The sequence below is a fragment of the Aeromonas sp. 603757 genome (genome assembly GCF_049171255.1).
In the GTDB taxonomy this organism is placed as follows: Bacteria; Pseudomonadota; Gammaproteobacteria; order Enterobacterales; family Aeromonadaceae; genus Aeromonas; species Aeromonas veronii_A.
Genome location: NZ_JAAKOE010000003.1, coordinates 115,344 through 173,014, shown reverse-complemented (window position 1 = coordinate 173,014; position 57,671 = coordinate 115,344). Strand labels below are relative to the sequence as shown.

Genomic DNA, 57,671 nt, shown 5'->3' with positions numbered 1-57,671 from the left:
ATGATCAATGAGTTTGGCCTCGATGGCATTCACCACACCGATATGCTGACCAACATCATCGCAGGCCATCATGAGCGTTTTGATGGCACCGGTTATCCGCTGGGCCTGGCGGGGGAGGCGATCCCGCTGGCGGCGCGTATCGTGACGGTGGCTGATGTTTTTGATGCCCTGACCAGCGAGCGCCCCTACAAGCAGGCCTGGCCGTTCGAGACGGCGTTTGCCTATCTGGAGGAGCATGCCGGCAGCCAGTTTGATCCCGCCTGTGTCGCTGCGGCCCTGCACAACAAGGCCGAGTTTTATGCCATCTATCAGCAGTATCAGGATCCCGCCAGTTCATCCGGTGTGGCGGCCAGTGGCGCAGAGCCGGGTTGAGCGTGTGTGATGAGCTTAAGGGGCAATACGGCGGATCAAGCATGACGAGGAATAAATAGAGAGGGGGCACCAGCAGGTGCCCCCTCTCTTTTATGCGCCTTTCTATTCCATGCGCACTTATTTTGTCGACCTTGTAACTGCGGCTATGGCGTTTGCGATCAGGTTACTTTTTGGGCGTCGGCTCGCTGATCTGGTAGAGGTGATCCGCGCAGGCGCTGGAGCAGCCACAGGGGCGCACCTCTTTATCTTCCCGCTTCTGGGCAAGCTGGTATTGGCGCCACCAGATGATGGTGCCCATGGCCAGGATCAGTACGAACGAGGCGAGCAGGCTCAACAACTAGATGGACATGATCTCTTCTCCCTGATGGTGATGACATGCACGGCGATGGCATCAGTGATGATGGCAGCAACCGCCCTGCTGGTTGGCGCCTTCACTGCCGTGGCAACAAGTATGGCCTTGTCGTGAGCTCTCTGCCTGATTGCCACTACTGGCGCAACAGTGATCGGAGCCACTGTTGCAACCACCGTGACAATGGGGGTGGCCTGCGCCGACGGGCTGGATGGCATGGATAGTCGCCTTGCTCTGATGACGACGAGACGGACGGCCCTGACTTGCCTCGGTAAGAGGTTGCAAATTGGTGGGGGCTAGCAGCGCGGGCAGCGGCAGGCGGGCAGAGCGACACTGCAGCACCCGGATATTGACCGCCAGCAGGCGCCCCAGCATTCGCTCGCCGATATTGCGCACCACCACCTGACCCACCTGATGATGGGCGAGGGCGTCGAGCAGCGCTTGCTTGCCGTGGCAGCCTTCGGCGGCGGCCGGATTGGGCAGGGTGGCGATAACGTTCCCTTCGGGGTTAAGAATTTGCAGCTGCTCGGCACGGGTAAAGTGGCCAGCCAGCAACCCCTGACTCAGCATCAGGGCGCTGTTGCAGAGGGTGGTGGTCATGGTTGTGACAGCATTCATGTCGGCTCTTCTCCACTGGTTGGGTGGTCGGGCTCGGCGGGTTGCATCATCAATGCCTTGCCCAGACTCAGACACTCCACCACCTTGTAGCGCCCTTTTTTCAGGATATTGGCCAGGGTCTGGCGGGAAACCCCCATCACCAGGGCGGCCTCCTGCTGTTGCATTCCTTGAAGGTCGACGAGGCGCAGTGCCTCGAACTCGTCAGGGGCCAGCGTGACCTGTTCCAGCTGATGCATGGGGCGGCCGTTGGGTTTGAAGCAGCTGTTGGCGGGGCGGCCACAGATCTGGCGGGCAATCTTGGGTCTTGGCATGGTGGCTCCTAATTGGCATAAGCCATTTATACGCTCATATGTAGCATATGCCAATAATTTTGTCTGATGCAGAGGGTAGCGCCAGTGCTGTTCACGGCAGAGGGGGGTAAAGAGGGGGAGGCGGAATACGTACAAAAGCAGTGAAGGGGGAAGAAACGACGCAGGCCCGAACATGGTTCGGGCCTGCGGTTTTGCAGAGGATGGTCGGGCTATCCCGGCGAGCTTATGCCTGTTCGGCCTCGGCCACTGGAGCTGGGCTCTCGCTACCGTTGGCGAAGCGATCCGCCCACAGGGCAATCACGCCGTCACCGGTGACGTTGCAGGCGGTGCCGAAGCTGTCTTGCGCCAGATAGAGGGCGATCATCAGGGCGATGGAGGCTTCACCGAAACCGAGCATGGAGGTGAGCAGGCCCAGCGCCGACATCACGCCACCACCCGGGGCGCCTGGAGCGGCGATCATGATCACCCCCAGCATCATGATGAAGGGGAGCATGGTCTCGATGCCCGGAATGGCCAGATGCTCGGAGAGGAACATCACCGCGGTGGCACAGGTGACCAGGGTAATGGTGGAGCCACAGAGGTGAATGGTGGCGCACAGCGGTACGGTGAAGTTGGCGATACCGTCGCTCACGCCGTTGTTCTTGCTCGATTGCAGGGCGACCGGAATAGTGGCGGCGCTCGACATGGTCCCCAGCGCGGTGAAGTAGGCGGGCAGCATGTTCTTGATGAGCTGGGCCGGTGAGCGGCCAAGGGCCAGACCGGTACCAACGAACAGTACGGAGAGCCAGATCCAGTGCATCAGGATCGCCATCACCAGCACCACGCCGAAGGTCTTCAGTGTAGCGAATACGGTGCCTTCTACCGTCATTTCGACAAAGACGCCCGCGATATAGAACGGCAGCAGCGGAATGATCACCTTGGCCAGCAGGCGGTCGATGATGTCACGACCCTGATCGGCGACCCGGCGCAGATCGGTGGCCTGGGTGGCGCTGATGCCGATGCCGAACACGAAGGCGGCAGCCAGTGCCGACATCACGCCAAACAGCGGCGGGATCTCGAGATTGACGTAGGAAGCGAGCTTGATGGCCGTGGCCGTGGTGGGCTCGGCGGCGGTGGTGAACTGCGGGATCAGGTGGCTCGCCACGGTAAAGGCGAACAGCCCCGCCAGAATGGTAGAGCAGTAGGAGAGGGCCACGGTTTTGCCCAGCAGCTTGCCGGAGTTTTTCGGCAGGCTGGCGATGCCGCTCATGATGAAGAACAGAATGATGAGCGGAATGGTGAAGGTGATCAGCTGACCTATCACTGTCTTGGCCGTAAACAGCACGCGCGCCACCCACTCAGGGGCGTAGAGACCGAGCAAGAGACCGGCAAGGATGCCAGCAATGAGTTTCAGGACAAGTTTCATAAGGAAATCCGGAGTTGGTTGTATTGTCTGTTTTGTTATTAAAGTTCGATATTAATCGAACTTTTTAACACGTAAGCCGTGTTATGTCTGCCTTTTATGCGTTAATGCCGAGTTAAATATTGTCGATAGCCAAGATCGCCGACTAGCAGCCGGCTTGGCGTTGAACTGGAAAATCCGTGATGAATTAGCCCGTTAGGTGGCCTGATGATCGCCACGCAGCATCATGACGTACTGGCTGGCGTGTTGACCTGTGCATGATGGCGTGTTGGTCGAGGCGGCTTCCATCGGCGCCAGTTGCAGTGCTATCCCGGATGTGGTGACCAGTTGCTGTAGCTGAGCGTGACTTATCTTGCCGCTTGGCGGCAGGGGGAAGCAGAGCGGAGCACCCGCTTTGAGCAGGGTCGCCAGCTGTTGCAACTGGGGAACAAGGGTGGCCACGTCGCTATCAAGCGGGCGGCTCAGCCAGATGCCATCGTAAGGGAGCACCGAGTGCATCTTCGCCAGCGAGCAGACTCGCACTGCTTGCCCGGATTGCTGCGAGGCAACTTTGGCGTCGGCCAGTAACACTTCACAGGCGGTGACCACATATCCTTCCGCACGCAGCCAGCAGAGATCCTCCCCCATACCGCACTGACCATTGAGCAGGTGAGCGCCGGGTTTGAGGCTCGCCACAAAGGCAGCCCGAGCGCGGGCATGCTGGTCGTTGAAGGGCCGGGAAGCGGGGATGGCGTCAGAGTGTGGCACAGGGGTTACCTCAAGCAGGGGGCGCACAGGGTAACAAATCGGGACCTGACTGCCAAAGCGGGCTGTCAGGCTCCGGTTTGCGGGGATATGTGGGAGTTGCCGGAGCCTGTTAGCGGCCGCAGGCAGGTACGTGGGGGTGGGCCAGCATGGTAAACATGCTCTCTATCAGGAAGGCTGATTCGCTCTGCAGGTCGATCCGCTCCGGAAAGTGGAGCCAGTTGATGATGTAACCATCCAGGGTGCAGTGGAGCAGGGTGGCTGCGCGCTGCAGGTTGAGGTTGGCGGGCAGTTGGCCCCGCCGTACCGCATTGGCCAGGGTGGTCTCCAGGTCCCGGAAAAAGTTGGCTGACTCGCTGCGGATATGTTCGCGCAGTGAGATTGCCTCCCCCTCCAGCGATTCGAGATTGAACAGTATGGTGAACATCTGCCGCTGGGCCGGATTGTGAATGAAGCTGTGGAGTACCCCTTCGAAGAAGAGGCGCAGTTGCCCCAGCGGATCCGGCTCATCTGGGTTGAGGCAGGCATCGAGCTGGTGGGCGAGGGGGCTGCAGAGCTCCTGCCAGAGCGAAATGAAGAGTTCATCCTTGTTCTTGAAGTGCCAATAGATGGCACCGCGGGTCAGGTCTGCCGCCTTGGCGATGTCAGTCAGGCTGGTCTTGGCCAGGCCCTGGGAGCAGAACAGATCCAGCGCCGTGCTCATGATGTGGCAGCGGGTTTGCTGCGCCTCTTCTTTGGTTCGTCTGGCCATCGAAATTTGTGCCTCATGCAAGTAAAAAGTCACTTACATACATTTATGAATGTATGTATATTGCCTCATCTTTCGACTATTTACCAACAGGGCCCATGCGGCCCTGATTGTTCATTGACAGGCAAAGGCTCAGGTGTTTCATGCATAAACATATTCTTGCTCGTTCAGTTGGTCTTGCCTTGCTGGCTACAGGCTTGCTGGCAGGTTGTGGTGACAAGGGGGGCGCACCCCAGGGACAGGGCGGCATGCCCCCCGCGGCGGTCAATGTGGTGACCCTGCAGAGCGGTCCGCTGATGTTGACCACCGAGTTGACCGGCCGCAGCGCCCCGTTGCGGGTGGCCGAAGTGCGTCCGCAGGTGAGCGGCATCATCCTCAAGCGCCTCTTTACCGAGGGAAGCGATGTGAAGGCGGGCGATCTGCTCTATCAGATCGACCCGGCTGTCTATCAGGCGGCGGTTGCCAGCGCCAAGGCCAATCTGGCCAAGGCCGAGGCCAACGAGCAGAGTGCCCGCCTCAAGGCGCAGCGCTATCAGGAGCTGCTCAAGGTCAAATCCATCAGCCGTCAGGACTATGACGATGCCGACGCCAGCTGGAAGCAGGCCAAGGCGGAGATCATGGCGAGTAAGGCGGCTTTGCGTACTGCCGAGATCAATCTCGGTTACACCCGCATCACAGCCCCCATCAGCGGCCGCATCGGTAAATCCGCGGTGACCGAGGGGGCGCTGGTGACTGCCCAGCAGGCTGACAGCCTGACCGCCATTCAGCAGCTCGATCCCATGTATGTGGATGTGCGTCAGTCCACTGCCGATCTGCTGCGCCTCAAGCGACTGGTCGCCGAGGGTAAGCTGACCCAGGACGAGCAGAAGGGAGCCAAGGTGACCTTCCAGCTGGAAGATGGCAGTACCTATGGCGAAGAGGGCTCGCTGCAGTTCTCCGATGTGACCGTGGATGAGACCTCCGGCATGGTGACCCTGCGGGTGATTGTGCCCAACCCTCACCAACTGCTGCTGCCCGGCATGTTTATGCGCGCCACCCTGCAAGAGGGTGAGCGGGCGCAAGGGCTGCTGGTGCCGCAAACTGCGGTGACTCGCACCCCCAATGGTGGCGCCACCGTGATGGTGGTAACCGCTGACAACAAGGTGGAGCTGCGCAACGTGCAGCTGAGCCGGGTCGTCGGCAGCAACTGGGTGGTGGAGTCAGGGCTCACCTCCGGCGAGCGGGTGATCGTGGCTGGCTTGCAGAAAGTACGACCGGGCGCCGTGGTCAATCCCGCCGAGCAGGGTGCTGATGCACCGTCTACTCAAGCTGCGTCCAACCCCCCGGCCAACAAGTAGGATGGAGTAGTCGCTTCATGGCTCGATTTTTTATAGACAGACCCATTTTTGCCTGGGTGATCGCACTGGTGATCATGCTGGCGGGCAGCCTGGCCATCATCAAACTGCCGGTCGCCCAGTATCCGAGCATTGCGCCGCCCGCTGTCGGTATTTCTGCCAGCTATCCGGGCGCATCCGCCAAAACGGTGGAAGACTCGGTGACCCAGATCATCGAACAGAATATGACCGGGCTGGATCACCTGCTCTACATGTCCTCTCAGTCTGACTCCGCGGGGCGGGTGTCGGTGACCCTCACCTTCCAGCCGGGGACCGATCCCGATATTGCCCAGGTGCAGGTGCAGAACAAGCTGCAGCAAGCGATGTCGCTGCTGCCGCAAGAAGTTCAGCAGCAGGGGATCCGGGTACAGAAGACCTCCAGCAGCTTCCTGATGGTCGCGGCCTTCATCTCCAGCGATGGCTCGATGAACAATGACGATCTGGCGGACTATGTGGTCTCCAACATCAAGGAGCCTCTGAGTCGTCTGGACGGGGTAGGGGATATCACCTTGTTCGGCAGCCAGTACTCGATGCGGGTGTGGCTCGATCCCAACAAACTCAACCGGGTGCAGATGACCCCGGGGGATGTGCAGGCGGCCATCAAGGCGCAGAACGCCCAGGTAGCGTTCGGCAAGCTGGGTGGTACCCCGTCGGTGGAAGATCAGCAGTTCACCGCCACCATCATGGGGCAGACCCGTCTCTCTACCGTGGAGCAGTTCAACGACATCCTGCTGCGGGTGAATCAGGATGGCTCCAAGGTACGGCTGAAAGATGTGGCCCGGGTCGAGCTGGCAGGCGAAAGCTATGATGCCGATGCGCTCTACAACGGCCAGTCTACCGCCGCGGTTGCCATCAAGCTGGCGACCGGCGCCAATGCGCTGGATACCGCCGAGAAGGTGCGTGCCAAGCTCAATGAGTTGTCGGATTACTTCCCGGCCAACATGGAGATCGTCTACCCCTACGACACTACGCCGTTTGTGAAGATCTCCATCGAGGAGGTGGTGCAGACCCTGATCGAGGCGATCTTCCTGGTGTTCTGCGTCATGTATCTGTTCCTGCAGAACTTCCGCGCCACCCTGATCCCGACCATCGCGGTGCCTGTGGTGCTGCTCGGTACCTTCGGGGTGATGGCGGCGTTCGGTTTCTCCATCAACACCCTCACCATGTTCGGTATGGTGCTGGCCATCGGCCTGCTGGTGGATGACGCCATCGTGGTGGTAGAGAACGTGGAGCGGCTGATGAGCGAGGAGGATCTCTCCCCGCTGGAAGCGACCCGCAAGTCGATGACCCAGATCACCGGCGCGCTGGTGGGGATCGCCCTGGTGCTCTCCGCCGTGTTCGTGCCGATGGCCTTCTTCGGCGGCTCGACCGGTGCCATCTATCGCCAGTTCTCATTGACCATCGTCTCGGCCATGGTGCTGTCGGTGCTGGTGGCGTTGATCCTGACACCGGCCCTCTGTGCCACCCTGCTCAAGCCGATGAAACATGGCGAGTTTGGTGCCAAGCGCGGCTTCTTTGGCTGGTTCAACCGCGCCTTTGATGCCGGTACCAACCGCTATCAGAGCGGTGTGCGCAAGGTGATCAAGCAGGGCGTGCGCTACAGCCTGATCTACGGCGCCATGCTGGCGGTACTAGCAGTGCTCTTTCTGCGGATGCCTACCTCCTTCCTGCCGGAAGAGGATCAGGGGGTCATCATGTCCATGGTGCAACTGCCGGTGGGCGCGACCAAGCAGCGCACCGAGGTTGTGCTGGCGGACATGCGCGACTACTTCCTGAAAAACGAGAAGGATAACGTTGACTCCGTATTGACCGTATCCGGCTTCAGTTTCGCCGGTAGTGGCCAGAACGCGGGTATGGCCTTTATCAAGCTCAAGGACTGGAGCGAGCGCAAGAGCCCGGATCGCAGCGCCAATGCCATTATCGGTCGTGCCATGGGCTATCTGTTCAGCATCAAGGAGGCGCAGGTGTTCGCCTTTAACCTACCTCCGATCCCGGAGCTGGGTACGGCGACCGGTTTTGACTTCTTCCTGCAGGATCGCGGCGGTATCGGTCACGACAAGCTGATGGCGGCGCGTAACCAGCTGCTCGGCATGGCGGCGCAGGATCCCACCCTGGTGCGAGTGCGTCCGAACGGGATGGAAGATACGCCGCAGCTCGATATCAAGATCGATTACGAGAAGGCGCTGGCGCAGGGGCTCTCCATCGCGGATATCAACAACACCCTGGCCACCGCTTGGGGCTCGTCCTACGTCAATGACTTCGTTGACCGTGGCCGGATCAAGAAGGTCTATATGCAGGCGGATGCCCCCTTCCGGATGAACCCGGAAGATCTGAAACTCTGGCATGTGCGCAACAGTGCCGGTCAGATGGTGCCCTTCTCCGCTTTTGCCAGTACCGAGTGGAGCTTCGGCTCGCCGCGTCTGGAGCGTTACAACGGCGTGCCGGCGATGGAGATCGTCGGTGAGGCGGCGCCCGGCAAGAGTACCGGTGATGCGATGGCCGCCATCGAACAGATGGTGAAACAGCTGCCGGAAGGGGTGGGCATCGAGTGGACCGGGCTCTCCTTCCAGGAGCGGCAGGCCGGTTCACAGGCGCCTGCGCTCTACGCCATCTCCTTGTTGGTGGTGTTCCTCTGTCTGGCGGCCCTCTACGAGAGCTGGAGCATTCCGTTCTCGGTGATGCTGGTGGTGCCGCTCGGGGTACTGGGGGCCATTGTGGCTGCCACCCTGCGCGGGCTGGAGAACGACGTCTACTTCCAGGTCGGTCTGCTCACCACCATAGGCTTGTCGGCGAAAAACGCGATTTTGATCGTGGAATTTGCCAAAGAGCTCTACGACAAGGGGATGGGCTTGGGTGAGGCGGTGGTGGAGGCTGCACGTCTGCGTCTGCGTCCGATCCTGATGACCTCGCTTGCCTTTATCCTCGGGGTGCTGCCGCTGGTGATCAGCTCCGGCGCGGGCGCCAGCAGCCGTAACGCCATCGGTACCGGCGTGATGGGGGGGATGATCAGCGCCACCGTGCTGGCCATCTTCTTCGTCCCGCTCTTCTTCGTGCTGGTGATGCGTTACTTCACTAGCCACAAGAGTAAAGAGGCGCGCATGGTTGCAGCAGTTGAGTCAAAAGGTGACTGAGCAAAGTAACCCCTGAAGTTCTGGGTGGCAGATCACAATAAGACAAATACATCAGGTATGACTGAGTAATAAATAGAGCGACTTGGAAAGTCGCTCTATTTTTTTCCGTAAAAACGGTAACTTAAGCGTAATTATTAAGTTAATACTGCTTCTTTTCGAGAAATTATGTCGCCGTGAGGTGGTTTTCTATCGACTCCTTTTCAGAGGTGAGGGGCAAGTCAGTTTCTGCTGTGCAGCTCGGCTGGAAACAAGATAGAATCTGCGTCTTATAGGGTTGGATAGGTAGTGTCCGCTCTTTCTTGGTCTTGGGCCATAAAGCTGTGCTACACACCATCAAGACAGCAAAATGCTGGAGGACATGATGACCAACAGCAGACCTAATTTGGTTAAAAGCAGCAAACTGGGGGCTGTAACCCAAGGGCGGTAGCCTTGAGATTATTCAGCAATTTGCACAAATAATGTTCATTTATTGTTTTGCTGCTGTTTGCGCTGGTTAAATTGCAGTCTATTGGGTGTTTCAATAACGCATCAGTGGATAGCCAGCCTCTCTCTGATGTCATATCAACGCCTCGCAAGAGATACATATTTATGAAAATCCTCGTGACCGGTGGTGCCGGCTTTATCGGCTCTGCCGTGGTGCGCCATATCATCCGTGATACCCAAGATTCCGTTATCAATCTCGATAAACTCACCTATGCCGGTAATCTGGAATCCTTGGCCAATGTATCGACCAGCGATCGTTATGCGTTTGAGCAGGTGGATATCTGCAACCGTGCCGAGCTGGATCGGGTGTTTGCCCTGCACCAGCCGGATGCCGTGATGCATCTGGCGGCTGAAAGCCATGTCGATCGCTCCATTACCGGCCCGGCTGACTTTATCGAGACCAATATCGTCGGCACCTATATGTTGCTGGAAGCGGCTCGCGCTTACTGGAATGGTCTTCATGATCAGCGCAAGGCGGCCTTCCGTTTCCACCATATCTCCACTGACGAGGTATATGGGGATCTGCCCCATCCGGATGAAGTGGCTGCCGGTGAGCCATTGCCGCTCTTTACCGAAACCACCCCCTACGCCCCCAGCAGCCCCTATTCTGCCTCCAAGGCTTCCAGTGACCATCTGGTGCGTGCCTGGCGCCGCACCTACGGCCTGCCCACCATCGTCACCAACTGCTCCAACAACTACGGCCCGTACCACTTCCCCGAGAAGCTAATCCCGTTGGTCATTCTTAACGCGCTGGATGGCAAGCCGTTACCGGTCTATGGCAAGGGCGACCAGGTCCGTGACTGGCTCTACGTGGAAGATCACGCGCGTGCGCTCTACAAGGTAGCGACCACAGGCGTGGTCGGTGAGACCTACAACATCGGCGGTCATAACGAGAAGCAGAATCTGGAGGTGGTACACACCATCTGCGATCTGCTGGACGAGATGGTGCCGAAGGTGGGCTCTTATCGTGAGCAAATCACCTATGTGGCGGATCGCCCTGGCCACGATCGCCGCTATGCCATCGATGCGACCAAGATGAGCGCAGAGCTGGATTGGCAACCGCAAGAGACCTTTGAATCCGGTATTCGCAAAACTGTGCAGTGGTATCTGGATAACCAGCAGTGGGTCAGCAACGTCAAGAGCGGTGCCTACCAGTCCTGGATTGAGCAACACTATTCCTCGATTGCACAGAATGATGGGGTGCGTGCCTGATGCATATTCTGCTGTTTGGCAAAAACGGCCAGGTAGGCTGGGAGCTGCAACGCGCACTGGCGCCGCTGGGGCGCATCACTGCCGTTGATTTTGACTCCACCGACTATTGCGGCGATTTCAGCAACCCGGCAGGGGTGGCCGACACTGTACGTCTGGTCAAGCCGGATGTGATTGTCAACGCTGCGGCCCACACCGCAGTCGACAAGGCGGAGAGCGAGCGTGAATTTGCCGAGCTGCTCAACGCGACCAGCGTGGCAGCGATAGCCAAAGAAGCGGAAGCATTGGGTGCCTGGTTGGTGCATTACTCCACCGACTATGTATTTGATGGCAGCGGTGAGCGCCCCTGGGTGGAAACCGATGCAACCGCCCCGCTCAACGTCTATGGCGAAACCAAGCTTGCGGGTGAGCAAGGGGCCGCACTTTGTTCCCGTCACCTGATCTTCCGCACCAGCTGGGTTTACGCCGCCCGCGGAGCCAATTTTGCCAAGACCATGCTGCGCTTTGGCAAAGAGCGTAGCGAGATGTCAGTGATCAATGACCAGTTTGGCGCTCCGACCGGCGCCGAGTTGCTGGCCGATTGCACCGCCCATGCTCTCCGCGTGGCGCAGCGCAAACCCGAGGTCGCCGGGCTGTACCATCTGATTGCCTCCGGTACCACCACCTGGTTTGACTACGCCCAGCTGGTGTTTGCCAAAGCCAGAGAGGCTGGCGTTGAACTGGCGGTGACACAACTCAATGCGGTGCCGACCAGCGCCTTCCCTACCCCGGCCAAACGCCCCCATAACTCCCGCCTGGATACCGGCAAATTCCAGCGCACCTTCGATCTGGTGCTGCCGGAGTGGACAGTCGGTGTGGAGCGGATGTTGACCGAGATCCTTGGCAAGTAAATTACTGGCTAGGGATGTAGTGACGGCCTCCCTGGCTGGCAGGGATAAAACGGAAAGGTGGCCTAAAGCCATGCTTCCTCTATATAAGAAACAAGCATCATGACCAAACGTAAAGGCATTATTCTGGCCGGCGGCTCAGGCACCCGTCTCTATCCGGTAACCATGGCAGTGAGCAAGCAGCTGTTGCCTATCTATGACAAGCCGATGATCTACTATCCTCTCAGCACCCTGATGCTGGCGGGAATTCGCGATATTTTGATCATCAGCACGCCGCAAGATACCCCCCGTTTTGAGCAATTGCTAGGTGATGGCAGTCAGTGGGGCCTGAGTTTGCAATACAAGGTTCAACCAAGCCCGGACGGGTTGGCACAAGCCTTTATTCTGGGTGCAGAGTTTATCGGTTCAGACCCCTGTGCACTGGTGTTGGGGGACAACATCTTCTACGGCCACGACTTGCAGAAACAGTTGGAGGCGGCAGTGGCCAAAGAGAGCGGTGCTACCGTCTTTGCCTACCATGTGCATGATCCCGAGCGTTATGGGGTGGTTGAATTTGATAAAGAGGGCACCGCGATCTCTCTGGAGGAGAAGCCACTGGAGCCCAAGAGCAACTATGCGGTAACCGGCCTCTATTTCTACGACAACAGCGTGGTCAAGATCGCCAAGAGTCTGACGCCGTCGCCCCGTGGCGAGCTGGAGATAACCGATGTAAACCGTATCTACCTGGAACAAGGTAATCTGTCGGTGGCCATGATGGGCCGTGGTTATGCTTGGCTTGATACCGGTACCCACGAGAGCATGATTGAAGCGAGCAACTTTATTCAGACCATCGAGACCCGTCAGGGGTTGAAAGTCGCTTGTCCTGAAGAGATCGCCTATCGCAAGAAATTCATTGATGCAGAGCAAGTAAAAACGTTGGCGACACCACTTGCGAAAAATGCTTATGGACAATACCTGTTAAAGATGGTTTCGAAAGTATGAGTTGGAGTTAAGGGTATGCACCCGTTCCTGCAAAATAAACTAAATAAAATATGGATATGAAGATGAATGTAATCGAGACCACGATACCTGATGTACTTATTTTTGAGCCAAAAATATTTGGTGATGAGCGTGGCTTTTTCTTTGAGAGTTTCAACCATAAACTGTTCGAAGAAGCAGTAGGATACCCTGTTACTTTTGTTCAAGATAATCATTCTAAATCCTCGAAAAACGTGTTGCGTGGACTGCATTATCAATCATCACCACACGCCCAGGGAAAGCTGGTGCGATGTGTTGTGGGAGAAGTATTTGATGTAGCAGTGGATATTCGTGAAAATTCGCCGACCTTTGGCAAATGGGTCGGTGTTCATCTATCAGCTGAGAATAAGCGGCAATTGTGGATTCCGAAAGGGTTCGCCCATGGTTTTATAACTAGAACAGAAACAGCAGAAGTTTTATATAAAGCAACCAATTATTATAGACCTGATTTTGAACATACAATATGTTGGAATGACCAGCAACTAGGAATAGAGTGGGAGAGTGATATGCTCCCTATATTATCTCTTAAAGATAAAAATGCAAAGCCATTTATGGCAGCTAAACATTTCTGAAAATCATATCAACACATTAAATACATTATGGTGTATCTATGACTGTCTTAATTCCTGCTATTATGTGTGGTGGAAGCGGTTCAAGATTATGGCCTGTTTCACGTGAACAACATCCCAAGCCATTCATTAAACTATCGGATAATCAAAGTTTTTTACAAAAAGCATTTTTACGTGGAGCAAAATTATCAGATGTCAGTGAAGTATTAACTATTACTAATCGAGACCTTTATTTCAAAACACTAGATTCATTTAAAGAAGTTAATAGTAATGAAATTCAGACTTCATTTATTCTTGAACCTTATGGCCGTAACACTGCAGCAGCAGTAGCATCTGCAGCAATTTATGCTCGCGATACATATGGCGATGATGCGGTCTTGTTGGTCTTAGCTGCTGATCACTTGATCACAGAGCAAGTTGCATTCGATGATGCTGTTTCCTGCGCTATTGAATTAGCAAAAGCAGGACGGTTAGTCACATTTGGTATTAAACCCACAATACCTGAAACAGGTTATGGTTACATTGAAGCTCTTGGTACAGAGGTTTTGCGCTTTGTTGAAAAGCCAACATTGGATAAGGCAATTGAGTACGTTGAAAGCGGTCGCTTCTTCTGGAATTCAGGTATGTTTTGCTTTAAAGCAAGTACAATGATTGCAGAGATGGACTTGCATTGTCCGGAAGTATTGATAGCAACAAAAGCTTGCCTTGACAAGTCCGATTCGGTTCAAAGTAAAAAGGTCAAGCATATTGATCTGGACCCTGACACATTTATCCATGTTCCAGACATCTCGATAGATTATGCCGTGATGGAAAAATCAGGAAATGTTTCAGTAGTTCCATGTGACATAGGCTGGAGTGATATTGGGTCTTGGGCTGCAATAAGTGAACTACATCAAGCTGATGACGATGGAAACACCGTTCAGGGGCATGCAATTTTACATGCTACCTCAAATTGTTATATTTCGAGCGAGGATCGGGTTATTGGTGCTGTAGGTGTAGAAAACCTAGTAATTGTTGATACTGCTGATGCTCTATTGGTCGCTCACAAAGAAAGTAGTCAGGATGTAAAATTAATTTATAATCACCTTAAGACGATAAATAATGATGCATATAAAATACATCGTACAGTCTATTGTCCATGGGGACGTTATACGTTACTTGAGGTGGGAGAGCGTTTTAAAATAAAAAGACTTGAAGTTAAACCTGGGGCTAGCTTAACGATGCAAATGCATCATCATAGAAATGAACACTGGGTGGTATTATCTGGTGTTGCAGAGGTTTTCTATGAAGATCAAATTGCCTTGCTAACTGCTAACCAATCTACATATATTCCTGCTGGGCATCGTCACCAATTAAAAAATCCAGGTCTCATCGATTTAGTTATGCTAGAGGTGCAAACGGGTGAATATTTAGGTGAAGATGACATCATTGATTATTGAAAAGGAATTTAATTTAGGGGGCATCATGAATCTTACCTGTTTTAAAGCTTACGATATTCGCGGCAAACTGGGTGATGAGCTGAACACTGAGATTGCATACCGTATTGGCCGTGCAACTGCACAGTATCTAAATGCAACGACAATTGCTGTTGGAGGCGATGTTAGGCTCACGAGCGAAAGCCTAAAGCAAGCACTTGCAAGAGGGATTCTTGATGCCGGTTGTGATGTCATCGACTTAGGGACTACGGGGACTGAAGAAACCTATTTTGCAGCATTTACGTTAGACATTGATGGTGCTATAGAAGTGACGGCCAGTCATAATCCTATGGATTACAATGGCATGAAACTGGTTGGTCGTGATGCTTGTCCAATTAGTGGTGATAGTGGTTTGAATGATATTCGAGCATTGGCTGAAAAGGGTGACTTCATTGCATCCTCCCGGCAAGGAACATTGATTAAAAAATCGATACTAGATGCTTATGTCGATCATTTGCTGACGTATATAAAGCCGCATCAATTACGTCCACTCAAGCTAGTTGTGAATGCCGGTAACGGGGCGGCAGGGCATGTGCTTGATGTTATCGAGCGACGTTTCAATACCCTCAATGTTCCTGTTGAGTTTATAAAAATTCATCATGAGGAAGATGGTAACTTTCCCAATGGTATTCCTAACCCATTGCTTCCTGAAAATAGAAGTGCTACATCGGAAGCGGTAAAGTTCTATCATGCTGATATGGGTATTGCTTGGGATGGTGATTTTGATCGCTGTTTTCTGTTTGATGAAAATGGTGATTTCATCGAAGGATACTATATTGTTGGATTATTAGCAGAGGCATTTTTAGTAGATAATCCTCATGAGAAAATCATTCATGATCCGCGCTTGACATGGAATACTATTGATATCGTTGAAAAGTCTGGTGGTACACCAGTACAAAGCAAAACTGGTCACGCATTTATTAAAGAACGGATGCGCAGTGAGAATGCAATATATGGTGGTGAAATGAGTGCCCATCACTATTTCCGTGACTTTGGCTACTGTGATAGCGGTATGATTCCTTGGTTACTAGTAATTAACTTGCTATCACTAAAAAAATCCACATTGTCTAGTTTAGTTGCTGAACGTGTTAAAGCCTATCCATGCAGTGGTGAGATAAATTATAGAGTTGATAATGCTCTTGAGATAATAAAGAAGCTGGAAGAGGTCTATGCGCCACTTGCTGTCAAGGTAGAATATGTAGATGGTCTTAGTATTGAAATGAATGATTGGCGATTTAATGTTCGCATTTCAAACACAGAACCATTACTAAGGCTTAATGTTGAAAGCAAAAACGATATAAGCAAGTTAACGTCTGGTTTGAATTCATTACATAAAATGATCAACAACTTATAAGGAGAGTACTGAAAATGTCCAAGAAAGTAGCGTTAATTACTGGGGTGACTGGTCAGGATGGTTCATATCTGGCTGAGTTTCTATTAGAGAAGGGGTATGAAGTCCATGGTATTAAGCGCCGTGCATCTCAGTTTAATACACAACGTGTAGACCACATTTATAAAGACCCTCATGAAGAGAACGTTGATTTTAAACTACATTATGGTGACTTAACGGATTCATCAAATCTAACGAGAATTATAGCCGAAGTTCAACCAGATGAAGTTTATAATCTTGGTGCTCAATCTCATGTCGCTGTTAGTTTTGATTCCCCAGAATATACTGCGGATGTTGATGCGATAGGTACTTTACGCTTATTGGAAGCTATTCGTTTCTTGGGACTGACAAAAAAAACTCGTTTTTATCAGGCATCGACATCCGAACTATACGGCCTCGTGCAAGAAATTCCGCAGCGAGAGACAACACCTTTTTATCCGCGCAGCCCTTATGCTGTTGCAAAAATGTATGCGTACTGGATTACGGTGAATTATCGTGAGGCATATGGTATGTATGCTTGTAATGGTATTTTGTTTAATCATGAGTCACCCCGTCGTGGAGAAACATTTGTCACTAGAAAAATTACTCGAGGTTTGTCAAATATTGCTCAAGGCCTCGAAAAGTGCCTGTATATGGGAAACATGGACTCATTGCGTGATTGGGGACATGCAAGAGACTATGTCAAGATGCAATGGATGATGTTGCAACAAGAGCAGCCAGAGGACTTTGTCATTGCAACTGGAGTGCAATATAGTGTCCGTGAATTTATAAAAATGGCCGCTGCTGAGTTAGGTATTGAATTGAACTTTGTTGGAAGCGGCGTCGAGGAAAAAGCTGTCGTTTCGGCGATTTATGGAGATAAGGCACCGGCATTGAAGGTCGATGATATTATCGTATGTGTTGATCCACGTTATTTCAGACCGGCCGAGGTAGAGACTCTTCTTGGTGACCCATCTAATGCAAAAAATAAGCTGGGTTGGGAGCCGGAAACGACACTCGCAGAAATGGTAAGTGAGATGGTTGCATATGATTTGCAGCAAGCTCGCCAGCATGCCTTGCTGAAATCTCATGGCTTTGATGTTAATGTCAGTGTGGAGTGACTATGATTCCAGTATATCAACCAAGATTATCTGGTAATGAAAAAAAATATGTTAATGAATGCCTTGATTCAACATGGATCTCTTCAAAAGGTGAGTTTATTAACAGATTTGAATCTGCATTTTCAAAGTATATTGGTGCAGAAAATTGTACAACAGTGAGTAATGGTACTGTAGCACTTCATTTGGCGTTGGCTGCTTTAGGTATTGGTCCTGGTGATGAGGTTATTGTTCCTTCATTCACATATATTGCCTCAGTGAATACAATCATTCAGACCGGTGCAAAAGCAGTCTATGTTGACTCGCTACCAGATACATGGAACATCGATGTCAATGATGTAATAGCAAAAATCACAACAAAGACCAAGGCTGTCATGGCTGTGCATCTTTATGGTTTACCATGTGATATGGATGCGTTAGTCGATGTTTGTAAGAAACATGACTTGTTTTTGATAGAAGACTGTGCGGAGGCGTTCGGTACTCTTTATAAGAATAAGCATGTTGGTACATTTGGTGATGTGGCAACATTCAGTTTCTTTGGAAATAAGACAATAACTACCGGCGAAGGTGGCATGGTTGTTTCAAAGGATAAAAATGTCCATGACTTGGCATGCCACTTGAAGAGCCAAGGTGTTTCGAAGGTTAAAGAGTATTGGCATGATGCGTTGGCATTTAATTATCGCATGACAAATATATGTGCTGCGATTGGCCTGGCACAATTAGAGCAAGCAGACGAGATAATTGCAAAAAAAAGAGAGATTGCCAGTTGGTATCAGCGTCGATTAAACCATTTGCCGATAACATTCCACAAAGAGATTGAGAATACCAGGCATTCATTTTGGATGTGCTCGATCCTAGTCGAGAATGCACAAGATAGAGACTTGCTCAGAACTGTTCTAAAGAGTCATGATGTTGAGACAAGGCCATTGTTTCCTTTAGCTAATACGATGCCACATGTATTTACGGAACATAAATTTCCTGTTGCTGAAAATATCAGCTCAAGAGGAATGAATCTACCAAGCTACCCTGAATTATTGGAAAAAGATGTTGATTATATCTGCAACTTAATTTCTGATTTTTATTTAAATAAGTAATGTTAAATAAATAACCCTTCATCTTTCGTTGGTGAAGGGTTATTTTAAGTTGGTGGGAGTTCTATGAGTCTTTATTATGTTAGGGGTATTTGGGATGCTAGATATTTTTGGCAGCATCTCGCTTTATCGGATCTACGCTCTCGTTGGCGGCGGTCTTTTTTCGGTGTATTATGGTCATTTATTCAACCTTTAGGTATGACATTATTAATATCTATAGTTTTTAGTAAAATGTTTAATACGGACATAGTGACGTATGCACCCTATATTTTGTCAGGAATTATAGTCTGGGATTTTGTAGTAGCCAATACCATTGGTGGTTCACTTGCGTTTGTGCAAGCAGATGCCTACATTAAACAATGCAAGCATCCATTAGCAATATATACATTACGAACTGTCTTGAGCAGCATTATAGTACTTGCACTTGCCAGTTTGGCTCTATTTGCTTGGTCAATAGTTGTATTGCCACAAAATATAAATATAACCTGGCTAGCCACCTTAACTGTTTTCCCAATATTGGCACTTATTGCATGGCCATTATCAACATTACTAGCCTATATCGGGGTTAGATTTAGAGATGTACCACATGCGATGGGATTAGTCATGCAAGCGATATGGTTTATCTCTCCGGTATATTTCGAAGAACGTATGTTCCGTTCTGGCGGATTGGATTGGCTAGTCGATTACAATCCTGTGTATCATGTATTGCAAATTATAAGAGCACCACTACTAAAAGGTGAGTGGCCGAGTCTGGAGAACTATACATTTAGTCTGATAACTGCTGCTTTCCTATTTTTGCTTGCGTGGCTGATTGGCCGAAATGCAGAGAAAAAAGTGATCTTCTACCTATGAAAAAGAATAAAATTAAACTTGAGAATGTTAACCTTCATTATGCATCAGTAGCTTACAAAGAGCGGTCACTAAAGTCTCTTTTCTCTGCTGCTTTTAAAAAAGGAAAAGCAGAGCGTTCTGTCTCTGATATTCATGCATTAAAAAATATTACGCTAGAAATAAATAATGGAGAGAGGGTCGGGCTCTTAGGGCATAATGGTGCAGGAAAAAGTACATTTCTTAAAACGGTGGCAGGTCTCTATCCTATATCTAGTGGTAAATTAATTGTTGAAGGGCAAGTTCGTTCTCTTTTTGATTTGAGTCTAGGTTTTGAACCTGATGCAACAGGCCGAGAGAATATTCTCTATCGTGGTCTTCTGCTTGGCCTCTCTCCGACTTTTATGAAAGAGAAAGAAAATGAGATCGTTGAGTTTGCTGGTTTGGGTGAGTTTATTGATTATCCAATTAAAACTTACTCTGCAGGCATGCAGGTAAGACTAGCATTTGCTATATCCACAGCAGTTGGTGGCGATATTTTGCTCCTAGATGAAGTGATTGGTGCTGGTGATGCTCAGTTTATGGCAAAGGCTAAAAGCAGAATAATGAGTTTGATTGAGAATGCTGAAATACTAGTTTTAGCATCACATGATTTCAGCGCATTGAAAAATATTTGTTCAAGAGGGATTGTATTTCATCATGGTGAATACATTTTTGATGGCCCCATTGATGATGCGATCATTGCCTATAAACGAGTCAATAATCTGGATTTAGCATGAAAAATCGAGTGTTGTGGCTGCTTAACCATTCAACATTAAGAAACTTTGAAATACCTCAGCTAATAGAGTTTGGTATTGAAGAAATATATCTTCCAAAAAAGTTTCCATATGATGAGGGAAATTTATCGGCAAGTATTACATTCGATTTTGACGATAAATTGACTATCCCTAGGCATGAACTTGATATTTTAAATGAACAAAATTGGTATGAGTCGCCCAGTAAAAACGCTTGGGATATTGTCAATAAATATTTTGATTATGCGATAATTGGCTTCTTCCCAAAGCAAATTAAGTCAACCATTAAAAATTTTAATGGTGCCGTCATTCTTCGTGTATTTGGATTATCTAAGGGATACAATTATTCTTCTTTACTAAGAAGTGAGTGTGGAGATAATGTAGTATCAACGATTAAATCGATGGGGAAAAGATTCTGGTTTGGTTGTGGCTATGAGCATATTTCCGATGTAGAAATGCCATATTTAGCAAAGCGCTCATGCTATTTGCCTGTTGGTTTAAAAGGTAAATATCAACCTGATAATTGGACTGGAAAAAGAAAGACGATACTATTTGTCTGTCCTAGAATAGGAACATCTCCATACTTTAAAAGTATTTATGAATCCTTTGTTCGTGATTTTAAAGAGTTTGATTATATCATTGGTGGTGCGCAGCCAATAGCTGTTAATGATAAGAAAGTACTCGGCTTTGTATCTAAAGAAGAGCACTCTGATAACATGCAACAATGCAGCGTTATGTTTTATCATTCCACTGAACTAAATCATATACATTATCATCCCTTTGAAGCTATACAAGCTGGTATGCCATTAATATATATGGCTGGGGGAATGCTGGATTTGATGGGTGGCGGGGATTTACCTGGCAGATGTGAAACAATTGCAGAGGCTAAGGCTAAGATTAGAAAAATTTTAAATGGCGATGAACAGTTAATCAATGATATTAGAAAAACACAGCATGTGCTTCTTGAGCAAATGATGCCAGAGTATTGTGCTTCAATATGGAAAAGAAACTTTAGCCTTGTCGTTGATGGATTAAAAGAGCATCGCCTTCAGCAGAAAGCTCGCCCTACATATATCACTAGAAAAAAGCGAATTGGTGTAATTGTTCCGATTGAGTATCGAGGGGGGAGTCTGCGAGGCGCTAAGCTTTTAGCTGATGCCATATTACTTGGTAGTCAACAGGCTAATGAAGAATGTGAGGTCGTTTTTGCGCATCCAACAATTGATGAATTAGAGCATGCTAATGAATTGCGGGATTTAAATCCAAAAATTCAAAGGAGAAGCTTCTATTGGCAACATCTTTCTAAAGATGATGCTACACGTGCTATGCAGTATGCTGGTCATGATGGCTGGTGTGCCGTAGATGAATCATATATGGTGCCCAATGACAGCATCAGTAATTTCTATGATTGTGATATTTGGGTTTTCGTTTCCGACAGGCTGGACAAAACGCTGCTTCCAGTAAGACCGATAGTATTGATGGTATACGATTATTTGCAGCGATATGTTTCAATTTTGCAAGGAGGTGCTGATCATCCCTACTTGAAAGCAGCAACACAAGCTGAGCGAGTCTTGGTTACTACTGAGTTTACTTGCCGAGATGCGCAACAATATGCTGGTATTGAGTCTGACAGAATTGCTAGGTTACCTATGTTGGCACCTGACTTTTCGTTTTCAGATGAGCAGCAAAAAGATGTTGGCGATTATTTCATTTGGACAACTAATCTCAGTCCACATAAGAATCATCTCAATGCTGTCAAAGCATTAGAAATTTATTATAATCAGCTAGCCGGTTCTCTTACATGCTTTATTACTGGAGTTAATACTCAGAGTATAATGGAAAGTAAACTTTCATATTTGAGCGAGTTTGTGAGAACTGTTGATAATAGTAAGTCGTTGAAACGTAAGATAAAATTATGTGGTGAGTTATCCGATTTAGAATATAAAAAAGCACTAAAAAAAGCAGCATTTATATGGCATCCTGCGCGCATTGATAATGGTACTTTTTCGGTTATTGAGGCTGCCTATCTGAATATACCTGCACTCTCCTCTGATTATCCGGCAATGCGTGAAATAGATAGACAGTTTTCACTTAATTTAACATGGTCTGATGCAAACTCGCCGGAGCAAATGGCTTGGCAGCTAAAATATATAGAAGAGCAAGCTTTGCATCTTCGAAAAAATTTGCCTAGTAAAGATATACTGAAAGAACAACGAGTGCAAAATCTGGCTAAGCATTATTGGGGGGTAATACGCGAATGTCTGTGAGAAAATTTGGAATTTATCTTTGCTATGCCCCATCTGTTGATTTACGAAAGGAGGGACTTGGTCGTTACTTGGCTGCCTTTCTTAAAGGTGCTGCAGCACGTGATGATGTAAAGTTTACCTTGGTTTGTCCTAGTTGGTCTACGAAAGATCTATATGACCTTTTTGATAGTGAGAATGTACCACATGACAGTTTTTCGATTCGCTCGCCAGATAAAAGACCACTTTTACTGGATCTTTACCATTGGTACATTAACCGTAAAACGAAAAGACAAAAAAGAAAAACACTCAAATCGTTTTTACTGGAGTTGGTTGCTAGCTTGAAGGAAAATATTTTCCATTATGTGGAAAAGCGTTTGTTAAATGCATACACAAAATTGGATCTGATCCTTTTAGGCATTGAAGGGTGTTTGTTATTTCTGCTGGCTTTAATCATTTTCCCATTATTTTTTATTTTTTCGTTTCCTTTTTTATTGGCGTTCTTTTTTATTCGTAGATTGAAATTAATTGTGCTGGGCAGGTTTTCCAAGTACATAGGCCGTTTCATGAAAATGATTTACTCGCCTAAAGATGATGGATTTGTATTGCGTCTCTACCGTAACATGGAGTTGGTGGAAGGGAAGCGTATAAGCGCATTAATCGATAGTATGCATGATATATCTGCATGGTATTGTCCAACAGCCTATTGGCCTGAGTTTAACAAGATCGATGCCCCTCGATTAATGTGTGTACCTGATGTTGTTTTACGAGAGTTTCCCGTGGCCTTTTCTCAAATTGGTGGTGATAGAACTCTATCGACGTTTAAATTGTTAGAAGAGGCTATCAGAACAGGGGATCACTTTGTAACTTATAGTGAAGTGGTAAAATGGAATACACTTATTGATGGCTATCAAGTATCAATGGACAAGGTGTCTGTAGTACATCACGCCGCTAATAAAGTTGATAGCTTCATTAATATTACTGGTCTACCAGATAATGAAGAGGCAACTACCCATTATGCCAAGTCGTTACTCATGTCCGCTATTCGCAAATCGAATGAGCAGAATTATGTTTCAATATTTAAAAATAAAGATGTAGAGTTTGTTTTTTATGCTAGCCAGATCAGGCCAAATAAAAACATAATAAGTTTATTCAAAGCGTATGAGTATCTTTTACGAAAAAAATTCGTTCAGCACAAACTGATCGTTACCGGCAGTGTTAGTGTTATGCCTGAAGTAAAAGAATTTGTTATTAGTCACAATCTGCAACACGAAATTTTATTTTTGCATGGACTAACAATGCAAGAGCTCGCAGCTTGTTATAAATTGGCAAGTTTGGCAGTTAATCCAAGTCTAAGTGAAGGTGGGTGTCCATTTACATTTACTGAGGCGTTATCTGTTAATACACCAGTTGTTATGGCTCGTATTCCTGTAACTGAAGAAATTCTTACTGACCCTGAGTTACAGGAAATGACATTTTTTGATCCATATGATTGGAGAGATATGGCTAAGAGAATAGAATGGGCACTCCACTATAAGGACATCTTACTACGAAAACAGTTGCAGATATACGATCAGTTATCAATGCGTACATGGTCTGATGTTGTAAATGAGCATATCGATATACTTGAGCGTATTAGTTGCTTGGAGAAATAATGTGGTAGATTCAAAGAAGTTGGCCATTTTAGGATGTGGTGGACATGCAAGAAGTGTGGCTGATATAGCATTATCGTTAGGATTTTCAACGTTATGCTTTATTGATGATAATGCAAAACCTGGCGAGAGTATTTTGGGTTATCCAGTCTTTCCTTCATGGGATGTAATCTCTCCCGATGAGTGGATTTTTTTTTCTGCAGTAGGTGATAATCATAAAAGAAAGTTACAGTTAGAGATATTGGGGAAAATGGGGTGGCAAGTTGCCACCTTGATTTCTGCCACAGCCACGATTGGTATTAACTCTATCATAGGTAAAGGAACATTCGTCGGTCATCATGGGCACATTGGTCCTTCAGTTAAAATTGGTGAGGGATGCATTATCAATTCAGGTGCAATAATTGAACATGACGTCTGTGTTGATGAATTTACGCATGTATCGGTCAACAGTACAGTGGCAGGTTCAGTTAATATTGGGAAGTTATGTTTTATAGGTGCTGGCGCGACTATAATCAACAATATTACTGTTCGCGACGAGATTACTGTTGGTGCCGGTGCGTGTGTTGTAAACACTATAGATCAGCCCGGAATTTATGTGGGTGTGCCAGCAAAGAAATATAAATAACATCTTGGGGCGAGATATGCATCTTACGGATGATGATTTTTTAAAAACAATAAAAAGCACCCCCTTAATCTCGATTGATCTGGTGATTTCAGATAGTTCAGGGCGATATCTTCTCGGTCTCAGAAGAAATAGACCTGCAGCCGATCATTGGTTTGTTTTGGGGGGCAGGATAAAAAAGGGAGAAGCTATATTAGATGCCTTTAAAAGAGTTGCTGAGAATGAGCTTGGTGTGACGTTACAGAGTTCGAAAGCTAAATTTATTGGAGTCTACGAGCATTTTTATAAAGATTCTTTTTATGACGTTATGACTCCAACTCACTATGTTGTTTTAGCGTATTCAATAGAACTAGACCATGATATAAATTCATTCTCTGTTGCTCAGCATTCAAAGTATAAATGGTTTGATATAGTAGACCTTCTTGCATCACCAGATGTTCATCAATACACAAAGAACTATTTTTTAGATAAGGGCTTGGAAGATAATGAAAATTCTTCATTTTTTTAAAACATATTATCCAGATGCTTACGGTGGTGTGCAACAAGTCATATATCAGCTTGCGGAAGGTGCAGTAAAAAGAGGGCATGAGGTTGATGTATTATGTTTAAGTGCTGAGAATGCTGGTCGAAATTTTAACATCGCTAATCATAGTGTGCATGCTGCAAAAGAAGATTTTTATATAGCTTCGACTGGTTTTTCATTGTCTGCGATTGTCGAATTCAGGCGACTGGCTGAGAAAGCTGATATTATTCATTATCATTTTCCTTGGCCCTATATGGATCTTGTTCATTTTTGGGTTAATCCTAAAAAGCCGACGGTGGTCAGTTACCATTCTGACATTGTCAAACAAAAATACCTGCTACAACTTTATAAGCCATTGATGATGTCTTTTCTAAATAAAGTTGATGCTGTGGTCGCTTCTTCACCCAATTATGTCAAGACCAGCCCTGTTCTCTCTAGCCTAAAAAAGGATGTTGAGGTGATACCATTCGGTCTGGAAAAGGTATCTCCAAGTTATGCAGAACTATCGTTATCGAATAAATGGAATGATAAAATAAAAGGGCGTTTTTTTCTTTTTATCGGATTTTTACGATATTATAAGGGGTTGTCATTTGTCCTTGATGCTATGCGTGGACTTGATTATCCTTTGATAATAATTGGTGAAGGCCCATGTGAAAAGGAGTTGAAGTCTCAGGCGGATAAGTTAGGATTAAAAAATACGTTGTTTGTTGGTCCAGTAAGTGACGCTGAAAAGAATATTTTACTGGAGTTATGTTACGCTGTGGTATTTCCATCTCATCTGCGTTCTGAAGCGTTTGGTATGACTTTGTTAGAGGCATCAATGTATGGTAAGCCAATGATTACTTGCGAAATTGGTACAGGCACTACATATATAAATCTGCATGGTGAAACCGGCTTGGCAGTTGAGCCAGCAAATAGTGAGGCTCTCTCATCTGCAATGAAAAAGTTATGGGATGATCAAGATGAAGCTGAGCGTATGGGGAAAAATGCAAAGGCTAGATTTGAACATAACTTTACTGCCGACGTCATGATTGATAAATATATGACGTTATATGAAAAGGTTATCTCAAATTATTATTCATCTTGAAATGCCTATCTCAAACTGTATGTCCATACCTAGAATTCTTGTCACAGGTGCCAACGGATTTGTAGGCAAGGCGGTCTGTGAACACTTGCTGGCTCTGGGGGCGAATGTTAAAGGAGCGGTGCGAAGTCACCCGCTGGCTTCTTACCATCTTCATGCTCCCTCTCTGACTGCGGATGCCAACTGGACAGCCCAATTGCAACAGGTGGATGTGGTTGTTCACTGTGCTGCCAGGGTGCACGTGATGTCGGATACCGCGACAGATCCCCTGGCAGCATTTCGAGCGGTGAATACAGAGGGCACCCTAACGCTTGCTCGACAAGCGGCTGAGGCTGGGGTGAAGCGCTTCATCTTTATCAGCTCGATCAAAGTGAATGGCGAGCAGACCGAGCCAGGCAAGCCATTTGATGAGAATGTGCAAAGTCCGCCAGAAGATCCCTATGGACGCTCGAAGTATGAGGCGGAACAGGGGCTGATGGCACTCGCGAAAGAGTGTGGTATGGCTGTAACCATCATCCGTCCTCCTCTTATTTACGGGGAAGGGGTGAAGGCTAACTTTGCCAGCATGATGACGTGGGTGCGCAAAGGGGTCCCGCTACCCTTTGCCCGTTTGACCAATGCGCGTAGCCTGTTGGCGTTACCTAATTTGTGTGACTTCATTGCCCATGCGATGGAGCACCCTGCCGCAGTGAACCAGGTCTTTTTAGTCGCAGATCCTGTCGCAGTGTCGACGTCTCAGTTGTTGGCGGCGATTGCAGAAGCAGAAGGAGTTAGCTGTCGGCTCTTTTATCTCCCACCAGGAGTAATAAGAGGGCTTGGACGCTGTTTGGGGATTGATGCCAAGCTACAACGGATTTATGGCTCTCTGGAAATGAATACCCGCAAGGCTCAGAGCCGATTACAATGGTCGGCACCCTATTCGCTCTCTCAGACCTTATCTCTGATGGCGTCAATCCATAGTGAGTCGTCTTGATGCTGGCATTTGTTTTGTTGTCGATATTTTGTCTTTTTCTTTCAATTACCATGACCGGCCTGCTCAGGCGCTACGCCCAGACCCGCTTGCTTGACCAACCCAATCATCGCAGTTCGCATCAGGTGCCTACCCCGAGAGGCGGTGGCATGGCTATCGTGGCGACCTTTCTGCTGGCAGCCCCGTTGTTTGTTACCCTAATCCCACTGCCCGCCGGCATATCCCAGAGCAGCTTTGCATTGATATGGGCTGCGGCGCTGGGCATTGCATTGGTTGGTTTTATCGATGACCACATCTCTCTCAAGCCTCGAACCCGCCTGATTGTGCAGAGCATGGCGGCCGCTTTGGTGGTTTCTGCGGTTAATGGTTTGCCAGCGCTGACCTTCTTTGGTTGGCAGCTCGACCTGGCCTGGTTTGGTTACCTGCTGGTCTGGCTGGGGGTGATCTGGTTTATCAATCTCTACAACTTTATGGATGGCATCGATGGCTTGGCGGCAGGTGAAGCCGTTGTCGTCTGTCTGTTCATGACGTTATTTCACTATCTGGTTGGGGGGGAGTGGTCGTCTGCCAGTTTGATCCTGCTACTGGGGATTTCGGCGGCTGGCTTTTTGTGCTGGAATTTTCCACCCGCCATGATCTTTATGGGGGATGGTGGCAGCGGATTTCTTGGCTTGATGCTGGCTTCCCTGATGCTGCTGGATGCCGCTTCTGCGCCTCAATTCCTGTGGGCATGGCTCGTCATGCTCGGAGTCTTTGTGGTTGATGCGACTTGGACGTTACTGAATCGCTATCGTCTGAAATGTCGTCTGAGCGAGGCGCATCGTACTCATGGCTATCAATATCTGGCGAGGCGTTGGCAGAGCCATCGAAACGTGACCTTGGCTGTGCTTCTTATAAATAGCCTCTGGCTTGCGCCGATCGCTGTCATGATTGTATTGGGCCAGCTCGATGGTGTGAGCGGTCTGGTCATTGCCTACTTGCCGTTAGCTTTTCTTGCGTATCACCTGAATGCAGGAGTACCAGAATGAGAAATGAGCTTTTACCCGGTGGGAGCTGGCTACTGACTTGCCTGGGCTCCCTGTCACGAGCCAGCAAGCGTGTCATCTCTGTCGCCGTTGATATGCTCTTGATCACCATGACCTATTGGGGGGCGTACTGGATCCGGCTTGAACACAACTGGCCAATCGATAGCCCGCATCACTGGGCACTGCTTGGCGCAATTATCATTGTCAGCATCAGTTTGTTTGTAAGGCTGGGGCTTTATCGCGCAGTGCTGCGATATGTCAGCTTTCGGGTACTATGGACAATCTCGCTAGGGGCATTTCTTTCAACCTGTTTCTTTGTTCTCTCTGCGTTTTACTTTGATATCTTTCTGCCGAGAACGGTCTCGGTTATCTATCTCTCCTTTTTGGTGTTACTGGTTGGCGGTGTGCGGCTGTTTTTCCGGGCGCTCCTTAATACCACCCGTTTGGCTCGTACCCAGGTGTTGATCTATGGCGCGGGCTCTTCGGGTCGACAACTGCAAATGGCCTTGTTGCAAGGTAATGAGTTTTATCCCGTCGCCTTTATTGATGACGATCCCGCCAAACAGGGATGCGTGATCCAGGGTTGTACCGTTTATCACAGTGCTCAGCTGCCAACTCTGATTGACCACCATGGGGTGCAGAAGATCTTGCTGGCTATGCCGAGCAGCACCAGGGCTCGTCGTCAGGAGGTGATTAATGCACTTGAGCCCCTCTCTTGCGAAGTGCTCTCTATCCCGGGAATGGCTGATCTGGTTAATGGCTCTGCCCGCATAGATCAGCTCAATGAGGTCTCCATCGACGATCTGTTGGGCAGAGATCCGGTAGAGCCTGTGACCACCTTGATGGAAGCCAATATCAAGGGCAAAGCGGTCATGGTGACAGGTGCCGGTGGCTCTATTGGTTCTGAGCTCTGTCGCCAAATCTTGCGGTGCCGTCCATCCACTCTGGTACTGTTCGAACTATCCGAATACGCCCTCTATGTCCTGCACAAGAACCTGCGGGAGCAGTGTCAGCGTGAAGAAATCGAAACGGATCTGGTGCCGTTACTGGGTTCAGTACAGCGCCAGCATCGTCTAAAAACGGTGATGCAGAGCTTCAGGATCCAGACCGTCTACCATACCGCGGCTTACAAACATGTCCCGCTGGTCGAGTTCAATATCATTGAAGGAGTACGTAACAACGTATTCGGCACTCTTTATGCGGCACAGGCGGCCATTGAGGCAGGGGTGGAAACATTCGTGCTGATCTCTACCGATAAAGCCGTGCGGCCAACCAATACCATGGGGGCCAGCAAGCGTCTGGCCGAATTGATCTTGCAAGCCTTGACCCGCGAGAAGCACAGCACCCGTTTTTGTATGGTGCGCTTTGGCAATGTTCTTGGATCTTCCGGCTCAGTGGTGCCGTTATTCAGACAGCAGATAGATAAGGGGGGGCCTATCACCCTGACTCACCCCGATATCATCCGTTACTTCATGACGATACCTGAGGCTGCCCAGTTGGTGATCCAGGCCGGCGCCATGGGGGAGGGGGGCGACGTCTTTGTGCTCGATATGGGGCAACCGGTACGGATCATGGAACTGGCGAAGCGCATGATACGCCTCAGCGGCCTGACACTGCGTGATGAGCAGCGTCCCGATGGTGATATCGCCATAGAGGTGACGGGGTTGCGGCCGGGCGAAAAGCTCTACGAAGAGTTACTGATTGGTGATGATGCCAGAGGAACCGAACACCCCAGGATCATGGTGGCACAAGAGAGCTGGCTGCCCTGGTCCCGACTGCGCCCCTTGCTGGCCTCGCTGGATGATGCTTGTCACCGTTTTGATCAACAGCAAGTGCGCGAGATCCTGATGCATGCTCCTGCTGCATTCGAACCGACGGATGGTATCTGTGATCTGGTGTGGCTAGCGAAGCAGCAGCATACAATAACGGAGAACATCGTGAAGCTACCAGTACACAATGTTAATTTTTTGCTGGCTAGAAATTGAGTTACCTGTTTCTATAATGAGGCAACTTGGATGCGATTAGGCCTGGTTGTGGCATTTTATCGAGAATATGCCGCAATTATTACTAATGTTAGTATTCTATTATTTGAAAAAATGGTGACCATTGGGTTGGTTTTTTTTTGCGAGGGGGTAATTAGTCATCTACTCGGTGTGTCATTATATGGGAAATGGCTATATTCGCTTAATGCCGTCATTTTATTGTCATCAGTTACATTGATTGCCGGCTCGGAAGTTGTTGTTCCGGCATTAGTTCGGCATCCTCATTTGCGTTGGAAGATACTATCTTCAGTATTTGTTTTTCGTCTACTTTTCGCTTTGGTTGCTTTGCTTGTCACATTAATCTACGCAAATTTTATTGTCGCAGATCAAGATGTAAGATTAATGCTAATGCTATTGGCGCTGGCGCTCATTTTTAATGAACCATTTTCAGTAATAGCCAACTACTATCAAGCCACCACAAATATAGGTGTTGTTGTAGCGATTCGTCTTGCAATTTTATTATTAAGGGTGCTTTTGGTAAGCCTCGCTTTTTTACTTTCATCTTATTTCATCATCTATTCAAGCAGGGCAATAGAAGCAATGTTTTTAGCTATGTCACTGAGTTGTGTTATTTATTTTAGAGGTGGCATCTGGGACTGGCATAAAAAAGTGGCAGTGGTAATGTTAAGTCGAGGTGGGGCGCTCTGGGTTCCATTAATGCTGATGCTGATTTATATGAGGATTGATCGCTTTTTCATCGAGCATTACTTAGGGTATGAACAACTAGCCATGTATGGTGTGGCTAGTCAAATGCTAGAGCAGGGCGTACTTGTACTTGGTATAGTTGTGCAGTCTATAGCCCCAATGATGTTATATGGGCGCAGAGTAAAAAAAATACATACGGTTTGTTTAGGGCTGTTATTAGTTGCATGTATCTTGCAATTAATGGGTTGGTTATGGCTACATGAAATTGTCTATTTTATCTTTGGAAAAGATTATGAGTTAGCAGCAGATTTAGCCATTATGATGTTGCCTGCGCTTTCTTTTTTCGCTGTGGATAGCGTTTTAATGCAACGATTATACCGTGACAAAAAATATTTTTTGATAATGTGCAAGTGGTTCTTTCTATTAATTATAAGCATATTCAACTATTGGCTGTTGCTAAAAGTATTTCGTTCCGGTGACATTTACATCGTTTACATAACTAATGCTTTTTTGATGATGGCTGCGACGATGTCGATATACTTCATTCATCAATATAAAGGTTGCGTGTGTAAGGTCGTGCAATGATAACAATAATGACGCCAACTTATAACAGAGCATATGTTTTACCAAGGTTGTATGACAGTTTGTGTCAGCAGACAAGGCGGGACTTTGAATGGCTCGTAATCGATGACGGTAGCACTGATGGTACCGCCGAGCTTATTTTTGATTATAGAGTTAAATCTGACTTTCCAATCAATTATTTTTATAAAGAAAATGGAGGGAAGCATCGCGCTATAAATGAAGGTGTGGTTCATGCGACCGGTGATTGGATTATCATTGTGGATAGTGATGACTTATTAACTGGTGATGCTGTTGCCAAGCTATATGATGTTATGAATCATATTAGCTCGGAATTTGTTGGGATGTGTTTTAGAAGAGCAACATTATCTGGTCATATAATTGGTATCTCCGACACCGCATGGAGCAAGTCAATGGTAATGCAGCCCATCATGGCAGGGCATATATTACAAGGTGACTTGGCTTATGTTTTTCGCACTAATGTTATGCGTGAGTTTCCTTTTCCTCAGTTCCCGGGCGAAAAGTTTGTACCAGAGTTATATATATGGAATAAAATTGCCGATATAGGTAAGATAGTTTTTTATGTAGACCAAGTAATATACTTGTGTGAATATCTTCCTGATGGCTACACCTCAAATTTTAAAAAAAATCTAAGAAGTAATCCATGTGGTTTTGGTTTGTTTTATCGAGACCAGGTGATCCGAGATACTCGATTGTTCGGCAAGGTCAAAGCATGTGTCAGAAGTCTCCAGTGCATTCTTTACTGTTGGTTGAAGAGATAGCATGAAAATTGCGATGGTAATCACAGGCCTTGGTATGGGGGGCGCTGAACGACAAGTGTGCGATTTGGCAGATCAATTTATTAGGTTGGGCCACCATATATTAATTATCTCGATGACCGGTGAAATTAGCAATCGCCCACATTCGACTGCAGCAAACATCGTTTCACTGCAGATGAGGAAAACTCCATTTAGTGTTTTCAAAGCATACTGGCAGGCGATCAGGTTACTTAATCAATATAAACCGGATGTGGTGCATAGCCATATGGTGCATGCAAATATTTTTGCTCGGTTATTACGATTATTTGTATCATTTCCGAAGCTTATCTGCTCTGCACATAGTGTTAATGAGGGAAGAGGGTGGCGGATATTGGCATACCGGCTTACCGAAAGGTTATGTGATCTTAACACAAACGTAAGCCAAGAAGCTGTTGAGGCTTTTATTAAACAAGGTGCGGTATCTGCCGGGCGAATGAAAGTCATGTATAATGGTATTGATACGGAGCGTTTTTATTTTAACGCCACAGTCAGAAATAAATTACGCTCTCAGCTTGGGATTGATGACAATAACATATTGTTAATTTCAGTAGGCAGACTGACCGCTGCCAAGGACTATACAAATTTGCTTGTTGCATTTGCGATGTTATCTTCGAGATCCAATAATGTTAAGTTGGTCATCATAGGTGAGGGTGAGGAAAAAGAATACTTAACCACAATCGCTAGCGCACAAGGGATTAGCGAGCGAGTTCATTTCTTGGGGCTGCGCTATGATGTTGAAGATTGGATGAGTGCAGCAGATATATTTGTGTTGTCATCAGCTTGGGAGGGGTTTGGTTTAGTTGTGGCTGAGGCTATGGCTACTGAGCGGGTAGTGGTTGCCACCGATTGTGGTGGAGTGAGGGAAGTGGTTGGCTCTGCTGGATTGCTTGTCCCCTCTAAAAATAGTCAGCAGCTATTTACCGCGATTGAGCAGGCTATGATGCTTTCGCCGCTTGAGAGAGAGGTGATGACTAGGGAGGCTCGGATTCGGGTTATTAGCCATTATTCAATAGAGACTATCTGTCTGCGTTGGTTAAATTTGTACCAGGACTACACATGAGCAAACATCTTTGTATGGTGAGCAATACAGCGTGGTCAATGTGGAATTTTCGCCGCGGATTATTATCTGCACTTATACAACATGGATATCGCATAACCATTGTTGCTCCACCTGATAATACAGTTTTTTCGCTCTGTGATTTGGGGTGTTCATTTATACCGTTGGCACTATCCCCTAAAGGAGTCAATCCAATTGTTGAACTAAAATTAATATTTGATTTCGTAAGAATATATAGAAAAATTAATGCGGATTTAATTATCCATTATACGGTAAAACCAAATATATATGGTTCTTTTGCTGCACATCTTTGTCGCACACCTGCCTTGGCTATAACCACTGGGTTAGGATATGCCTTTATGAATGATGGTTGGGTGCCCAAAGTAGTAAGGTTGCTTTATAAATTCGCTTTTAAATATCCTAAGCTAGTCATTTTCTTAAATGAAGATGATCGCCTTGAATTTGTATCAAGACAGTTGGTAGATAAAAGAAAGACTCTGTTACTGCCTGGCGAGGGCGTTGATTTGAGTTTTTTTTATCCTTCAGAAAAATTTGCTGAAGATGACTCGGTTAGTTTTTTGCTCATTGCGCGGTTGTTATGGGATAAGGGGATTGGAGAATATGTAGCAGCCGCAAAGCAGATTCATATTCGTCATCCAAACATAAAGTTTAAATTGCTAGGCGATGTTCAGGCTGATAACCCACGAGCGATCGGATATGCACAGTTGCATGAATGGATCAATGACGGTGTGCTGGAATATCTCGGTACTACACATGATGTTAGGCCTATCATAATGGAAAGTGATTGTATTGTGTTACCTTCTTATCGCGAAGGATTGCCAAGAACTATGATCGAAGCTGCTGCAATGGCAAAGCCAATTATTGTTACCGATGTTCCTGGATGTAGAGATGTACTGCTACATGAGAAAACCGGGTTACTCTGTCAAGCTAGAAATGTTTCATCATTGGCTGATGCGATGATGACATTCATACGAATGACTACAGCTCAAAGAACCTTGATGGGTAATGCTGGGAGGCAATTAGTTAGTGCCAGATTCGATGAGAAAAAAATCATTGGCATATATTTTGACATATTGGCTCAGCATATCGATGGCGCTCAGCCCTGTGGTTGATAACTGAATGAGTTTTTCATGATAAATAATAGCTATTATCCATATGGTGGTCGTTGGTATGACCTTGTACGGTTTAATTATACAATAATGTTCTTTTTTACATCCTTGGTATCAACATTATTACCTGCATTTTTGTTTTGGGGCGAGGACTTTTGGAATTTCCTTGATGATGTAAAAATAAATTCACTTTTAGGAATCTTTATAACATGTATTACTGCTGGTTTTTTCCTGAGTCGAGTGCTTTGCTATCCTGGAGTTAATGCTTTATCTTATATGATTCCAACAGTAACCGCTGTGTATGGAATATTATTCGGTGTGTTGCTGCTGTTTCGTCTTGAGTATAGTAGGCCAGTAATTATAAGCTCGTATATATTGGTTTTAGTATCTTGCTGGCTTATTTATTACTTAGGGGCACGATCTGGCAAGGTTAAGTATTCTATCATCCCGGTTGGTAATTATCAGAAACTGTGTGCCTTGACTGCTGTTGAATGGAATATTCTTCACAAACCCGATTTTTCTCTGTTTTGTGGTAATGCCGTAGTTGCTGACTTTCACTCATCTGATTTAACGAGTGAATGGCAAAGGTTATTAACTGATTTCGTTTTGTTAGGGATACCAATCTATCACAGCAAAACTATATATGCATCATTAACAGGCCGAGTGAGCGTTGAGCAATTATATGAAAATGACTTGGGTTCCGCTATTCCCTCGTTGTTTTATTTCTTTTTAAAAAGACTAGCTGATCTTTTGGTTGTTATAATTGCACTCCCCTTTTTTATGCCGGTGTTACTTATAACAGCAATATTAATAAAGCTGGAAAGCCCTGGCCCTGTTTTCTTTAAGCAAAAGAGAGTTGGGCTGGGTAATAAAGATTTTGTAATATATAAATTTCGTAGTATGCATGACAGTTCATCATCAGACAATGCATATTTTGCTCAGGAGGTTGACAAACGGATTACTCGTGTTGGTCATTTTATTCGTAAATATAGAATTGATGAGCTCCCGCAATTCTTTAATGTTCTTAAAGGGGATATGAGCTTGATTGGTCCACGGCCTGAACAGCGTTTTTTTGTGGAGAGGTTTGAGTCTGAATTACCATTCTATATGTATCGTCATATGGTTCGTCCTGGTATAAGTGGATGGGCTCAGGTGATGCATGGCTACTCAGCTGATACAGATAGTACTCGTATAAAATTAGAATATGATTTTTATTATATTAGAAACTTTTCGCTTTGGCTTGATCTATTAATAGTAATCAAAACTATTAAAACAATGCTGACAGGGTTTGGGGCTCGTTGAGTATACGGAAATAATATATGAGCAGCTTGTATTGGATTTTATCTTCATTATACTGGTTACTTGGAGTGCATTTTTTTATGCACAACCCGGGAGGAGCAGGGCTATATCTGCCCTTTAACGCATGGGGATGGGTGTTTGCCTCGCTGGCTATTGGATTAGGATTGTGGCAAGTGACGTTACGCCAGCGTCTGCTCTTTTCTCCATTACAAGCGGGCTTATGGATAGGGGCACTCTTGCTACTGCTGCCGATGTTCTATCCAGGTTTTGCACTCAGGGATTATGCCATTCCCAGATTATTGGGGCTTTTTGCTGGTCTGCTGTTTTTATTCGGGCTCTATCAATGGCGCTTCAATCGGTTGCAGCGAGATCGCTTGCTATATATCGTCCTGATAGCGATCGCGATGGAGGCTTTGCTCGGTCTGATACAGTTCTATCTGTTGACACCCGGTAACTGGATTGGCTACGACACTAAAACCAATCGTCCTTACGGGATCTTTCAACAGCCAAACGTGATGGCAACCTTTATGGCAACTGGTCTTGCCCTTGCTATCTGGCTGGAATTACGCCGAGAGGGTGGTCGTTTGCTGATGGCTCTGCGCTATGGCGTCATTCTATCAGCAACACTGTTGCTGGTTGTTTTGCAATCCCGAGTGGGTCAACTTGGCGGTCTGCTAGCTCTGTTTTTATTGATACCGCAACTCCATCGCCATCGATTGCTATGGAGTATGTTGGCGCTGGTTATTTTTGCGGTGGCCCTTGGCCTGCTATCACAGTACTGGATGGCAGGAGCAAAGCGCGGGTTGGAGATTTATCAATCTGGTGGTATGCGATCTATTTATTGGCCTTATGCAGCCAAGCTGATTGCCGAAGCACCATGGAGTGGTTGGGGATACGGCAGTTTTGAATCTGTTTTTCTCCATCACTACATGGCTGATAAGGCGCTGAATCCATCTATGGTGCAGATTGAGTACAATCTTGACCATCCCCACAACGAATTCCTTTATTGGGCTGTTGAGGGAGGGGTGGCTCCCATGGTTGGTATGGTGATCATGGGGGGCGCATTATTGTGGTGCCTGACGAAGGTGCGTTGGGTAAATGCCATGGCACTGCTTGCCCTGGTGACACCGATATTGCTCCATACTCAGACGGAATATCCCCTTTACCATGCAATCGTGTTGTGGTGGTTGTTGCTGACGCTGATCTATGTCGTTGACACCGAGATTGAAGAAACCCGTTTCGTGAGTTGCGGTAGCCCATCGTGGTTGGACATTGAGTATCGCCCCTGGTTGTTGCTCCGATTTATGGCAATAGCTATCCCTCTATTGGTTGTCCCATTTATGATGACAGCCCTTCATACTGCCTGGGTCGTCACCAAATACGAGCGGGGAGGTTATAAGGAGCCGACGCTCTTGCTGGAGATTATCAATCCTATGGCATGGCTGACACGAGTTGAATTTGATGTGAACTCGGTTCGTCTGATGGTCGGTTTGCAGACAAACAACAAGGCTGAACTGGAAGCTTATCTGGAGTGGGGGCAGGACTTCGTACTTCATACACCACGAGCTAATATATACGCCAATATGGTGACAGCACTTAACGCTCTGGGTCGCAAAGAGGCAGCCGATGCGATGCGTCTGGAAGCGCTCAGACTCTATCCTGCGGAACCTCTGCTGAGTGGCTCTGTAGCTATACCGGTGATCAGTGGTGTTGATCAATCTGCACAAAGTAATGCTCGCGCAAATTAGCGTAATTTAACAACCGGGTAAGATCGGTTATGTTAAAAAACAGATTGTTTATTTGTCTTTAGATATATGGATTGGTGTTGTAAGCTCTTGATTTTTATGGATAAAAATTATGGCTTTTTAAGTCGTCGTTGCTGAGGAATTGCTTTGTGGCTTTTTTATTTCACCTTGCTTGATGGGTAACTGGGCGGGGGGGAGGGCATATCGGGTGTCACTATAAAGAGAATCTTCTGACTGCATGTAGTGGGATATTAATGAGCCCTGTAATATCTGAGATCATCATCTGTCAGATTGTATAGCAATCACAACTGAGCATTGATTTGTTATCACGCTTCGCGTCAAGAGAGTATGGTGAGTGAAAAATAAAAAAAAAGGAGTGTAAATACAGAAAACGGTATGTTGTTATCAATTGTCCATGCTATTCTGACACGGTAATCCCTGTGACCGACTTTTTGTGAGGAAATAATGAACGAGTTTCTGAAAGTTCTGCTGAACATTCGCAGTCTGCGTGCGGCTGTTCGTGAGCTGCCGTTTGAGCAACTGCTGGAAGCTAAAGAGAAGTTTGACCTGGTTTACCAAGAGCGCGCCGATTCTGTTGAACAGGAGCGTGCTGAACAGGAAGAGCGTCAGCGCAAGCTGAATGAATTCACCGAAATGCTGCAGCAGGCTGGTATTGATCCTCGTGAGCTACTGGCGACTGCCGCTGCTCCGGCTGCTGCAACTGGCGCTGCCAAGAGCAAGCGAGCTCCGCGTCCGGCTAAATACAAGTACGAAGAAGATGGCCAGGAAAAAACCTGGACCGGTCAAGGCCGTATGCCGAAAGCCATTGCTGCTCAAGTAGCATTGGGTAAAGACCTGAACGATTTCCTGATCTAATTCGTCAGGTTCAGAGATTGAATAATGCCGCCCTCGGGCGGCATTATTTTTGCCGTTTTACTCGTGGTTATCCAACCAGTATTTCCACCTCATTGTTATCTGCATTCCTCGTTTGTATCCTTTCTCTCTCGCCTTACCCGCAGTTCCTTTACTCAATATCATTCGTTGTTTACGATTAATTTTGTCCTGTGGCTCACCAACGCGATATCGCTATTTGTATGCGTTGTGCTGATACGAGCTTCGGATATGTTTCTCACGATTCACGATTCACGATTCACGATTCACGATTCACGATTCACGATTCACGATTCACGGTGCGTCGCTCGGCAAGAGTAGAGCTCTCTGCTGATGGAATATCCGGTAATCGTTATCTCCGGTCAGGGAGCGTTAGGTATAGAGAGAGCCGCAAGGTATGGCCGGTATATTCAGGGTCGCCGATGCATGTAATTGGCTGCGCTGCCATACCTGCCCCTGATGATGGGCAATGGAGTTCGGCTGCCGTGTGGGAGAGGAAATTCTGTATGGTCTATGGCGATGATATTCCCCACTCTGTAGGCAGAGTGGGGGATAGCCAGGTGAAGCGCTATCGGGGCGTCACGCTATCGCTGCCACCCAGGGCGCGATAGATTTTGGCTGTGGTGGTGAGCTGCTCTTTTTGCTGTGCCAGCAGGCTCTGCTGGGCATCCCACAGTCGGTTCTGCTCATCAAGCCAAGCCTGTACACCGGTCGCACCCGCCTGGAAGCGAGCCTTGGCCAGTCGTTCGGCCTCCCGGGCATAACTCAGCTGTTCCTGCAGATAATCGAGTCGCTGCTGGCCATAGTGGCGGGCGGCCAGATTGTCTTCCACTTCCACCAGTGCAGTGTAGAGCTGCTTGCGAAACTCGGTTTCGGCGATCTGGTAATCCAGCTCCGAGCTTTCAATGGCGAGCTGGGTGCGGTTGTATTCAAGGAAGGGGAGGGCAAGGCTGGCTCCCAGCGTACCAACCGGATTTTGCAGCACTTGCGCCAATCTATCGGATGCGGTGCTGGCGCTGCCGGTCAGGGTCAGGCTGGGGTAGAAGCTGGTGCGGATCTCATCCCCTTTAGCCAGCGTCTTGCTCAGCCGCAATTCGGCCGCTTTGACATCGGGGCGGCGGGCCAGCACATCGGCCGGAATACCCACCGCAAGTTCAGGAATGGCCTGCTTTGCAAGGGAAGCGGGTGCATACTCCAGCGGCCCGCTGCTGCGGCCCAGCAACAGAAGCAGGGCATTGCGAGCCTGTTCCTGCTGCGCCTTGAGGGAGGCCAGCTCAGCCTGCTTGCCTGCCAGTTGCTGGCGTGCCTGCGCCAGATCGAGTCGGGTGATGGCGCCTGCCTGGTATTTGGTTTGGGTCAGCAGCTCGGTTCGCGTCAGGTTGGCCAGCTGCTGTTCTCCGAGTGTGATGGCAGAGCCGAGATAGCCGAGCTGCCAATACTGCTCCAGAGTATTGCCAATCAGCAGGAGTCGGGTGCTGGCGAGATCCTGCTCGCTTGCCGCCGCCTCCCAGCTTGCCTGATCTCGCACCGAGGCAAGCTTGCCCCACAAATCCACTTCGTAACTGAGGCTCAGCGAGGGGCCCAGACTGTTGGTGCCTTTGCCGCTTTTCAGATCCTTGTTGCCACTGGCTGCGATAGTGCCATTGACCGAGGGGGTGAGGTTGGTATCGGCCTGCTCGGCGCCCAGTCTGGCGCTTTTGAGCTTGAGGGCCGCCACACGCATGTCCGGGTTAGCGGCCAGAACCGCCTCGACCAATTTGTCGAGCTGGGGATCATGAAATTCCCGCCACCAGGGGCCAGCCTGCGTAGCCAGTTGGGTGCCCTCTGCCTGTTGCCATGTGGGGGCAATCGTCAGCTCGGGTCTTTGATAGGTGCTGTGCTGACTGCAGCCGCTGAGGGCCATGCAGAGAGCCAGCCAGGAGAGTTTGTGCATTGTTATTCCCTCGCCAGTGCGACAACAGGGTCGAGCCGAGCCGCATTGCGTGCCGGCAGGTAACCAAACAGGATCCCGATGAGTGACGAGCAGCCAAAGGCCATCAGGATGGAGAAGAGCGAGAACTGCATCTTGATGGAGTCCACCAGCAGTGAAAAGAGCGCGCCAATGCCTAGCGATAGGCCGACGCCGAAGATCCCCCCCAGCAGGCTCACCATCACGGCTTCAATCAGGAACTGCTGCAGAATATCCGACTGGCGGGCACCCACGGCCATGCGAATGCCGATCTCGCGGGTGCGCTCGACCACTGACACCAGCATGATGTTCATCACGCCCACCCCGCCGACGATCAGCGAGATCACCGCGATGGCCGAGACCATCAGGGTCATGGTGGCGGTGGTTTTCTCTACCGATTTGATGATGCTGTCGCTGCTGAAGGTGAAGAAATCCTTCACCCCGTGGCGCTTGGTGATCAGCTCGATCACCGCCTGCTCGGCCAGTGCTGGTTGTACCCCGTCTTTGACCCGGATGGTGATCTGGCTGAAGTGGTGCTGCGAGATGAGGCGACTCATCACCGCGCTGTAGGGTAGCCAGATATTGACCGACTGGCTGGTGGGGCCAAAGCCGGTCTCCTGCGAGACCACACCGACAATCCGCACCGGCAAGGTGCCGACCAGTACCACCTTGCCGACCGGATCCTCCTTGCCAAGCAGGCTGGTGATGCTCTTCTTGTCCACTACGGCGACGGCGGCACGCTGCTGGATATCTTGCCACTCCAGTAAGCGACCACTGACCAGCGTCATCCCCTTCACCTTGAAATAGTCGTTACCGACCCCGGTCACGTTGCCGCTGTTGGTCTTGTTGCGATAGCGCAACTGGCCTGAGCTGCCTATCTCGGGGCTGGCGCCCGCAAGATAGGGTTGCCCCAACAGGGCATCGAGATCCCCCTTGTTGAGGGTCTGGATGCTGGCCATCTTCTCATCGCCCCATCCTTTACCCGGGAAGATTTCGATGGTGTTGGTGCCCATCGCATTGATCTGGTCGATCACCTTGGCGCGCGCGCCCTGACCAAGAGCAACCACGCTCACCACGGCGGCGATGCCGATGATGATGCCGAGCATGGTGAGGAAGGTGCGCATCCGGTGGGCGAGCATGGCATGCATCGCCATCCGTCCCGCTTCCCGATAACGATCCCAGTCGTGACCCATGGCGCCTGTAGTGGGCGCTACTTTTTGAGAGGCTACAGCGGTGGCTGGAGCCAACACGGCCGTTTGGCAGGGGCCGCTATCTTGTTCAATCCGACCATCCTTGAGAGTGATGATCCGGTCGGCATGGCTGGCCACGTTCATATCGTGGGTGACCAGAATGATGGTGTGGCCCTGAGCATGCAGCTCCTTGAGGATCGCCATCACCTCCTTGCCGCTCTGGCTATCCAGTGCGCCGGTCGGTTCATCGGCGAGGATCACTTCGCCGCCATTGGCCAGCGCCCGGGCGATACTGACCCGCTGCTGCTGACCGCCGGAGAGCTGGCCCGGGGTATGGTGACTGCGATCGGCCAGTCCCAGTCTGCCCAGCAGCTGACGCGCACGTGCCTGGCGATCCGGGCGGCTGGTGCCGGCATAGACGGCCGGGATCTCCACGTTGGCGGCGGCATCGAGATGGGGCAGCAGGTGGTAGCGCTGAAAGATAAAACCGAAGTGGTGGCAGCGCAGCCGGGCCAGCGCCAACGCATCCATGGTGGCGGTGTCTTGACCGCGAAACAGATACTGGCCGCCGCTCGGGCTATCGAGACAACCCAGCAGGTTCATCAGGGTCGACTTGCCAGAGCCGGACGCGCCGACAATGGCGATCATCTCTCCTGCCGTGATGGTGAGGTCAAGAGGGTGGAGCACGGTGACTTCGCTGTCGCCGCTCTGGTAGCGTCGCTCGACCCCTTTCAGCTGGATCAACGGCAGCTGGTTCAGGGGCTCACTCATAGCATCACCGCCATCTCATCATTGTCGGCGGGGGCACTGTGATTGAGCTGCACCTCCTCCTTCTCACTCAGCCCGCTGATCACCTCAATGCGGATCTCGTCCTTCATACCGGTCTTGATATGACGGGTTTCGGTTGTCTCATCGTCCTTGATCACGGTGACTTCATACTCGTTGTCACCCAGCGACTTGCCGAGGGCGGTTTGCGGCACAGTGAGCACCTGCTTGCGCTCGCCGAGCACAATGGTCACCTGGGTGGTCATTGCGACCCGCAGGGTATGGTCGGGATTGGGTACATCGAACAGGGCGTAGTAGTAGACAGCCGCATTGCTGGTGGTGGTGCCGGTGGTGGCCTGATCGTTGATGTTGGTGGGCGCTAACTCCACGGCGCGAAGCGTACCTTGATAGCGGGTATCCGGATCGCCAATGAGGGTGAAGTAGACTGGCATGCCAGCTTTGACCTTGGTGACATCAGCTTCGGAGATCTGCGCCTTGACCGTCATAGTCTCGAGGTTGGCCAGCTTGAGCACGGTCGGCACCGTCTGGCTGGCTGCCAGGGTTTGGCCCTGACGGGTCACAATGCTGATAACGGTGCCATCCATCGGCGCCAGGATCTTGGTGTAGCCCAGCTCGGTCTTGGCCCGATCAACCTTGATCAGGGCGTTGTCGATATTGGCCTGGCTATTTTGTAGTTCGGCGCGGGTGACCGCCAGCAGTGCCTCGGCACTCTCCAGATCGGCCCTTGAGCTCGCCTCCTGCTTGAACATCTGCTGCTGGCGCCGCCAGGCGAGCTCGTTCTGTTTGAGTTGTGCCTGCTTGATCTTGAGCTGGGCGCGGTTGCTGGCAAGTTCCGCCTCGGCCGTCTTGAGGTTGTTCTGGGCAATCAGGGGATCGATCTCGGCCAGCAGGTCTCCCTGCTTGACCTGATCTCCGGCCTCGACGGCCAGCTTGGTAACCTGACCGGAGACCTGGGCCCCCACATCCACCTGCTCCACGGCCTGCAGCACGCCACTGGCCAGTACGGTCTGGGCGATATCCTCGCGGGTCACTTGAGCGGTCAGCATCGCCTTGGGTGGTTGACTGGGCCAGAGCAGCCAGCCGAGGAGCACCATGGCGATCAGCATGGTGATGGCCAGGGTTCTCTGCTTGGGGGTTATGTTCATCGATCACCTGAATGGAAACGGAAAAGGTTGTGCGCGGCGATTATCCTGCAGCAAAGCCCTGATAAATAACAGCCGCAAATATGTAAGCAAAGTTATGGCGTTAACTGTCAATAAGCCGTGAAAGGAGTAAGCGAGAGACCGCAGTGGTGAGCAAGATGGTCAGCAAGAGGGTGGGGAGTGCGGCTGGCGGTGGCGATGATAAAGCCCTGCGCAGAGGCAGGGCTTTGGAATAGGTAATGGCGAGTGAGGATCAGGCCTTGGCCAGCAGATCCATTACCCAGGGCAGACCCTGCTTCTTGCGGCTGACAAAGCCCGGGTGGTAGCTGGACTCTGCCGGTACTTTGGCGTGCTCGGTAAAGTAGATACGGCTGGCAGCCGCAGTCAGGTCAGTCACCATCAACACGAAGAAGTCGAGCCCTTCACTCGCCACGCGCTGGGCCATCTCCTGCTGTAGGGCTGGCAGGTGCTCGGCCAGCTGCTGCTCGCTGCCCACTTCGATCTGGCTCATGATGAAGTTGCAACCTTCCGCCTGGAACGCTTTCTCATCCTGCTGCAGCAACTGCGCAGGAGTGAGGCCGCTCAGATCGGTTTTCGCCATCAGCAGCTGTTGACCAAACTCGGCCAGCGACACCTCGGCCAGCGGTGCAAGACGCTCGCAGGCGATCTTGTCCTGCTCGGTGGTGGTGGGCGAGGTGAGACAGAGGGTGTCGCTCATGATGGCACCCAGCATCAGGCGAGCCTGGCTGCGGGTCACGGTACCTTGCTGGCTCAGCAGATCGAAGGCGATGGTGCAGGTGCAGCCGACGGCCCGGATCCACGCATCCAGCGGAGATTGGGTGACCAGAGTGCCGAGACGGTGGTGATCCACCAGGCCCAGTACATTGGCTTGTGCCAGTGTGGCAGGGCCCTGTTCCAGATCACTGAAATCCACCAGCCAGACATTTTCACCGGTCATATCTTTGGTCAGCAACTCGGGTTCGCTGACGCCAGCCTGCTCCAGAATAAAACGGGTTTCGGTGCGCAGGTCACCCAGACGCCATGGGGTGGCCTGACGGCCCTGGCCATTGAGCCAGTCGGTGATAACCAGCGCACTGCAGATACTGTCGCTATCAGGATTCTTGTGACCAAAAACGTGGATCATAGACAAAGCCTCACAATTGGATACCCATAAAGGGGGGCAACACTATGCGAAATCCGCTACATGAAGGCAACCGGATCCACGCTCATGTTGCTGCCAGCTTCGCCTAACTCGCCATTTTATTGATCTGGGTCGGTAATCCTGACGTGAGTTCGGTGCTCACAGTTGGCTATTGGCTATTGGCTATTGGCTATTGGCTATTGGCTATTGGCTATTGGCTATTGGCTATTGGCTATTGGCTATTACTGACTGCGCAGGCCATAGCTCTCTCCTGTGCCTGCGCAGTCAGCATGTTCGGTCAGCCCTGTCAGTCGCCATCGCTGCAAATCGGCGTTTTGGCCTGATTCAACGGCGCAGCAGCTCGCGAGCATTGGCCAGGGTGTTGTCGGTGATCTGGTCGCCACCGAGCAGACGTGCCAGCTCATTGAGGCGGGCATTCTGGTCGAGCGAATCCATCCGAGTTTCGGTGGTTTTGCCATCGGTATGCTTGCTCACCACCATATGCTGGTGGCCGTTGCCTGCCACCTGAGGCAAGTGAGTGACCACCATCACCTGAGTGGACTCCCCGAGCTGGCGCAGCAGGCGACCCACCACGGCGGCAGTCGGGCCGCTGATCCCCACATCCACTTCGTCGAAAATCAGAGTCGGGGTTGAGACCTTGCGGGCGCTGATCACCACGATGGCGAGACTGATGCGCGACAGTTCACCGCCTGAGGCCACCTTGCCAAGCGGCTGGATCGGTTGGCCAGGGTTGGTGGTGACCATAAATTCCACCCGATCTATACCCAGCGGAGAGAGGCTGCTCTGGGCATCGGGGCGCACCTCGATGGCAAAGCGGCCATCGGGCATCGCCAGTTCGTGCATGCTGCTGGTTACCTTGGCGCCCAGCTCCTGGGCGTAACGCTGACGGCTCTGACTCAGGGCTTCGGCGGCCTGGACAAAAGCCTGACGGGCCTCGGCCAGCTCATCTTCCATCCCCTCTAACCGCTCTTCATCGGAGTTGAGGCGAGCAAGATCAGAGGCCAGCTCCTGATGGTACTGAGCCAGATCTGCCGGTTTGACGTGGTGCTTGCGGGCCAGATTGATCGCCTTGGAGAGGCGAGCTTCCAGCTCGTTGAACCGCTCGGGATCCAGCTCCAGCCGATCGAGATAGCTGCGCAGCTCGCTGTGGCTCTCCTGCACCCCGATCAGTGCTTCGTTCAGCATCTCCAGTACCGGGGTGAGGCGGCTGTCCATGCTGACCAGCCCCTCGGCCCGATCGACGGCTGATTGCAGCAGCCCAGCGATAGTGGTCTCTTCGTTGTCATAGAGCAGGTCGAGGCAAGCCCCGCACTCTTGCATCAGCTCTGTGCCGTTGGCCAGACGCTGGTGCTCCTCTTCTATTTCTTCAAACTCCCCCGGCTGCAGGGCAAATTCGTCCAGCTCTTGCACCTGATACTCGATCAGCTGGCGGCGGGCTTCCCGCTGCTGCTGCTCGGCCTTGAGCCGGTTCAGCTCGTTTTGTAGTTGACGCCACTGCTGATAGTGCTGGCGCACCTCATCGAGCAGCAGATGGTGGCCGGCGTAGCCGTCGAGCAGGGCGAGCTGGTAGTCGGGTTTGAGCAGCATCTGGTGGGCATGCTGACCGTGTACGTTGACCAGCAGCTGACCCAGATTCTTGAGCTGGGTGAGGGGGACGGGCACGCCGTTGATATAGCTGCGTGAGCGACCCTCGGCGGAGATGACTCGCCGCACGATACACTCCCCTTCGTTTTCCAGTTCGTTGGTGGCGAGCCAGGCGCGGGCGGCCGGGTTGTTGTCCAGCAGGAAGCGGGCGCTGACCTCGCTTTTGTCGCTATCGGGTCGCACCATGCCGGCTTCGGCCCGCTCTCCGAGGCAGAGACCGAGAGCATCGATGGCGATGGATTTACCGGCACCGGTCTCACCTGTGATGCAGGTCATGCCCGGTTGCAGATCGAGTTCGAGAAACTTGACGATGGCGAAGTTGTTGACGGTCAGCTGGGTCAGCATGGTCTCATCCTGTATAGGTCAACATTACTGTGTATGCATCCAGTATATACTGGTCTTATATACAGTAAAGAGGGCGCCGCCATTTTTAACACAGGAAAGCCGCGCCAGTGCGCCATGGCTATGAAAATGCGGTACTGATATGAGGGTGCAGGGGAAGTTGCAATGAAAGAAAAGAGAAGGGCGCCAATTCAGGCGCCCTTCTCTGGTAATGCCGTTGTCGGTCAAAGCTGATTAGAACAGCTTGCTGCCCCAGCCGAGCTTGTTGCGCAGCACATGGAAATAGCTGTAGTCGAGGGGATGCACCAGATGAAGCTGGTGGTGGCTCTTCTTGATCAGGATCTCGTCCCCCGGGTGGACCGCCAGCGTCACCTGGCCGTCACAGCTCACCTGCATGGCATCGTCCTGATTGTCCGGCGAGACCAGCAGCCGCACTTCGCTGTCGGCATCGAGCACGATGGGGCGACTGCTGAGGGTATGCGGGAACATTGGCACCAGCGTGATGGCGTTGAGCTTGGGGGTGAGGATGGCGCCACCTGCTGACAGGGAGTAGGCGGTCGAGCCGGTCGGTGTGGCGACGATGATGCCGTCCGAACGCTGGCTATACATAAAGCTGCCATCGATATAGACCTCGAACTCGATCATATGGGCGATCTTGCCCGGGTGCAGCACCGCCTCGTTGACCGCAAGATTACTCGACTTGCGCTCGCCGTGGCGATAGACCGAGGCCTCAAGCAGGAAGCGGTGTTCGCTCTTGTAGTGGCCGGAGAGCACCTGCTCCAATGGCAGCAGGTAATCCTGCGGCGAGAGATCGGTCAGAAAGCCGAGGTTACCCCGGTTGACCCCGATCACTGCTACATCGAAGCGTGACAGCACTCGCGCCGCCCCCAGCATGTTGCCGTCACCGCCGACCACGATGGCGAGATCGGCCTGCTGGCCCAGTTGTACCAGATCCATCACGTTTTCATCGAGGATGCTCAGGGTCTGGGCGACCCGGCTCTCCACCAGTACCCGAAAGCCGCGGGCGGTCAGGTATTGATGCAGGCCGGTCAGCGTCTGGTTGGCCCCCTCATGGTGGGGTTTGCCAATCAGGGCGATGGTTTTGAACGGAGAATCCATAGTCAGTCAGATCTGGGATGGGTATTGCGGGCCAGTATACAGTGCTTTGCTCCGCTTGTGACGCTCTCCCGTGTGACGGGGCTGGCTATCCCCTTGAGGCTACTGGTGAAACGGTGAGCGGTAACCCGGATAAACCGACGGTTGCGGCTATTCAGCAACCCAGATTGCCCTTTACCCCTTGAAAGCCGGGGATGCATCCCCATAATAGCGCCAACATAGTCGGTCTGTTGTCGTCCGGTCGCTCAACCAGACGTCAGGGCCCTCATAAGTAACCCCGGAATTGGAGATGTCATGAACCACGAAGAGCAAAAGGTTGAAGCGATGGAGCAAGTGGAAGCCCAGCCAGTCGAGCCGACCGATGTAGACAGTGAAGTGACAGCCGAGCAGGCCCGCATTGCCGAACTGGAAGCGCAGCTGGAAACCGCCATCCAAAAAGCGGCGGAAGAGCGTGAACGCGCCCTGCGTACCGCCGCCGAGATGGAGAACCTGCGCCGTCGTACCGAGCTGGATGTGGAGAAGGCGCACAAATTCGCTCTGGAGAAGTTCGCCAATGAACTGCTGCCGGTGCTGGACAACCTTGAGCGTGCCATCGAACTGGCCGACAAGGAGAACGAAGCCCTTAAGCCGATGATCGAAGGTGTCGAGCTGACCCTCAAATCCATGCAGAGCGGCGTGGCCAAGTTTGGTCTGGTAGCGCTCGACCCGATCAACCAGCCGTTTGACCCCAACGCCCATCAGGCGATGAGCATGGTACCGAGTGCCGATGTGGCGCCGAACACCGTCATTGCAGTGATGCAGAAGGGCTATGACCTCAACGGTCGGGTGATCCGTCCGGCCATGGTGATGATCGCCAAAGCGGTCGACTGATTGGCTGTGGGTGCCCGAGCCCGCCCTGTGGCGGGCTTTTTGTTTCGCAGTGCAGCACCTGTTCATCTTGCCCGGTTTACGGCTCAACGTGACCGCGCAACCATGACAAAGGGTGTGGTTTTTTAGGGTTGGGGCTTGAAGCTGCGTCCGGCGACCCCATATAGGTAGCAAGGCCGCGGCGGCACAAAAAATTTGATGCCGGGAGCTTGAAAGCCAGATTGGCAGCCCCCACCTAGCCGTTAACGCATTAAGGCGAGTTCCTCGCCAGTTTATTCAAAGTATTTGGAGATTCGTCAAATGGGTAAAATCATCGGTATTGACCTGGGTACTACCAACTCCTGCGTCGCTATTCTGGATGGCGACACTGCTCGCGTGATCGAGAACGCAGAAGGCGATCGTACTACTCCGTCCATCATTGCCTATGCCGATGATGGCGAGATCCTGGTTGGTCAGCCGGCCAAGCGTCAGGCCATCACCAACCCGAAAAACACCCTGTTCGCCATCAAGCGTCTGATCGGTCGTCGTTTTGAAGATGAAGAAGTGCAGCGTGACCTGAAAATCATGCCGTACGCCATCGCCAAAGCTGACAACGGCGACGCCTGGGTTGAAGTGAAGGGCAAGAAAATGGCACCGCCGCAGATCTCTGCCGAAGTGCTGAAGAAGATGAAGAAGACCGCTGAAGACTATCTGGGCGAGCCGGTAACCGAAGCCGTTATCACTGTTCCGGCCTACTTCAATGACGCCCAGCGTCAGGCTACCAAGGATGCCGGTCGCATCGCCGGTCTGGATGTAAAACGCATCATCAACGAACCGACTGCAGCAGCTTTCGCCTACGGCGTGAACAAGGTCAAGGGCGAGCGCAAGGTTGCCGTATATGACCTGGGTGGCGGTACTTTCGATATCTCCATCATCGAGATCGACGAAGTGGAAGGCGAAACCACCTTCGAAGTACTGGCGACCAACGGTAACACCCACCTGGGTGGTGAAGACTTCGACAACCGCGTCATCAACTACCTGGTAGACGAGTTCAAGCGTGAGCAGGGCATCGACCTGCGCAACGACCAGCTGGCTCTGCAGCGTCTGAAAGATGCCGCCGAGAAAGCCAAGATCGAGCTCTCTTCTGCCCAGCAGACCGACGTCAACCTGCCGTACATCACTGCAGATGCCACCGGTCCGAAGCACATGAACATCAAGGTGACCCGCGCCAAGCTGGAATCCCTGGTAGAAGACATGGTGAAAGACTCTCTGGAGCCGGTTCGTGTCGCCCTGAAAGACTCCGGTCTGGCAGTTGGCGAGATCGACGACGTGATCCTGGTTGGTGGTCAGACCCGTATGCCGCTGGTTCAGAAGACCGTTGCCGAGTTCTTTGGCAAAGAGCCGCGTAAAGACGTCAACCCGGACGAAGCCGTGGCCATGGGTGCTGCCATCCAGGGTGCCGTACTGTCCGGTGACAAGACCGACGTACTGCTGCTGGACGTTACTCCGCTCTCCCTGGGTATCGAAACCATGGGCAGCGTGATGACTGCGCTGATCGAGAAGAACACCACCATCCCGACCAAGAAGTCCCAGGTGTTCTCCACAGCCGAAGACAACCAGTCTGCCGTGACCATTCACGTGCTGCAGGGTGAGCGCAAGCGCGCCAGCGACAACAAGTCTCTGGGCCAGTTCAACCTAGAAGGCATCCGTCCGGCACCGCGCGGTCTGCCGCAGATCGAAGTGACCTTCGACATCGATGCCAACGGTATCCTGCACGTCTCCGCGAAAGACAAAGAGACCAACAAAGAGCAGAAGATCACCATCCAGGCCTCCTCTGGTCTGTCTGATGACGAGATCGAGCGCATGGTACGCGAAGCCGAAGCCAATGCGGCCGAGGACAAGAAGTTTGAAGAGCTGGTACAGGCTCGCAACCAGGCTGATGGTCTGGTTCACTCCGTACGCAAGCAGATCACCGAAGCCGGTGAGGCCCTGCCTGCCGACGACAAGACCAAGATCGAAGCCGCGCTGAGCGAGCTGGAAGTTGCCATCAAGGGTGACGACAAGGCTGCTATCGAAGCCAAACAGCAGGCTCTGCTGGAAGCGTCCCAGAAGCTGATGGAAATTGCCCAGCAGCAGGCTCAGGCCCAGGGTGCAGCCGGTGCTGATGCCGGTCAGTCCTCCTCTTCTGCCAAGGCTGACGACGACGTAGTCGACGCCGAGTTCGAAGAAGTGAAAGACGACAAGAAGTAAGCCCTACCCAGATGGGCGGAGTCCGCTTCGCCCATCGGCTTGGTCAATGAATTCACGGGCGTTGGGTAACCAACGCCCGTCTGCGTAACCACAGGATGAGTATGTCGAAGCGCGATTTCTACGAAGTACTGGGTGTGGCGAAAGATGCCGACGATCGCGAGATCAAGAAGGCGTACAAGCGCCTGGCCATGAAGTATCACCCGGATCGTAATCAGGGTGATGCCGCATCCGAAGAGAAGTTCAAAGAGGTCAAGGAAGCCTACGAGGTCCTGACCGATGCCAACCTGCGTGCCCGTTACGACCAGTACGGCCATGCCGGTGTCGACCCGAGCCAGGGTGGCGGTGGCCACGGTGGCTTTGGCGGCGGTGCCGACTTCGCCGACATGTTTGGTGACGTATTCGGTGACATCTTCGGCGGTGGCCGTGGTGGTGCCCGTCGTGGCCCGGCCCGTGGCTCCGACCTGCGTTACACCATGGAGCTGACGCTGGAAGAGGCGGTGCGCGGGGTCTCCAAGGAGATCAAGGTGCCGACCCTGGTTCACTGTGAAGTCTGTAACGGCTCCGGTGCCCACACCGGCAGCAGTGCCCAGACCTGCCCGACCTGCCACGGCTCCGGCCAGGTGCAGATGCGTCAGGGCTTCTTTGCGGTGCAGCAGGCGTGTCCGCACTGTCACGGTCGCGGCAAGATCATCAAAGATCCGTGCCGCAAGTGCCACGGTGAAGGTCGCTACCAGCGCACCAAGACCCTGTCGGTGAAAATTCCGGCGGGCGTCGATACCGGCGATCGCATCCGTCTCTCCGGTGAAGGGGAAGCGGGGGAGGCAGGGGCTCCGGCAGGGGATCTCTACGTACAGGTGCACGTCAAAGAGCACGAAATTTTCGTGCGTGACGGCAACAACCTCTACTGCGAAGTGCCCATCAGCTTCACCGCAGCTGCCCTGGGTGGCGAGATCGAAGTGCCGACCCTGGATGGCCGCGTCAAGCTCAAGGTCACTCCGGAGACCCAGACCGGCAAGATGTTCCGCATGCGCGGCAAGGGCGTGAAGTCCGTGCGCTCCGGCCAGGTAGGGGATCTGATGTGCAAGGTGGTGATCGAGACTCCGGTCAACCTCACCGAGCAGCAGAAAGAGCTGTTGCGCCAGCTGGACGAATCCTTCAGCGGCGCCGCTGCCAAGACCCACAAGCCGAAATCGGAAGGCTTCTTCGAAGGGGTGAAACGCTTCTTCGACGATCTGACCAAGTGATGGCATAGACCCGTGTCGATTTAAAGAGAGAGGGAGGCGTGATGCCTCCCTCTCTCTCTTATCTTGAACTATCGGAGATGGCGGTGGTTTGGCTGCCCCCATCTGCTGTGCGCTGTCAGGCAGCAGCCAGTGACCCACCGAGGAAGGCATAGGCGAAACCAAAATAGATCAGCACGCCCAACAGATCCATGATCGAGGTGAGCATGGGGGAGCTGAGGGTTGCCGGATCAGTCCCCATCTTCCGTGCGGCAAACGGCAGGACCAGACCAAGCAGGCTGCCAACCACAGTCACCGTCATGGCAGAGAGGCTGACAATCATGACGATGTCCCAGCCGATGCTCTTGCTCCAGAATGCCATCACCCCTTCCAGCAGGGCGACACCCAGCCCCAGAGCCATTGCGACGGGCAGATCGCGCCGCAGCACGAAAAAGAAGTCACGCATGCTCAGCTTGATCTGACCCATGCCCATTGCCCGGATCACCAAGGTGGCCGACTGGCTGCCCGAGTTGCCCCCCATGTCGATAATAGGGGCAATAAAGGCTGCGAGGATCAGTACTTCGCTGATGAGTTCTTCCTGAGCGGCGACCAGATTGCTGGTCAGTATGCCGAATACGGTCAAGACCGCCAGCCAGAAGAATCGGGCGCTGAACATGTTAAAGGTGCTGGATGCGCGAAGATCAAGTTCGGGACCTCCCAGCGCAGCCGTACCACCGAAGCGGGCAATCCGGTTGGCATCTTCCTCTTCGGCAACATCCATTGCATCATCCACGGTCACCATGCCGAGCAACTGCTGATCCTGATTCAATACGGGGAGGGCCAGCAGGTTGTAACGGGCGATCATCTCCGCGGCTTCGCCTTTGGGGGCATCGGCCTGAATACTCACCAGCTCGCGCTGCATAATGGCCGAGATGGGGGTTTTGCTGTCGGCGAGAAACAGTTCGCGCAGGGAGACAACCCCGATGAGGCGGCGCATTTCATCCACGACATACAGGGTATAGATGCTCTCCCTGTCGGCAGCAGTGCTGCGCAGCCGTTGCAGCCCCTCTCCCACAGTGATGTCAGCCGTCAGGCTGGCACAATCCGAGCTCATGATGGAGCCGACGAGGTTTTCCGGGTAAGAGGCCAACCGTTGCGTATCCTCACGTTCTTCATCTGTCATCGCATCGAGCAGGGTCTGGCGCAAGGCTGCGGGCAGACGATTGTAGAGATCGGCTCTGTCATCGGGGGATAGGCGGGTACACAACTCCTCCAATTGGGGCTTGGCCATGGAACGTACCAGGCTGGCCTGAATATCGCTGGGCAGATGGCGGAAGATGCGTGCGGCACGCAATGCAGGAACCAGATTGAGAAAGGTATGAATATGTTTATCTGTCAGGCGGTTTATCGCTTGTGCCAGATCGACCTCATGAATATTCAGGCTGAGGCTCTGGATCCCCATACGATCCTTGTTTTGCAGCAGTACATACAGTTGTTGGTGAATATCTTGGTATTGCATTTATATATCCTTTAATACATCAGCCTGGAAAATAGGAAATAGAATTCCGACTGACATCACATCAGCAAAAATAGATAAGGAAATAACGCCCGAAAATTAATCCGGACTAGTCGCCGATACCGGCTCCAGGGTCAGGGTCCATGACACACCTCCTGATTGATGTAAAGAATCGTCATATGCTTACCCGTCAATAGCCACGCATGGGGAATGAACAGGTGTTGCACTCGGCACAAGTAAATGAAGGTGGAGCGGATCGCGGGACGGTCGTCGCCCGGCTAGCGGCTGTTGCCATCTCCCATGCCACCTTGTCAAAAGCCTTGTGGCTACTGACCTGCAGCGATAGAGGTTCGCCATCGTTGACGCACGCCAGAGGCGGAAAAACATGGCGTGATGAGGTAACAGTGGTAATGACATGGTGACCCTGATATCAGGAGAAGACCCATGCAGGCATTATTTACGCATCCAGTCTGTAGCATTGGATGGCGTCAGTAACAGACATCGAGTGAATACAGGGAAGGAATTGCACTCAGGTGCAAATAAACCGCTCTCCGCATAGTGCGAGATAGCGGCAGAACAATCTGCGGGGATCTCGCGACTCAGGTATTGGCTGACGAGCTCAACAACCTACTGTCATCTGATGAATTGCCCACTGATGGTCTCCGTTATTAATCAATGCTGCGATGCTACTGGAATGGTTCTTATTGGTAAATAATTAATCCACCGCCAGAAACATTTAGAAACATCTTTATTGATATTTTGGTAATTGAACGACAGGAATGTCGCGTATTCAGCCATATCGCATGCGTGATCGGTATTATTTACGCTGCTTTGTAGCCGAACCTGATGGTGTAATGCGTGTAACAATCTCCACCAACAGAATGACGCATAGGGTATGCCGATACCTGGCAGACCCATCGCCAGCACCCTGATCCGGTTGGTGGTGAGGTGCCCCCCTTCCTATTCACATTGTCAGGGTCGCTGCTCGCAGAATCGGGATCCGCCTTATTGAGTGGATCCTGATGAGGGATCCTCCTCACAACTCCCGCCAATTCCTGCTGTACAAATGTTATCCCGCTCACACTGTTGCTGAAACGGTTTAGTTGTCATATTGAGTTAGCTAAATTGGTTTAGCTATGCTCTGGCTGTCGATAACAACAGCGCCCGTCCGGGCCACAGATGACAGGTGAGGAAGATGATGATGTTCAAGAGCAAGTTGGCGCTGGCGGTAGCGCTGGGATTGGGGATGAGCAGCCCGCTGTGGGCGGCGCAGGCGAGTATTGCAGGTGAGAGTGTCGAGGCCAGATTGGCGGCGCTGGAGGCGCGGGTACAGGCAGCCGAAGCGAGAGCCGAGGCGGCAGAGAGCCGTGCCAGTCAGGCGGAAGTGAAGGCGAGCGCGGCGAGCGAGCAGGCTCAGGTGGCCGACAACCGCAGCCAGCAGGTGGATGAGAAGACCGCAGGTGCCCAGGGCTTCGAGTTTCACGGCTACGCCCGCTCGGGCCTGTTGGTCAACGGCAATGGCAACGGCGGGCGCGGCGGCCCCTACATCACGCCAGCCGGTTCGGTGGGCGGGGCCGTCGGTCGCCTTGGCAATGAGGATGACACCTATATGGAGGCCAACCTGCTGAAAACCCAGACCTTCGAGGATGGCAGCTGGGCCCGCTACAAGCTGATGCTGGCAGACGGGGTGGAGACCAGCAACGACTGGACCGCCAGCGATTCGAGCCTCAATACCCGTCAGGTGTTTGCCGAGATCGGCAATCTGGCGAGCTTCGACGGCCCCTTCAAGAATGCGGTGCTGTGGGCGGGGAAGCGCTTTGATCGCGACAACTTCGACATCCACTGGCTCGATTCCGACGTGGTGTTCCTGGCCGGTACCGGCGGCGGCGTTTACGACGTGCAACTGGCCGACAGCTGGAAGGCCAACTTCTCTCTCTATGGCCGCGATTACGGCGACATCAGCGCCAGCGGTCTTTCCGATATCGAGAGCTACATCCTCACCATGAACAACCGCGTCGGCAACTGGCAGTGGATGGTGAACGGCCTCTCGGCCAAGGACAATGACGCCCGCATCAATGACAAGGGGGCGGGCAGCGAGGCGGCGGACAAGGGGGCCCACACCCTGCTGGCCTACCACGGCGAGAGCTTCTTTGGCCTCAACCCCGGTTTTGCCAAGGCGGCGGTGCTGTACGGTCATGGGCTGGGGACCGAGGTCAAGGGGCTGGGCTCTGACAGCGAGCTGTTGCCGGACGCCGATGCGGTGCGGGTCGCCGTGTTTGGCGCTACCGATCTTAATCCGCGCTGGCGTTTTGCCCCGGCCCTGCTGGCCGAGCAGAGTCAGGATCGCTACGTGAAAGGGGACGAGTACCGTTGGCTCACCTTCAATACCCGGGTGGCGCAGGTGCTGAGCCAGAACGTCGAGCTGGTCTACGAGGTGGCCTGGCAGTACATGGATCTCGATCCCAAGGGCTACAAGGGACGCCAGGCGGTGAACGGCAATTTCACCAAGCTCACCTTCGCCCCCACCTTCAAGGCGCAGACCGCCGGTTTCTTCGAGCGGCCTGAGCTTAGGGTCTTCGCCACCTGGATGGACTGGTCCTCCGAGCTCGACAACTACGCCAGCGACGATGCCATGGGTCAGAGCAACTTCACCGCCGGTGGCGAGTGGAACTTTGGCGTACAGATGGAAACCTGGTTCTAGTTCGTTATCCCGATCACAAAAATGGCAGCCGGTGCCGAGATCTGTTGGTTGGCTAAAACGGTTTAGCTGATAATGTCAGCCAACAGAACAGAGTTCGGGTTTGACCGTGGATCCGATGCAGCAGTGGAGTAGCAAGGTGACGAATCGTGTGTGGGTAATGGGGGATGCGGTGGTGGACTTGATCCCGGAAGGGGCGTTGCACTACCTCAAGTGTCCGGGTGGCGCGCCCGCCAATGTGGCGGTTGGTGTGGTACGGCTGGGTGGCGATGCGGCCTTTATCGGCCGGGTTGGTGCTGACCCGTTCGGCCGCTTTATGGCCGACACCCTGAGCGGGGAGGGGGTGGATATCGGTGCACTGTGGCTCGATCCTGACCATCGCACCTCTACCGTGCTGGTAGAACTGGATGACGAGGGGGAGCGCAGCTTCACCTTTATGGTGCGCCCCAGTGCCGACCAGTTCCTCACCCCGGATGAGTTGCCCCGCTTCGATGTCGATCAGTGGTTGCTCACCTGCTCCATCGCGCTCGCCAACGAGCCGGTGCGCACCAGCTGCCTGCAGGCCATGGCGGCCATCAAGACGGCAGGCGGGCGGGTCTGCTTCGACCCCAACCTGCGCCCCGAGGTGTGGGGCAACCCCGCCGAGATGCTGCCGCTGGTGCGTCAGGCAATTACACAGGCGGATGTGGTCAAGCTCTCCATCGAGGAGCTGCAACTGCTGAGTGGCGAGGATGAACTGGTCGCTGGGCTTGCGACGCTCTCTGGCCCGGCGCTGGTGCTGGTGACCAGAGGGGCGGCCGGGGTGGTGGCTCGCCTTGATGGCGAGTTGCTGGAGTGGGTGGGGCAGAAAGTGACGCCCATCGACACCACGGGGGCGGGGGACGCCTTCGTCGCCGGTCTGCTGGCGGCGCTGGCCGGGCGCTCGTCGCTGCCGACGCTGGCCGAGCTACCCGCCATTCTGGCTCAGGCCCACGGCTGCGGGGCGCTCGCCACCACCGCCAAGGGGGCGATGACGGCGCTGCCGACCCGCTCCGAACTGGATGCCTTTTTGCGATCAGACACAAGCGGCTATTGATCTGCGGCTAGAAGCCCGGCTCGACAGCCCCTACTCTCATGTGACAAGGGCCCGCCAGCGTGGCGGGTCATAAGAGGAAGAATATGAATATCAGTGCGATAGCCAAGGATCTGGTGCCCCTGCTCGGGGGCAAGGAGAACATCGTCAGCGCTGCCCACTGCGCCACCCGGCTGCGGCTGGTGCTGGCCGATGACAGCAAGGTAAACAAGGCCGCCATCGACAAGCTGGAGGGGGTCAAGGGGTGCTTTAGCAACGCGGGCCAAATTCAGGTGATCTTTGGCACCGGTCTGGTCAACAAGGTCTATGCGGAGTTTGTGACGCTGACCGGTACCGGCACCGCCAGCAAGGCGGAGCTGACCGACATGGCGGCGGCCAAGCTCAACGTGGCCCAGCGGTTGGCGCGAACCCTCTCCAACATCTTCGTGCCGATCATTCCGGCCATCGTCGCCTCGGGCCTGCTGATGGGGCTGCTCGGCATGGTGCGCACCTACGGCTGGGCCAATGCCGACAGCGCCCTGTTTGT

47 protein-coding genes (2 of these 47 cut by a window edge) are annotated in these 57,671 nt (G+C 51.4%); 34 read left to right on the top strand and 13 right to left on the bottom strand.

Features of this window, described 5'->3' with window-relative positions:
- Positions 1-372: the 3' end of an HD domain-containing phosphohydrolase gene (locus G5332_RS04380; RefSeq protein ID WP_227340941.1), read on the top strand. The gene continues 753 nt to the left of window position 1, outside the view; 372 of the gene's 1,125 nt are visible here — the last part of the coding sequence; its start codon lies beyond the left edge, outside the window; it ends in the stop codon at positions 370-372.
- A 163-nt stretch (positions 373-535) separates the two neighbouring features.
- Here G5332_RS04380 and G5332_RS04375 read toward each other — a convergent pair whose 3' ends face one another.
- The 6 genes from G5332_RS04375 to G5332_RS04350 all read right to left on the bottom strand — a co-directional run bounded on the left by G5332_RS04375 (position 536) and on the right by G5332_RS04350 (position 4,547).
- Complete coding sequence (locus G5332_RS04375; protein ID WP_421311138.1) at positions 536-709, bottom strand: hypothetical protein; 174 nt, start codon at positions 707-709, stop codon at positions 536-538.
- Positions 710-763: 54 nt separating this feature from the next.
- On the bottom strand, positions 764-1,339 hold the full coding sequence (locus tag G5332_RS04370) for a NifB/NifX family molybdenum-iron cluster-binding protein (RefSeq protein WP_227340940.1): 576 nt from the start codon (positions 1,337-1,339) through the stop codon (positions 764-766).
- Positions 1,336-1,650, bottom strand: a complete 315-nt coding sequence (locus tag G5332_RS04365; RefSeq protein ID WP_005338107.1) for a DUF134 domain-containing protein — start codon at positions 1,648-1,650, stop codon at positions 1,336-1,338. Before G5332_RS04365 ends, G5332_RS04370 begins: the two co-directional genes overlap by 4 nt.
- 223 nt (positions 1,651-1,873) lie before the next feature.
- A complete protein-coding gene (locus G5332_RS04360) occupies positions 1,874-3,055 on the bottom strand; it encodes a dicarboxylate/amino acid:cation symporter (RefSeq protein ID WP_227340939.1) in 1,182 nt (393 codons plus the stop codon).
- 192 nt (positions 3,056-3,247) lie between these two features.
- Positions 3,248-3,799: a hypothetical protein gene (locus G5332_RS04355; RefSeq protein ID WP_227340938.1), complete on the bottom strand. Its 552-nt coding sequence runs from the start codon at positions 3,797-3,799 to the stop codon at positions 3,248-3,250.
- A 109-nt stretch (positions 3,800-3,908) separates the two neighbouring features.
- On the bottom strand, positions 3,909-4,547 hold the full coding sequence (locus tag G5332_RS04350; protein WP_227340937.1) for a TetR family transcriptional regulator: 639 nt from the start codon (positions 4,545-4,547) through the stop codon (positions 3,909-3,911).
- Positions 4,548-4,687: 140 nt separating this feature from the next.
- On the opposite strand from G5332_RS04350, the gene G5332_RS04345 reads away from it, so the two are divergent.
- The 27 genes from G5332_RS04345 (at position 4,688) to G5332_RS04215 (ending at position 38,198) form a co-directional block, all read left to right on the top strand.
- Positions 4,688-5,881, top strand: a complete 1,194-nt coding sequence (locus G5332_RS04345; protein WP_139742794.1) for an efflux RND transporter periplasmic adaptor subunit — start codon at positions 4,688-4,690, stop codon at positions 5,879-5,881.
- 17 nt (positions 5,882-5,898) lie between these two features.
- Complete coding sequence (locus tag G5332_RS04340) at positions 5,899-9,048, top strand: efflux RND transporter permease subunit (protein WP_227340936.1); 3,150 nt, start codon at positions 5,899-5,901, stop codon at positions 9,046-9,048.
- Positions 9,049-9,636: 588 nt separating this feature from the next.
- Positions 9,637-10,743 (top strand): dTDP-glucose 4,6-dehydratase, encoded by a 1,107-nt coding sequence (gene rfbB, locus G5332_RS04335; protein WP_227340935.1) that lies wholly within the window; start codon positions 9,637-9,639, stop codon positions 10,741-10,743.
- Positions 10,743-11,630 (top strand): dTDP-4-dehydrorhamnose reductase, encoded by an 888-nt coding sequence (gene rfbD / locus G5332_RS04330; RefSeq protein WP_227340934.1) that lies wholly within the window; start codon positions 10,743-10,745, stop codon positions 11,628-11,630. Before rfbB ends, rfbD begins: the two co-directional genes overlap by 1 nt.
- 99 nt (positions 11,631-11,729) lie before the next feature.
- The gene (gene rfbA / locus G5332_RS04325) at positions 11,730-12,608 is read left to right on the top strand and encodes a glucose-1-phosphate thymidylyltransferase RfbA (protein ID WP_216954298.1); all 879 of its coding nucleotides are present in this window, start codon (positions 11,730-11,732) and stop codon (positions 12,606-12,608) included.
- A 62-nt stretch (positions 12,609-12,670) separates the two neighbouring features.
- On the top strand, positions 12,671-13,216 hold the full coding sequence (gene rfbC / locus G5332_RS04320; protein ID WP_216954296.1) for a dTDP-4-dehydrorhamnose 3,5-epimerase: 546 nt from the start codon (positions 12,671-12,673) through the stop codon (positions 13,214-13,216).
- 38 nt (positions 13,217-13,254) lie between these two features.
- Positions 13,255-14,652, top strand: a complete 1,398-nt coding sequence (locus G5332_RS04315; protein WP_108540002.1) for a mannose-1-phosphate guanylyltransferase/mannose-6-phosphate isomerase — start codon at positions 13,255-13,257, stop codon at positions 14,650-14,652.
- On the top strand, positions 14,633-16,042 hold the full coding sequence (locus tag G5332_RS04310; protein ID WP_302055988.1) for a phosphomannomutase CpsG: 1,410 nt from the start codon (positions 14,633-14,635) through the stop codon (positions 16,040-16,042). Before G5332_RS04315 ends, G5332_RS04310 begins: the two co-directional genes overlap by 20 nt.
- Before the next feature lie 14 nt (positions 16,043-16,056).
- The gene (gmd, locus tag G5332_RS04305) at positions 16,057-17,178 is read left to right on the top strand and encodes a GDP-mannose 4,6-dehydratase (RefSeq protein ID WP_227340932.1); all 1,122 of its coding nucleotides are present in this window, start codon (positions 16,057-16,059) and stop codon (positions 17,176-17,178) included.
- 2 nt (positions 17,179-17,180) lie between these two features.
- Positions 17,181-18,269 carry a DegT/DnrJ/EryC1/StrS aminotransferase family protein gene (locus tag G5332_RS04300; RefSeq protein WP_321537277.1) on the top strand — a complete coding sequence of 363 codons (1,089 nt, stop codon included), beginning with the start codon at positions 17,181-17,183 and terminating at the stop codon, positions 18,267-18,269.
- A gap of 63 nt (positions 18,270-18,332) precedes the next feature.
- Positions 18,333-19,118 carry an ABC transporter permease gene (locus tag G5332_RS04295; RefSeq protein ID WP_108539995.1) on the top strand — a complete coding sequence of 262 codons (786 nt, stop codon included), beginning with the start codon at positions 18,333-18,335 and terminating at the stop codon, positions 19,116-19,118.
- Positions 19,115-19,873 (top strand): ABC transporter ATP-binding protein, encoded by a 759-nt coding sequence (locus G5332_RS04290; protein ID WP_108539993.1) that lies wholly within the window; start codon positions 19,115-19,117, stop codon positions 19,871-19,873. Before G5332_RS04295 ends, G5332_RS04290 begins: the two co-directional genes overlap by 4 nt.
- A complete protein-coding gene (locus G5332_RS04285; protein WP_216954292.1) occupies positions 19,870-22,155 on the top strand; it encodes a glycosyltransferase in 2,286 nt (761 codons plus the stop codon). Before G5332_RS04290 ends, G5332_RS04285 begins: the two co-directional genes overlap by 4 nt.
- A complete protein-coding gene (locus G5332_RS04280) occupies positions 22,146-23,786 on the top strand; it encodes a glycosyltransferase (RefSeq protein WP_421172002.1) in 1,641 nt (546 codons plus the stop codon). The genes G5332_RS04285 and G5332_RS04280 overlap by 10 nt, the downstream gene beginning before the upstream one ends.
- On the top strand, positions 23,758-24,408 hold the full coding sequence (locus tag G5332_RS04275; protein ID WP_227340929.1) for an acetyltransferase: 651 nt from the start codon (positions 23,758-23,760) through the stop codon (positions 24,406-24,408). Before G5332_RS04280 ends, G5332_RS04275 begins: the two co-directional genes overlap by 29 nt.
- A 16-nt stretch (positions 24,409-24,424) precedes the next feature.
- On the top strand, positions 24,425-24,913 hold the full coding sequence (locus G5332_RS04270; RefSeq protein ID WP_227340928.1) for a GDP-mannose mannosyl hydrolase: 489 nt from the start codon (positions 24,425-24,427) through the stop codon (positions 24,911-24,913).
- A complete protein-coding gene (locus G5332_RS04265; protein ID WP_421249139.1) occupies positions 24,891-26,015 on the top strand; it encodes a glycosyltransferase family 4 protein in 1,125 nt (374 codons plus the stop codon). The genes G5332_RS04270 and G5332_RS04265 overlap by 23 nt, the downstream gene beginning before the upstream one ends.
- 19 nt (positions 26,016-26,034) lie before the next feature.
- Positions 26,035-26,985 (top strand): SDR family oxidoreductase, encoded by a 951-nt coding sequence (locus G5332_RS04260; RefSeq protein WP_323912972.1) that lies wholly within the window; start codon positions 26,035-26,037, stop codon positions 26,983-26,985.
- On the top strand, positions 26,985-28,010 hold the full coding sequence (locus G5332_RS04255; protein WP_421230684.1) for an MraY family glycosyltransferase: 1,026 nt from the start codon (positions 26,985-26,987) through the stop codon (positions 28,008-28,010). Before G5332_RS04260 ends, G5332_RS04255 begins: the two co-directional genes overlap by 1 nt.
- The gene (locus tag G5332_RS04250) at positions 28,007-29,992 is read left to right on the top strand and encodes a nucleoside-diphosphate sugar epimerase/dehydratase (protein WP_227340924.1); all 1,986 of its coding nucleotides are present in this window, start codon (positions 28,007-28,009) and stop codon (positions 29,990-29,992) included. Before G5332_RS04255 ends, G5332_RS04250 begins: the two co-directional genes overlap by 4 nt.
- A 30-nt stretch (positions 29,993-30,022) precedes the next feature.
- Positions 30,023-31,279: a lipopolysaccharide biosynthesis protein gene (locus tag G5332_RS04245; protein ID WP_227340923.1), complete on the top strand. Its 1,257-nt coding sequence runs from the start codon at positions 30,023-30,025 to the stop codon at positions 31,277-31,279.
- A gap of 8 nt (positions 31,280-31,287) precedes the next feature.
- Positions 31,288-32,055, top strand: coding sequence for a glycosyltransferase family A protein (locus G5332_RS04240; RefSeq protein ID WP_421171999.1), 768 nt, complete (start codon positions 31,288-31,290; stop codon positions 32,053-32,055).
- A gap of 1 nt (position 32,056) precedes the next feature.
- On the top strand, positions 32,057-33,151 hold the full coding sequence (locus tag G5332_RS04235) for a glycosyltransferase (RefSeq protein WP_227340921.1): 1,095 nt from the start codon (positions 32,057-32,059) through the stop codon (positions 33,149-33,151).
- A complete protein-coding gene (locus tag G5332_RS04230; protein WP_227340920.1) occupies positions 33,148-34,281 on the top strand; it encodes a glycosyltransferase family 4 protein in 1,134 nt (377 codons plus the stop codon). Before G5332_RS04235 ends, G5332_RS04230 begins: the two co-directional genes overlap by 4 nt.
- A gap of 18 nt (positions 34,282-34,299) precedes the next feature.
- Positions 34,300-35,580, top strand: coding sequence for a sugar transferase (locus tag G5332_RS04225; RefSeq protein ID WP_421171998.1), 1,281 nt, complete (start codon positions 34,300-34,302; stop codon positions 35,578-35,580).
- A 17-nt stretch (positions 35,581-35,597) separates the two neighbouring features.
- Complete coding sequence (locus tag G5332_RS04220; RefSeq protein ID WP_421171997.1) at positions 35,598-37,325, top strand: Wzy polymerase domain-containing protein; 1,728 nt, start codon at positions 35,598-35,600, stop codon at positions 37,323-37,325.
- Positions 37,326-37,787: 462 nt separating this feature from the next.
- Positions 37,788-38,198, top strand: coding sequence for an H-NS family nucleoid-associated regulatory protein (locus G5332_RS04215; protein WP_216954269.1), 411 nt, complete (start codon positions 37,788-37,790; stop codon positions 38,196-38,198).
- A 583-nt stretch (positions 38,199-38,781) separates the two neighbouring features.
- On the opposite strand, the gene G5332_RS04210 is transcribed toward G5332_RS04215, so the two are convergent.
- The 6 genes from G5332_RS04210 to nadK all read right to left on the bottom strand — a co-directional run bounded on the left by G5332_RS04210 (position 38,782) and on the right by nadK (position 47,546).
- Positions 38,782-40,146 (bottom strand): efflux transporter outer membrane subunit, encoded by a 1,365-nt coding sequence (locus G5332_RS04210; protein ID WP_421311137.1) that lies wholly within the window; start codon positions 40,144-40,146, stop codon positions 38,782-38,784.
- A gap of 2 nt (positions 40,147-40,148) precedes the next feature.
- Positions 40,149-42,122 (bottom strand): MacB family efflux pump subunit, encoded by a 1,974-nt coding sequence (locus G5332_RS04205; protein WP_421311136.1) that lies wholly within the window; start codon positions 42,120-42,122, stop codon positions 40,149-40,151.
- Entirely contained in the window at positions 42,119-43,282 is a 1,164-nt protein-coding gene (gene macA, locus G5332_RS04200) for a macrolide transporter subunit MacA (RefSeq protein ID WP_227340915.1), read from the bottom strand. Before macA ends, G5332_RS04205 begins: the two co-directional genes overlap by 4 nt.
- A gap of 250 nt (positions 43,283-43,532) precedes the next feature.
- Complete coding sequence (locus tag G5332_RS04195) at positions 43,533-44,423, bottom strand: manganese-dependent inorganic pyrophosphatase (RefSeq protein WP_227340914.1); 891 nt, start codon at positions 44,421-44,423, stop codon at positions 43,533-43,535.
- 342 nt (positions 44,424-44,765) lie between these two features.
- On the bottom strand, positions 44,766-46,430 hold the full coding sequence (gene recN / locus G5332_RS04190) for a DNA repair protein RecN (RefSeq protein ID WP_227340913.1): 1,665 nt from the start codon (positions 46,428-46,430) through the stop codon (positions 44,766-44,768).
- 231 nt (positions 46,431-46,661) lie between these two features.
- Entirely contained in the window at positions 46,662-47,546 is an 885-nt protein-coding gene (gene nadK, locus G5332_RS04185; protein ID WP_005338038.1) for an NAD(+) kinase, read from the bottom strand.
- 291 nt (positions 47,547-47,837) lie between these two features.
- On the opposite strand from nadK, the gene grpE reads away from it, so the two are divergent.
- The 3 genes from grpE to dnaJ all read left to right on the top strand — a co-directional run bounded on the left by grpE (position 47,838) and on the right by dnaJ (position 51,883).
- The gene (grpE, locus tag G5332_RS04180; protein WP_005338036.1) at positions 47,838-48,413 is read left to right on the top strand and encodes a nucleotide exchange factor GrpE; all 576 of its coding nucleotides are present in this window, start codon (positions 47,838-47,840) and stop codon (positions 48,411-48,413) included.
- Between the two features lie 297 nt (positions 48,414-48,710).
- A complete protein-coding gene (gene dnaK / locus G5332_RS04175) occupies positions 48,711-50,639 on the top strand; it encodes a molecular chaperone DnaK (RefSeq protein WP_042053028.1) in 1,929 nt (642 codons plus the stop codon).
- A 101-nt stretch (positions 50,640-50,740) separates the two neighbouring features.
- Positions 50,741-51,883, top strand: a complete 1,143-nt coding sequence (gene dnaJ / locus G5332_RS04170) for a molecular chaperone DnaJ (RefSeq protein WP_216954258.1) — start codon at positions 50,741-50,743, stop codon at positions 51,881-51,883.
- A 115-nt stretch (positions 51,884-51,998) separates the two neighbouring features.
- Here the strand turns inward: dnaJ and mgtE are convergent, their stop codons facing one another.
- Entirely contained in the window at positions 51,999-53,378 is a 1,380-nt protein-coding gene (gene mgtE, locus G5332_RS04165; protein ID WP_216954257.1) for a magnesium transporter, read from the bottom strand.
- 1,192 nt (positions 53,379-54,570) lie between these two features.
- On the opposite strand from mgtE, the gene G5332_RS04160 reads away from it, so the two are divergent.
- From G5332_RS04160 to G5332_RS04150, 3 genes are all read left to right on the top strand, one after another.
- Positions 54,571-56,076 carry a carbohydrate porin gene (locus G5332_RS04160; RefSeq protein WP_421171995.1) on the top strand — a complete coding sequence of 502 codons (1,506 nt, stop codon included), beginning with the start codon at positions 54,571-54,573 and terminating at the stop codon, positions 56,074-56,076.
- Between the two features lie 115 nt (positions 56,077-56,191).
- Positions 56,192-57,148, top strand: a complete 957-nt coding sequence (locus G5332_RS04155; RefSeq protein WP_421171994.1) for an aminoimidazole riboside kinase — start codon at positions 56,192-56,194, stop codon at positions 57,146-57,148.
- 83 nt (positions 57,149-57,231) lie between these two features.
- On the top strand, positions 57,232-57,671 hold the start of the coding sequence (locus tag G5332_RS04150; RefSeq protein ID WP_040065997.1) for a sucrose-specific PTS transporter subunit IIBC. Its footprint extends 925 nt past the window's final position; the window shows 440 of its 1,365 coding nt (coding positions 1-440); the start codon lies at positions 57,232-57,234; the stop codon falls past the right edge of the window.

What these genes read in the sequence shown, in the direction of transcription:
- G5332_RS04155 (WP_421171994.1), top strand. Translation starts at nt 56,192, where the DNA reads ATGCAGCAGTGGAGTAGCAAGGTGACGAATCGTGTGTGGGTAATGGGG.
- G5332_RS04270 (WP_227340928.1), top strand. Translation starts at nt 24,425, where the DNA reads ATGCATCTTACGGATGATGATTTTTTAAAAACAATAAAAAGCACCCCC.
- G5332_RS04285 (WP_216954292.1), top strand. Translation starts at nt 19,870, where the DNA reads ATGAAAAATCGAGTGTTGTGGCTGCTTAACCATTCAACATTAAGAAAC.
- G5332_RS04160 (WP_421171995.1), top strand. Translation starts at nt 54,571, where the DNA reads ATGATGATGTTCAAGAGCAAGTTGGCGCTGGCGGTAGCGCTGGGATTG.
- G5332_RS04310 (WP_302055988.1), top strand. Translation starts at nt 14,633, where the DNA reads ATGACATCATTGATTATTGAAAAGGAATTTAATTTAGGGGGCATCATG.
- dnaK (WP_042053028.1), top strand. Translation starts at nt 48,711, where the DNA reads ATGGGTAAAATCATCGGTATTGACCTGGGTACTACCAACTCCTGCGTC.
- G5332_RS04205 (WP_421311136.1), bottom strand. Translation starts at nt 42,122, where the DNA reads ATGAGTGAGCCCCTGAACCAGCTGCCGTTGATCCAGCTGAAAGGGGTC.
- G5332_RS04370 (WP_227340940.1), bottom strand. Translation starts at nt 1,339, where the DNA reads ATGAATGCTGTCACAACCATGACCACCACCCTCTGCAACAGCGCCCTG.
- gmd (WP_227340932.1), top strand. Translation starts at nt 16,057, where the DNA reads ATGTCCAAGAAAGTAGCGTTAATTACTGGGGTGACTGGTCAGGATGGT.
- G5332_RS04280 (WP_421172002.1), top strand. Translation starts at nt 22,146, where the DNA reads ATGTCTGTGAGAAAATTTGGAATTTATCTTTGCTATGCCCCATCTGTT.
- G5332_RS04210 (WP_421311137.1), bottom strand. Translation starts at nt 40,146, where the DNA reads ATGCACAAACTCTCCTGGCTGGCTCTCTGCATGGCCCTCAGCGGCTGC.
- G5332_RS04350 (WP_227340937.1), bottom strand. Translation starts at nt 4,547, where the DNA reads ATGGCCAGACGAACCAAAGAAGAGGCGCAGCAAACCCGCTGCCACATC.
- G5332_RS04315 (WP_108540002.1), top strand. Translation starts at nt 13,255, where the DNA reads ATGACTGTCTTAATTCCTGCTATTATGTGTGGTGGAAGCGGTTCAAGA.
- G5332_RS04225 (WP_421171998.1), top strand. Translation starts at nt 34,300, where the DNA reads ATGATAAATAATAGCTATTATCCATATGGTGGTCGTTGGTATGACCTT.
- G5332_RS04260 (WP_323912972.1), top strand. Translation starts at nt 26,035, where the DNA reads ATGTCCATACCTAGAATTCTTGTCACAGGTGCCAACGGATTTGTAGGC.
- G5332_RS04295 (WP_108539995.1), top strand. Translation starts at nt 18,333, where the DNA reads ATGAGTCTTTATTATGTTAGGGGTATTTGGGATGCTAGATATTTTTGG.
- rfbD (WP_227340934.1), top strand. Translation starts at nt 10,743, where the DNA reads ATGCATATTCTGCTGTTTGGCAAAAACGGCCAGGTAGGCTGGGAGCTG.
- G5332_RS04235 (WP_227340921.1), top strand. Translation starts at nt 32,057, where the DNA reads ATGAAAATTGCGATGGTAATCACAGGCCTTGGTATGGGGGGCGCTGAA.
- G5332_RS04265 (WP_421249139.1), top strand. Translation starts at nt 24,891, where the DNA reads ATGAAAATTCTTCATTTTTTTAAAACATATTATCCAGATGCTTACGGT.
- grpE (WP_005338036.1), top strand. Translation starts at nt 47,838, where the DNA reads ATGAACCACGAAGAGCAAAAGGTTGAAGCGATGGAGCAAGTGGAAGCC.
- G5332_RS04215 (WP_216954269.1), top strand. Translation starts at nt 37,788, where the DNA reads ATGAACGAGTTTCTGAAAGTTCTGCTGAACATTCGCAGTCTGCGTGCG.
- rfbC (WP_216954296.1), top strand. Translation starts at nt 12,671, where the DNA reads ATGAATGTAATCGAGACCACGATACCTGATGTACTTATTTTTGAGCCA.
- rfbB (WP_227340935.1), top strand. Translation starts at nt 9,637, where the DNA reads ATGAAAATCCTCGTGACCGGTGGTGCCGGCTTTATCGGCTCTGCCGTG.
- recN (WP_227340913.1), bottom strand. Translation starts at nt 46,430, where the DNA reads ATGCTGACCCAGCTGACCGTCAACAACTTCGCCATCGTCAAGTTTCTC.
- dnaJ (WP_216954258.1), top strand. Translation starts at nt 50,741, where the DNA reads ATGTCGAAGCGCGATTTCTACGAAGTACTGGGTGTGGCGAAAGATGCC.
- rfbA (WP_216954298.1), top strand. Translation starts at nt 11,730, where the DNA reads ATGACCAAACGTAAAGGCATTATTCTGGCCGGCGGCTCAGGCACCCGT.
- mgtE (WP_216954257.1), bottom strand. Translation starts at nt 53,378, where the DNA reads ATGCAATACCAAGATATTCACCAACAACTGTATGTACTGCTGCAAAAC.
- G5332_RS04300 (WP_321537277.1), top strand. Translation starts at nt 17,181, where the DNA reads ATGATTCCAGTATATCAACCAAGATTATCTGGTAATGAAAAAAAATAT.
- G5332_RS04195 (WP_227340914.1), bottom strand. Translation starts at nt 44,423, where the DNA reads ATGATCCACGTTTTTGGTCACAAGAATCCTGATAGCGACAGTATCTGC.
- G5332_RS04360 (WP_227340939.1), bottom strand. Translation starts at nt 3,055, where the DNA reads ATGAAACTTGTCCTGAAACTCATTGCTGGCATCCTTGCCGGTCTCTTG.
- G5332_RS04340 (WP_227340936.1), top strand. Translation starts at nt 5,899, where the DNA reads ATGGCTCGATTTTTTATAGACAGACCCATTTTTGCCTGGGTGATCGCA.
- G5332_RS04240 (WP_421171999.1), top strand. Translation starts at nt 31,288, where the DNA reads ATGACGCCAACTTATAACAGAGCATATGTTTTACCAAGGTTGTATGAC.
- G5332_RS04365 (WP_005338107.1), bottom strand. Translation starts at nt 1,650, where the DNA reads ATGCCAAGACCCAAGATTGCCCGCCAGATCTGTGGCCGCCCCGCCAAC.
- G5332_RS04230 (WP_227340920.1), top strand. Translation starts at nt 33,148, where the DNA reads ATGAGCAAACATCTTTGTATGGTGAGCAATACAGCGTGGTCAATGTGG.
- macA (WP_227340915.1), bottom strand. Translation starts at nt 43,282, where the DNA reads ATGAACATAACCCCCAAGCAGAGAACCCTGGCCATCACCATGCTGATC.
- G5332_RS04245 (WP_227340923.1), top strand. Translation starts at nt 30,023, where the DNA reads ATGCGATTAGGCCTGGTTGTGGCATTTTATCGAGAATATGCCGCAATT.
- G5332_RS04220 (WP_421171997.1), top strand. Translation starts at nt 35,598, where the DNA reads ATGAGCAGCTTGTATTGGATTTTATCTTCATTATACTGGTTACTTGGA.
- G5332_RS04250 (WP_227340924.1), top strand. Translation starts at nt 28,007, where the DNA reads ATGAGAAATGAGCTTTTACCCGGTGGGAGCTGGCTACTGACTTGCCTG.
- G5332_RS04290 (WP_108539993.1), top strand. Translation starts at nt 19,115, where the DNA reads ATGAAAAAGAATAAAATTAAACTTGAGAATGTTAACCTTCATTATGCA.
- G5332_RS04255 (WP_421230684.1), top strand. Translation starts at nt 26,985, where the DNA reads ATGCTGGCATTTGTTTTGTTGTCGATATTTTGTCTTTTTCTTTCAATT.
- G5332_RS04345 (WP_139742794.1), top strand. Translation starts at nt 4,688, where the DNA reads ATGCATAAACATATTCTTGCTCGTTCAGTTGGTCTTGCCTTGCTGGCT.
- nadK (WP_005338038.1), bottom strand. Translation starts at nt 47,546, where the DNA reads ATGGATTCTCCGTTCAAAACCATCGCCCTGATTGGCAAACCCCACCAT.